Source organism: Sphingobium sp. JAI105 (assembly GCF_015752145.1).
GTDB classification, from domain to species: Bacteria; Pseudomonadota; Alphaproteobacteria; order Sphingomonadales; family Sphingomonadaceae; genus Sphingobium; species Sphingobium xenophagum.
Genome location: NZ_JADOUC010000001.1, coordinates 112,435 through 170,105 on the forward strand (window position 1 = coordinate 112,435; position 57,671 = coordinate 170,105).

Sequence of the window (57,671 nt, forward strand, 5' to 3'; positions counted from 1 at the left end):
CGGGGTTGACGCGCAACGCCCGCGACTTCGAACCGCTCGCCGCGCGGCTTGCCGGGGACTGGCGGTTGATCTGCCCGGACATGCGGGGCCGGGCGGGGAGCGCTCAGGCCAAAGATCCCATGACCTATGTGCCGCTCACCTATTTGCAGGATATCAGCCGGTTGCTGGCGGACCTTGCCATCACCCGTTTCGTTGCGGTCGGCACGTCGCTGGGCGGACTCATCACCATGCTGGTCGCGGCTACGCATCGCGAATGGCTGGCGGGCGCGCTGCTCAACGATGTCGGACCGGAACTGGACGAGGCGGGACTGGCGCGCATCCGCACCTATGTCGGCGTCAATCAGTCGCACCCCAGCTGGGTTCATGCCGCCCGCGCGCTGGAGGAAGCCAATCGCGACGTCTATCCCGCCTACGGCCTGGATCAATGGCTGGCCATGGCCAAGCGCCTGTATCGCCTGAACAGCGCCGGGCGGATCGTGCTGGACTATGACATGCGCATCGCCGAACCGATCCGGGCGATGGGCAGCGAGGCGGGCGTCGATATGTGGCCGGTCATGGCGGCCTTTCGCGATATTCCCACCCTGCTGCTGCGCGGCGAACGATCCGACCTGCTCAGCGCGCAAACGGCGCAGCGCATGGTGGCGGACATTGGCGCAAAGGCGGAACTGGCAACTATTCCCGACGTCGGCCATGCTCCCGCACTGGATGAGCCGGAAAGCATAGCGGCGATCGACCGGTTGCTGGCCCGCGTCCTGCATGGCTGACAATCAGCCGCACATTCTTCACGTCCATGGCAGCTTCACCCTGGGGGGCAAGGAAGCGCGCGCCATTCGGCTGATGAACATCTGGGGTGACAAGGCGCGCCACGCGATCGTCAGTGCCGATCGGGAAGCGCTGGGCGCCCGCGCGGCGATCGACCCAACGGTGCGGGTGGACTTCCCGGCATCCCCTCCCTTTGCCGGTCGTCCGGGGGTGGGGCGCTTTAGAGATATAGCTAACTTTTTGAAAAAATACGATTTAATCCTCACATACAATTGGGGCGCGATGGACGCCGCGATGGCGCACAGAATGTTCAGCTCAGTGTCGGCCATGCCGCCGCTCATCCATCATGAAGATGGTTTCAACGCTGATGAAGCCACCGGCCTCAAGCCGCAGCGCAACCTGTATCGCCGCGCCGGCCTGGGCCGCGCCCATGCACTTGTCGTCCCCTCCGTCCGACTGGAAAGCATTGCCCGGCAGGTCTGGAAACAGCCCGCGGCGAAGGTGCACCTGATCCGCAACGGTATAGATACTGCCCGCTATGCCGAACCGCCATCGCCTGATGCGATTCCGGGCCTGCGCCGGTCGCCCGGCAAGCTGCTGGTGGGGACTCTGGCGGGGTTGCGCCCGGTCAAGAATATCCCCCGCCTGGTCCGCGCCGTCGCCGCCCACCGCGACCGGCTGCAACTGGTCGTCGTGGGGGAGGGGCCGGAGCGCGACGCCATAGTGGCGCAAGCCGATGCGCTTGGCCTAGACGATCTCCACATGGCCGGTTTCATGGACCAGCCGTGGCGCTTCGTCGGCCTGTTCGACATTTTCGCGCTTTCTTCCGATAGTGAACAATTCCCGATCTCGCTGGTGGAGGCGATGGCGGCGGGCGTTCCGGTCGCGTCGATGGATGTCGGCGATGTCATCAACATGGTGGCCCCGGAAAATCGCAGCTTCGTGGTGCCGGATGAGGCGGGCCTGGCGCAGGCGCTCGGCACGCTTGCGACCGACCCCGACTTGCGCGCCCGGCTGGGCGCGGCCAATCGCGATCGCGCGGTCCGCGATTATGCAGAACAGGCGATGGTCGACGCCTATGCCAGCCTTTATGGGGAGGCTCTGGCCAGCCCTGACATTTTGCGCTAAGGCGCGCGGAAATTCGTCAATCAGTGCAAAGGCTGCTATAGCAGTGGTCTTTGCCCGGTCGGGCCGGGTGTCGCTTTTTCGCGGGAGATGTCGTTGTTCAAGGGGTTGAAGCCTATCGTCTATGGTGGCCGTGAAGTCTGGCCGCTGGTCGAGGGCGGCAAGGGTGTTGCGGTATCCAACCATGCCAGCTCCGGCGCCTGGGCGGCCGCTGGCGGCATCGGGACAGTGTCGGCGGTCAATGCCGACAGCTACGACAGCTTCGGCAATGTCATTCCTCAAATCTATCATGGCCGCACCCGCCGCGACCGCCATGAGGAACTGGTCGCCTACGCCATTGACGGCGCGGTGGAGCAGGTCAAGCGCGCGTACGAGATCGCCGGGGGCAAGGGCGCGATCAACATCAACGTCCTGTGGGAAATGGGCGGTGCACAGCGCGTGCTCCACGGTGTCCTGGAAAGGACCAAGGGCATGGTTGCGGGCGTTACCTGCGGTGCGGGCATGCCTTACAAGCTGTCCGAAATCGCTGCGTCCTACAATGTCAGCTATCTGCCGATCGTGTCGTCGGGCCGCGCCTTCCGCGCGCTGTGGAAGCGCGCTTATTCCAAGGCGGCGGAATGGCTGGCGGCGGTGGTCTATGAAGATCCCTGGCTGGCCGGGGGCCATAACGGCCTGTCCAACGCCGAAGATCCCAAGGCGCCGCAAGACCCCTATCCCCGCGTGCGCGACCTGCGCGCGACGATGCGTGAAGGTGGCATTTCGGATGACGTGCCGATCGTCATGGCGGGCGGCGTCTGGGCGCTCAAGGACTGGAACGACTGGATCGACAATCCCGAACTGGGCGCCATCGCCTTTCAGTTCGGCACCCGTCCGCTGCTGACACAGGAAAGCCCGATCCCCCAGGCGTGGAAGGAGTTGCTGACGCAGCTCAACCCCGGCGACATCCTGCTCCATCGCTTCTCGCCGACCGGCTTTTACAGCTCGGCGGTGCGCAATCCCTTCCTGCGCAGCCTGGAAGCGCGCTCCGAACGACAGATCGCGTTCAGCACCGAACAGGCTGGCGACCATACCCACCAGCTCGACGTGGGGGTGAAGGGCAAGCATTTCTGGGTGACGCTGGGCGACCTGAACCGCGCGCGCGAATGGTTCGGGCAGGGCTTTACCTCGGCGCTCAAGACGCCGGACAATACGCTGGTGTTCGTCGGTGACGAGGAGCGGGCGGTGATCCGCAAGGACCAGACAGACTGCATGGGCTGCCTTAGCCAGTGCGCCTTCTCCAGCTGGATGGACAGTGAGACCAACTCGACCGGTCGTCTGGCCGATCCGCGCAGCTTCTGCATCCAGAAGGCGCTGCAGGAGGCGGTTCATGGCGGCGACCTTGACCAGAATCTGGTCTTTGCCGGCCATGGCGCCTACAAGTTCAAGCAGGACCCATTCTATTCCAACGGCTTCGTTCCGACCGTCAAGCAATTGGTCGACCGTATCCTGACGGGCGACTGATGGCGGATATTCAAGGTCTGGCGGTGCTGCATTACGACACACCGCATTTCGACGTCGTGCGACCGGGACAGTTCGTCCTTTGCGCCGTGTCCGGAGAGAGAATCGATCTGGAAGATCTTAAATATTGGAGCGCGGAATTTCAGGAAGCCTATCGCGGACCGCAGGAAGCAACTGATTCTTTTCTGCGCCATCGGGGGCCGGACTTTCGCTAATCTGCCGGGATCTGCGATTGGAATGATCGTTCAAGGGGCGCAAAAAGCGATCCGTCGCGGCCCCGCGCGGTTTCGTCGCAATTTTGCTATTCCCGCAGGGTAAAAACTGATGTAATCTTTCCATCGAGGCGACGGAGATCGCCCTTGTTGGAAGGATGTTTGTGATGTCTCGTATCGACGTCTTTGGTGATCGTATCTGCATCGTGTCGAGCCTGCTGATTGTCGGCTGGTTCCTCTACAGCACGATCTTCTGACACCCACGCGCTTTGGCGACGCGGGTTTGGCTGGTATAACTGGCACCATCCGTTCGTCCGGCGCATAGCGATACGCTCCGCTAATCCTGCAAACAGGGAAATCTCATGTTCAGTCACGTCATGGTGGGCGCCGACGATATCGATCGCGCCAGGATATTCTACGATGCGTTGTTTCAGGCGATGGGCGGCAAACCAGGGTTCACGGATGACCGTGGCCGCTTGATCTACATGCATAATGGCGGCCTGTTCCTTGTGACCAAGCCGATCAATGGCCAGCCGGCGACATGCGCCAATGGCGGAACCATCGGCTTTAGCATGGCCACCCCGGCAGAGGCTGATGCCTGGCACGCTGCGGGCGTTGCCGCTGGCGGTACGACTTGCGAAGATCCGCCAGGCATTCGCGAGTCCGGCTTTGGCCCGCTTTATCTGGCCTATCTGCGCGATCCGTCCGGGAACAAGCTCTGCGCGATGCACCGCGCCGGTTAAGCGAAACGGGGCACTCCGCTGCGATCCCACTTCACAGGCCTCAATTCCGGTGCTGGCCTGCGATTCCGGGTCAGGCCAGCCCGTTGACGGGGACGGACTGCACCCCGTCCGCCTCGAAACTGGCGATCGGATAGGCGCAATAATCCGCAGCATAATAGGCGCTGGGGCAGTGATTGCCCGAAGCGCCCAGGCCGCCAAAGGGCATGTTGCCCGCCGCGCCCGTGGTTGGCCGGTTACGATTGACCACGCCCGCGCGGCTTTCCTCCACCATCCGCTCCCAAAGGGTCGCGTCCTGAGAGATTAATCCGGCGGACAGGCCAAAGGCGGTGGCGTTGGCGACCTTCATTGCCGCATCGAAATCCGGCACCCGGATCACCGACAGCAAGGGCGCGAAAATTTCTGCATCGGGTCCGTCCACGCCGGTCATGTCGATGATGCCTGGTGTAACAAAGGCGGCGCTGCGCCCGTCAATTGCCGCGAAGGGCCGGATGACCCGCGCACCCCGTGCGACGAGGTCGCTGACGGCGCGATGGGCCGCAGCGGCGGCCTGATCGGACACAAGTGGTCCCATGAAGGCATCGCCCGGCTCGTTCCATGCCGCGATCGGCAGGAGCGCCGCCAACCCATCCGCGGCAGCGACAATCCGATCGCCAACCGCGCCTTCCGGCACGATCAGCCGCCTTGCGCAGGAACAGCGCTGGCCAGTGGTGATGAAGGCGGAATTGATGATGATCGACGCGGCTTCGTCCGGGCTATCCCATGCGATCAGCGGATTATTGCCGCCCAGTTCCAATGCCATGATGACATGGGGCCGGTCCACCAGCGCCCGTCTGAGCGCCGCGCCAGCACCGGCCGATCCGGTAAAGAGCAGCCCGTCAATGTTACCGGCTACCAACGCCTCTCCGGTCGCCCGGCCGCCCTGCACGACATTGAGCAGCCCGTCGGGCAGCCCCGCTGCGGCCCAGGCGTCAGCCATCGCTGCGCCCGTGGCTGGCGCGATTTCCGATGGCTTGAATACCACCGCATTGCCGGCGATCAGGGCGGGGACGATATGGCCGTTGGGCAAATGGCCGGGGAAGTTATACGGGCCCAGCACCGCCATCACGCCATGGCCGCGATGGCGCAGCACCGCCCGGCCAAAGTTCATGGCGGCGGCGCGTTCACCAGTGCGTTCGGCATGGGCAGCGATCGACACCTCGACCTTGGCGATCATGGACCCGATTTCGGCGTCGCTCTCCCACAGCAATTTGCCGGTCTCGCGCGAAATCAACTCTGCAAGCGCAGCCCGCCTTTCTTCCAGCACCAGCGCATAGCGCCGCGCGATGGCGATCCGCTCCTCCACGGCGCACGCGCGCCAGCCGGGCAGGGCGGCGCGGGCTGTGGCGATCGCCCGGTTGCAGGCGGCGGCATCGGCGACCGGGCCTTCCCATATCAACGCGCGTGAGGCGGGGTCGAAGGATTGCAGCATCATGCGCTTGCGCCCGCGCTGGTCATGGCGAAAATGCCGGTGGCGTTGCCCGTGTCAAAGGCAAGGTCCAGCCTGCCTGTCGCCGGATCAACATCCCGGCTGATAAATTCGTAGAAGGAACCCGGCACGTCGCGCAACGCCCCATCGCCGAACAGCCGCTCGACGCTATCGGCCCTGAACGCGGTCTGCCGCACCCGGCCGGTCGCAGAAATCTCCAGCCGTTCCTTGATCGGCTGACCTTCCACCTTCAGCCGATCCGCCAATGCGGCGACATCTGCCACACGGTCGGTCGCATGGTTGAAGGCGTTACCTTCGGTCGCGATCCAGGCCGCCTCGTTGGACCGGGACAGGAGCAGCTGATAATCGGCAAAGCTGGGCATCTCATGCTGCCGGTCGAACGCGGCGACGATCCCCGGCAATGCCGCTACTGCCTCATCCAGCGCCACTGGTTCGCCAGCGTCATAGCGCGCCAGCACGGCTTGCTCCGCATCACCCAAAGGATCGCGCGAGGTGCCGAATATCCGGGCGGCAACCGCGCCGAATTCCGCGTCGAACCGGTCGACATGCAGTTCGGACAGGAAGAATTGCGGGATGGCTTCGGGCCGGTCGGCATGCACATAGGCGCGCCCCGTCATGCGCAGCCGGTCGAGCGGATAGATGGCCGCCATCTGATAGCCCAGCGGCTGCAATATCCGGGTGAATGCGTCCTCGCCGCCTGGCAGCGCGCCGGTTGGGCCATGCGGCAGGCGGATCGTCCGCAGCGCGCCATGGTCGAACGTCACCCGGCCGCCACGCGCGACAGTATCGGCGACATAGGCCGCGCCGCTGCGCACCCTTTTCAACAGATCATCGAACAGGGCGATGTTCATGGCCATCGCAAAGGCCGCGCGCGACACCGTAGCGCCTTGCTCCGCCAGCAACGCAGGATCGATCGACAGCGCATCGAGCGTCCGCCGTCCCGCCGTTTCGCCCAGCGTCGCCAGCGTTAGTGCAACGACATGGCCATCATTCTCGTTCGACATAGATTGCTCCCGGTGACAGCCACCTTATCTCAGCCTATGTCGTATTTTCCAAATGGTGACCTGTCATCTGTTGATGCGAGAATGGAATGAATGATGATCGCAAATGGCTGCCATCCATGACCGCGCTGACCAGTTTCGAGGCGGCGGTGCGTCATGGCGGCTTTTCGCGTGCTGGCGAAGCGATCGGCCTGACGCAAAGCGCGGTCAGTCGTCAGATCGCGCAATTGGAGGACTGGCTGGAAACGCCCTTGTTCGACCGGGTCGGTCGGCGGGTGCGGCTCAACGAAGCAGGCCGTATCTATGCCGATGAATTGCTGCCAGCGCTGGACCGCATTCGTCGGGCGACGGCGCGCATGACCATGCGCCGCTCGCCGGGCGCGCTGCGGATAGCGACCCTGCCCAGTTTCGGCATGCGCTGGCTTGCGCCGCGCCTGCCGCATCTGAGCGCCCTGCATCCCCAACTGGTGGTGGATTTCGCCGCGCGGTCGCAACCGTTCGATTTCGCGCAGGAGGAATTTGATGCCGCCATCCATTTCGGCACACCCGACGAATGGCCGGGCGCAGCGATGGATTTCCTGTTTCGCGAAGAGGCGGTGCCGGTCTGCGCGCCCGGCTGGTTGGCCGCGCACCCCTTGCGACAGCCTGCCGATCTGCTGACGGCTCCGTTGCTCAGGCAGAGTTCGCGGCGCGATGCCTGGGCGCGCTGGTTCGCATCGGCCGGCGTGGAGGCCGGGACGCTGCCGCCCGGTCCCGCGTTCGAACATTTCCTGATGCTGGCGCAGGCGGCTGCGGCGGGGGCAGGGGTGGCGCTGATCCCCAGCTTCCTGATCCAGCCGGAACTGGATGCGGGCACTTTGGTCATCCCGTTCGCCCGGCCATTGTCGAGCGAGCGAGCCTACTATCTCGCCCGCCCGCTGGACGCACCTGTCCATCCGGCGCTCAGCCAGTTTGGCGACTGGATTGTGGATCAGGCCAGGATGGCCTGATGCTCACATCTTCTTGGGAATGCAGTCTGCGCCTGCCGCCTTTATCCGGCTGCACAGGCGGCTGGCATCATTGCTGCTGGCAACCGGCCCGGCTTGCAGCCGTGTTACCGCGCCAGCCTTGACCAGATAGGGTTGATAGGCGGACAAGCCGCTCACCTTGCCCGTCAACTGGCCCCACAAAGCACGAGCGCGCCCGTCTTCGCTGAACGCGCCCAGTTGCACGCGCCAGCCGCCCGATGCGGCGGGCGCAGGGACCGGGTTGGCGGGACGGGGTGCCGGCGGTGTCGGCTTGGGCTTGGCAACCGCGATCTGCGGCGCAGGCTTGGTGGTAACAGGTGCCGGCTTGGGCGCTGGCGGGGTGACAACGGGCTGTGCGACGGGTTGGGCAACGGTCGATGGCGGCAAATCGGTCTTGCGTATGCCGGATGGCGCGGGCCGGAGCGGGGCCGGGCTGGCCGACGCCAGCGCGCCACCCTTTTCGGACTGTTCCAGTGCCGCCGCCAGAGCCAGACCCTGCTTCCGCTGATCTTCCGGGATGAACTTGTCCATCTGCTCCAGGCTGGTGGTCGCCTGCGCCAGTCCGGACGTGGAGGCGCGGGTCATCAGCGCATAGGCGCGTACCCAGTCCTTGCCGATCAGATCGCCGTTGAACAGCGCCGTGCCGACAATATATTGCGCGCGCGGTTCGCCCCGCGTGGAGGCCCGCTGGAGGTAAGGCATCGCCCCTGCGCGGTCGCCCTGCTGAAACATCAACAGGCCCAGATTATCCTCCGCCCGCAAATGCCCCTGCGCCGCGGCTTTCCGATACCAGTCCATCGCGGCGTTGAGATCCGGCTGTACGCCGCGACCCAGCTTATAGGCCTGGCCCAGATTGAACTGCGCGTCAGGATCACCATTTTGGGCCAGCGGCCGCCATTCGCCGATCGCCTTGGCATAGTCGCCCTGCTGCCAGGCATCGACGCCGGTTTTCACATCGGCCATGGCTGGTGCCGCGATGCCGATCATGGCGCCGACAGCGACAGTTCCCCATATACGCTTCATATGCACATGCTCCTGCGCCAATAGATTTGCAGCGGCTATGATGAAACAAGGTTAATGTCTGATTATCACAGGCTCCTCATGCCTGAAACGACCTTAACCCTGTTGACCTTTCGTCAATCAAACTTCCTCGCCCATTAACCGAATTTTAGGCGCGGTCGTGGCAAATCCTGAACGGAACTCGATTTCTGGGGGGATTTGCGTGCGGATTTTGGCTTTGGCATCGCAGAAGGGCGGATCGGGCAAGACCACCCTGTCTGGCCATCTGGCCGTGCAGGCGCAGAACGCGGGTGCGGGTCCAGTCGTGCTGATCGACATAGATCCGCAGGGATCGCTGGCCGATTGGTGGAATGAGCGCGAAGCCGAATTTCCCGCTTTTGCCCAGACGACCGTGGCGCGACTGGCTGCCGACCTAGAAATCCTGCGGCAGCAGGGTTTCAAGCTCGCCGTCATCGACACGCCGCCCGCCATCACCATGGCAATCCAGAGCGTCATTTCCGTCGCCGAACTGATCGTCGTGCCGACCCGTCCCAGCCCCCATGACCTGCGCGCCGTCGGCGCAACGGTCGATCTGTGCGAGCGTGCGGGCAAGCCGCTGATCTTTGTCGTGAACGGCGCGACGCCCAAGGCGCGGATCACTTCGGAAGCCGCCGTTGCCCTGTCGCAGCATGGCACCGTTGCCCCCATCACCCTGCATCACCGCACCGATTTCGCGGCATCCATGATCGACGGTCGCACCGTGATGGAAGTGGACCCCAAGGGACGGTCTGCGGCGGAGGTCGTGGCGCTATGGTCCTATATCTCCGACCGGCTTGAAAAGAATTTCCGCCGCACGGTCTTTTCCGTGCCCCAGGGCAGCGTCGGTACCGTCGCAAGCCGTCCGGTCGGCGGGGGCTTCGGTCGCCGCGTGATCGGCCAGTAAGGGGACGCATCATGGGTGAACCCAAACCTCTCGCATCGCTCACCTCCGGTCTGCTCGCCCGCAAGGGCGCGGCCCAGCCTGCCATGCGTCGACCGATGCTCGGCTTTGGCCGCTCGGCCGGCGCTGCCCTTCAGCAGGATGATCTGGGCTGGAATGACATGGGGTTCGACGTCGAACCAGCGCCGTTGCCGACGGATGAGCCGCCGGTTGCGATCGGCCTGACGCCGATGCCTACAGCGCTCCCCGTTTCAGCCCCGGTCCCGCCCGTCGTCATCGAGCGCGAGGAGCTGGTCGAACGTTTGGCGGGCAAGCCTGCGCCGCGCAAAGCGGCGGCCGATGCAAGCGCGAAAGCCAAGGCCAGCCGCAAGGCGGCCTTCACGTTGCGGATCGACGCGGATCGTCATCTCAAACTGCGGCTCGCCTGCGCCATCACTGGCCGCTCGGCACAGCAGATCATTACCGAATCTCTCGACAATTTTCTCAACGACCTGCCGGAAATTGACCGGCTGACACAGCAGTTGCCGCACATGCGCGGCAACCAGTGAAAGAAGGGTGGGTAGGACTATGAAGCGCAACACATTTGCAAAGGCGGCGATTTCATCGCTGCTGGTCGCCACGACGATGGTTGGCTGCACCGGGGCGGCCTTCCGTCCTTCTGCATCGGCTGTCCAGCAAAAGGGCAATCCGGCAAAGCTCGCCATCGCCGCCGAAAAGGCACTGGCCGATCGCAACGGTGACAAGGCGATCGCGGCGGCAGAGGCCGCGGTGCAGCTCGCGCCGCAAAACGCCGCCTATCGGCAGATTTTGGGCCGCGCCTATGTGCTGGCCGGACGTTTCGCATCCGCCGAAGCCGCGCTGACCGACGCGATGACGCTGGGTGACAACGATGCGCGCACGATCGTCAGCCTGGCGCTGGTGCAGGTCGCGCAGGGTCGCGCCGATAGCGCGCGCAGCCTGTTGCTGGCCCATGCCGATACGGTGCCTGCGGGCGATTATGGTCTGGCGATGGCCATGGCCGGCGATGCACCCGAAGGCGTGCGTGTCCTGTCCGAAGCCATTCACGACCCGTCCGCCACTGCCCGGACCCGCCAGAATCTGGCCTATGCCTATGCGCTGGCTGGCCGCTGGAAGGATGCCCGCATGATCGTGGGCATGGACCTTGATCCATTGGCCGCGAACAAGCGAATTTCCGACTGGGCGCAGATTGCCGAACCCTCGCTCGCGCCGCAGCGCGTCGCCGCGCTGATGGGCGTCACGATTGATGCCGCCGATGCCGGCCAGCCAGTCGCTCTCGCGCTCGCGCCAGCTGGTCCAGCGCCAGTCGAAATGGCCGCTGCGCCGTCCGATGTTGCGCCACCCTTGGCAGAGCAACCGGAAGCGCCGGTGCAGACCGCCATGGTCGAGGCCGCTCCACCTGTCGTCGAAGCCGCGCCGGTCGTCCAGCCCGCGCCTGTGCGCGTCGCGGCCCGCGACTTCATCATCGAAGATCATCGGGCCAAGCCAGTGGGCGCAAAGGCTCGTGCCAAGGCGCAGAATGCCGTCGCATCCGCGACGCAGCCAGCCGCGCGGATGCAGCAGGTCGCCTTCATCAAGCCGGTCAGTGCTGGCGCCAGCAATTGGGTCGTCCAGTTGGGCGCCTATGACACGGCGGCGATCGCCAAGGAAAAATGGATGAACATGGCTGGCCGCAGCAGCGCGCTGGCCGCTTTCCCGGTCCTCACCAGCCAGGCGACGGTCAAGGGCAAGTCCTTCCACCGCCTCGCCATCAGCGGCTTTGGCAGCCGGGCCGACGCGGTAACCGCCTGCCGCACCATTCAGTCGCAGCACGGCCAGTGTTTCGTGCGTGAAGGCGCGCCGGGCGCGACGCCGCAGCGCTGGGCCATCGCGACCAAGGGCCGCCAATTCGCTTCGCGCTAAACTTCCTCTCCCATAGCGCAACCTTGAAGCGCGCGAGGCCATGGCTTCGCGCGCTTTTTCTTGCGGGTTTGCGACCGACCCCGATTGACTGACAGGCTGACGGGAAGAGACTGGATCAGCCCGGTGGGCCGCAAAACGGTCAACGCGCAGCGTCGCTGAGTAGCGTTGCGGCGACCTGTTATCAGCTTGCGATAAGTTGCAAGGTTTGACAGACTAGTTAGGTTGATTCGAAGATAACTATACCGCGCAAATCAGCGGTCAGATTTATACGAAAAAGTCGGAAATAAGCGGGTCGCGTCGCTCACGTTCTAGTCATCCCGGTTCAAAGTGCCGGTGTGACATGAACGGTCGTCCGCGTTGCCGGTTCCGCTGTTCGACGGTCCGACCGGTTCAACGGAGGGAATGTTCGACCCTCTTGTCCCAAAGCAGGACAACAGACGATTCTGTCAGTCTGGATGCCGTTTTGGGGGGGCTATGGAGCACGACGTAAAAGCACTTCGCAAGCTGGGCGAATTGCTAGCCCGCGGGCGGCGCTCTTTGGATCGATTGCCCGGTGATTGGCGTATGCGTTGCCGCACAGCCTTGCGAAACTCCTCCAGTCTGGCGAACCGGCTCCATTTCGAAGCGGTGGAACCGCGCTTGCTGCTGGCGGCGGACGTGCCACCGGTCATGGGCACGATCGAGGTGCCGGGCGAAACCGACCGCTTCGCGTTCACGCTGACCGAACCCAAGAAGGTCGTGTTCGATTCGCTCACCGCCACCAACAACATGTTCTGGGCGTTGGCCGACCAGAAGGGCAGCATCGTTTCGAACCGCAATCTGGCCCAGTCGGATTCCTATGATTTTTCGGGCGGCAACGTTCTGGACCTGCAAGCGGGCGAATATACGCTCAGCATCGATGGGCGAGGCGACGCGACGGGTAATTACGCCTTCCGCCTGCTTGATATCGCCAATGCCGATGCGTTCACGCCCGGTGATGTCGTCAACGGACAGCATAAGGCGAACCAAACCGCGCTCTACAAGTTCGATGCGCTGGCCGGGGACAGTTTCTTCTTCGATGCGCACAGCTACCCCGCCGAATCCACGGCATGGCGGCTCATCGGTCCCGATGGCGAATATGTTACGGGGCCAAATTCCTTCGATGATTCCGGCGCCTATCTGCTGAACCGCAGGGGCACCTACATGATGGAGATTGAAGGGCGGGTTTATAATTCTGCCACCAACGACATCAGCTACGCCTTTACCTTCGGCAAGATCACGCAGACCAGCGCCGCGCTGACGATCAATGAACGGACGCAGGGCCGCCTTGCTACCGCGGGCAGCAGCACGGTGTTCGATTTCGACCTCGCCAGTGACAGTAAGTTGCTGTTCGACAATCTGATACGCCGCGACAGCCTCAAATGGTCGCTCAGCGGGCCGCGCGGTCAGGTGATCAACAACCGCAGCATGAACAGTTCGGATTCCTTCAATGGCGATCCGCTGCTCAATCTTGTCGCGGGCCATTATGAGTTGACGGTATTCGCCGATGGCGATGCGACCGGGGATTTTGCCTTCCGCCTGCTCGATTTTTCGACGACTGCCACGGCGATCAGCGCGGGGGATGAGTTTGGCGCGACGATCGAGGATGGCGGCGCGCTCGCCAATATCGCACACGCGGCTGGCGCGCCGCTCGACTATTCGGGGCAGGGCGGAACGGTCAACCGCAGCTGGGACGTCGCGACACTTGGAGAGCTTGAAGTCGCCAACGACGCGGCGCTCAACCCGGCTGCGATCACGGTCGAGGCTTGGGTCAACGCACGCAGCGGCGGCGGCTTCTATCAGGGTATCGTCAGCAAGGTGAACGATACCGGATGGAGCAATGGCTATGGGCTGATGCGCGTCGGCGGCAATGTCCGCTTCTTCGTCAACAATTGGAGCGACGGCTTTGTCGAGGCATCGCTTTCGACCGATCAATGGAAGCATGTCGCCGGCGTCTATGACGGCACGAATTTGCAACTATATATCGATGGCGCGCTGGTTGCCGAGAAGGCCTATGACGCAGCCATCAACCACAGCGGCAATGCGCTCAACTTCGGTGCGGCGCCAACCGGCAATTATCAGTTCGACGGGCAGATCGACGATATACGCCTGTGGGGCATGGCGCGCAGCGCGGCCGACATCGCCAGCGGTTACCAACGCCCGCTAACGGGCAGCGAAAGCGGCCTAGCGGGCTATTGGCGTTTTGACGAGGCGACGGGGCAAACCGCTGCCGACCTTGCGCCGGGCGCTCTTGTCGCCAGTGGCGTCCTGCGCCGGGGGACCGAAACAAAGCTGTTTCGGCTCGACGGCGTGAAGGATGACCATTATTTCCTCAACCTGCTGAGCGCGAGCAACAATCAGTATGTACGGATATACCGGCCCAATGGAGCATTGCTGCTCAGCGGTTCGGGACTGGGCGATATCGACCTTGGCGCACTGCCCGAAACGGGTGAATATCTGATCGCGATCGAAGGCTATCTCTACAATCAGGGCAGCGCCGCCTTTACCGCCGAACTGCTCAAGGTGTCGGACGACACGAGCGCTCTGACGCTGAACGCGCTGACCAGCGGACGGATCGATGCAGGCGAAGCCGACCGCTTCACATTCACGCTCAGCGAAGCGACGAAGCTGGCCTTTGACTCGCTGACGGCGAACTCTGCATTGAGCTGGTCGCTGACCGGGCCGTTTGGCGCGGAAATTACCAATCGCAATTTCTATTATGCCGATTCCGCCGAAATCGACACCAACAGCAATTTGCTGCTCAACCTGGCGCCGGGCACCTATACGCTGACCGTCGACGGCGCAGGCGATGTTGCAGCCGATTATCAGTTCCGGCTGCTGGCCCTTGCCAGCGCAACGCCACTGACCCTTGGCGCGGAGACCAGCGGCAGGCTGGAGCCGGGCAACGAGACCGACATGTTCGCGTTCACTGCGCAAGAGGGCGACGCGATCACGATCGAACGGATATCCAGTACGAACCTCAATGCGTACTGGCGTCTATATGACCCGCTCGGCCGCCTCGTCACATCCGCGCGCCAGTTCAATGATTCGGTTCCGCTTAGCCTTGACTATGACGGCACCTATGTCCTGATGCTCGAAGGACGGGTGTGGGAAGGCGCGCCGGTCGACTATGTGCTCAAGGTCAGCAGCACCGGCAACACGCCGCCGCCGGACAGGGGAACCGGCACCGTCTTCACCCTTGGCGCGGCGGTCAGCGACACGTTGAGCGCAGCGGATGAAATCGATCTCCACAGCTTTACCATTGCGGGGCCCACCCGGGTCTATTTCGACAGTCTGACGCCCGACACGGAAAAGAGCTGGGCGCTGTTCGGTCCGTCGGGGCGCATCACGCCGGATCGCGCTTTCTATTACACCGACAGTTTCGAGAATAGCGCCAATACGTTCATCGATCTGACCCAGCCGGGCGACTATCAGATCCGGGTGCAGGGCAGCACGGGGGCATATGGTTTCCGCCTGCTCGATTTCGCAGGCGCCACGCCTGTGGCGGCAGATGGCAGCGTCACCGCATCCACGCTCACGCCCGCGCGCGCGACGAACATTTTCAGCTTTACCGCGAGCGCTGGCGAGAAAATCATTCTCGATGTGCGCGACTATCCCAGCAATGCAAGTTGGCGCATCTTTTCGAGCAACGGGCGGCAATTGTTCGGTCCGGCCAGTTTCGACTATCGCGAACTCATCCTGCCGGTTTCGGACACATATTATTTTGTCGTAGAGGGCCGGGTCTGGGATAACCGGGCGTCCGACGACTATGCCTTCATCCTCAATCGCCCGGCTGATCCCGCACCTGTCGATCTGGCGTTGAACGACATGGTGGAAGGCACGATCGCCAAGACCGGCGATGTCCAGCGCTATCAGTTCACCGTCGATACGCAGAAGCTGGTGATTTTCGACAGCTACAGCCCATCGGTCTATCTCGAATGGGCGCTCAACGGGCCGAAAACGTCACTTGGCAACCGTTTCTATTATTCCGACAGCTACGAACAGCAGAATCGCACGCCGATGCTGCTCGAACCGGGCGATTATGAACTGGTGGTCCGGGGATCGCAGCAGGTGGAAACCGGCGGCGGGACGCTGGGCGACTACAAGTTCCGCCTGCTGGATGCCGCCGCCGGAACAATGCTGGCGGTCGATGGCTCCACCACGTCGGGCACGCTCGATCCGGGCAGGGAAACCGATGTCTATCGCTTCACTGCGACGGAGGGCGAAAAGGTCTTTTTCGATGGCATCCAGGGGGCGGGCAATGGATCGCTCAAAATCCTCGATGCCTTTGGCCAGATCGTTTACGGCCCCATCGATTTCCGTGATGCCGCCATCACCATGCCGCGCACCGGCACCTATACATTGCTGGTCGAAGGGCGCCCGTGGGACAATGCCGCGACGATCAATTATCAGTTCGCACTGTCACGGATCGAGGCGGACCCGGCCCCCATTGCGCTCAATTTTGGCGAGCGGACCACTGCGACGATCGCCAAGCCGACGCAGAAACAGCGTTATACGTTTACGCTGACCGCGCCCAAATCCTTCTATTTCGACAGCTTTACGCCGGATTCCGAGATTTCATGGGCGATTTCAAGCGCTGGTCTCAATCTGGTCGGCAGTAATTTCTACAATAGCGATTCCTACGAAAATAGCGGCGAGCGCATTTTCACGCTTCCTGCGGGCGGCTATAATCTGGATGTTTCCGCCAATGCCGGAAAGACGGGCAGCGCCGAATTTCGCCTGATCGACACCGCATCAGCAACGGCGCTGACCTTTGGCCAGCCGGTTCGTTCCGACCTGACGCCGTTGCGCGAAACCGATCTCTACAGTTTTGAGGGGACGGCGGGCGAAACGATCTTCTACCAGAATTTGCAAAACCAGCCCAACGCCTCCTTGCGCATTATCGATCCTGACGGGCTTCAATTCGTCGGCCCGACGAACATGGACAATGGCGAGATCGTGCTGCCCAAGACGGGACGCTATCTGATCCTGCTGGAAGGACGGGTCTGGGACGCCAGTGCCAGCCAAAGCTATGGCTTTACCCTGCAAAAGCCGACCAACCCGACCCAGACAATCGCCATTGACGGCACGACCAACGGAGCACTGACGCGGCCGGGCAAGGTCGGCAACGCCCTTGCCTTGTCAGCCCATGAGCAGATCCAGATCGTCGATGCTGCACTCGACCTGCGGCAGGATGTGACGATCGAATTCTGGATCAATCCCGATCGACAGGCGGACACATGGTCGCCGATCGTGTACAAGGCCAATGAGGCGGGACAGCGCGACTATTCCGTGTGGTTCAACTCCAGCGGCTTCATTCATTTCTCGACGATGCGGGGTACGGCGAACGACACGCTGGAGACTGCGAGCAACGCGGTTCCCTATGGCCAGTGGAGTCATGTCGCAGCGGTGCTGGAGCGCAGCACCGGCACGATGAAAATCTATGTCAATGGCGTGCTGGCTGCATCCCGATCGGTCAGTACGGCGCTGTCGAACGGTTCGCCCGATACGCCTTTGATCATCAGCGGCACCAGCGAATATAACGAAGCCTACCGCAAGTTCGAGGGCGGGCTGGACGAAGTGCGCGTCTGGAGCGGGGGACGCACGGAAGCGCAGATCGTCGACAATATGAATGTCGGGGCGCCTGCCGACAGCGCAGGTCTGGTACTGCGATTGGGGCTGGATAATGTGACTGCGGGAGCCGTGACGAACAGCGTCAACGGCGCGGCGATCCCGGTTCTGCGCGACCTTGCCAATGTGAAGGGCGTGGTGGAAGGGCGTCTGGACACGCCGGGCGACAAGCGGACGTACACTTTCACCGTTGCCGGACGCACGATGATGGCGTTCGACAGTCTGCACGACAATGACCAGATGGTCGTTTCCGTAACCGGGCCGGGCGGCTTTTCGATATCGAAAAATCTGCGCAACGGCGACAGTTATGAACTGGGCGGGAGCAACCCCGTTTTCACCGTCGAGCCGGGCACCTATACGATCGTGGTCGACGGCACAGGGGCTGCGACCGGCGCTTTTGCCTTCCGCTTGCTCAACCTGTCGGCGGCGCCGCTGATGCCGTTCGATACCGCGATTTCGCAGACGGCCAGCGGCTCGTCGGAAAGCTATGCCTATCGCCTGGACGTCAATCCCGGCGACAATCTGCTGTTCGATGTCCAGCAATTGACCAATTCGAGCAGCCGGGTCTCGTACCGGCTGATCGATCCCTATGGTCGCCAGATTTTCGGCCCTGTCGATTTTTCGTCGCGTGAGACCGGGGCACTGGCGATCGGCGGCGTCTACACGCTGATCGTCGAACCGCGAGTCTGGCGCGAATGGCCGGTCGATTTCCGCTTCGCGGCATATAAGGTCGCGGCCACGCCGCCCGTAGCGATCACGCTGGACGGACCCAATCCCCAGGAGCCGCAGGTTCAGCCCGGAAAGAGCGGCAATGCGCTGACGCTGCGCGGGGTCGACTATGTCGAAGTGCCGAGCAGCCCGGCAGTGTCGCCCAGCCGCAATCTGACGGTCGAAGGCTGGTTCAAGCTGGATCGCTTCACCAACAGCTGGACATCGCTGGTCGCCAAATCAACCCATGGCACGTCACCCTATCGGATCGCGGTCAACGCCAACGGCTCGGTCTGGGCGGCGGTGCGTGATGCATCCGGGGTGCAATCGATCCAGACCGGGGGCGGCCTGATCACGGCAGGCGAATGGGCGCATATCGCGCTGGTCGCCGACCGTGATGGCGGCGCGATGAAGATCCTTGTCAACGGTGTGGAGCAGGCGTCCGGAACCATCAGGATCAACAACAATGCTGATGCGGGCGAACCGCTGCTGATCGGTCAGTATGAGGAAGTCGAGACCAGTTACGGTCAGTGGGAAGGTGCGGTCGACAGCTTCCGCATCTGGGATATTGCGCGCAGCGAGGCCGATGTCGCCGCCGGCATGACCAATCCGCCTGCTTCTGGCACCAGCGGCCTGCTCTATGCGCTGGATTTCGAGAGTACGGCATTGAGCGATGGCGCGCTGTTGCGCACAACCAACGCGAATGGCGTTTCCGGCCGCATCGCGCAGCCGGGCGAAAGCGACGTCTACAGCTTCAGCCTGACGGCCGAAACACTTGTCATGCTGGACAGCCTGACAAATTCGGCTGACATTAACTGGACGCTGACTGGCCCGCAAGGCGAAATTGTGAGCGCCCGGCGCTTGAGCGATACCGATTCCGCCGATTTCACCGCCTCGCCCGTCCTGAGGCTGGGCGCGGGCGATTATACGCTGAAGATTGACGCGACCGGCAGCGTGACAGGCCATTATAATTTCCGTTTGCGCGATCTCTCGCTCGGCGCGCCGCTTACGCTCGGTGCGCCGGTTTCGGGAACGCTCACCCCGACGAGCGAGACGGACATCTATCGCTTCGCTGCGAATGCGGGTGAAAAATTCTTCTTCGACGGCGGCACGGTGCATAACGACATGCGCTGGCGGCTGATCGATCCGTTCGGCAACGAAGTGTTCGGCCCGAATTCGATCGGCAATATTGACGGGCAGGAGCTTGCCATTAGCGGCGTCTATTCGCTGCTTATCGAGGGGCGCGTCTATACAGCGACGGTCGCCGACTATCAATTTGGCGTCTATCCCATCACCACGCAGACGGCGGCGCTGACCATCGGATCGCGTGTGGACGCGGCGATCGGCGCGGTGGGTGAAAGCGACGCCTACAGCTTTACGCTGAGCGAAGCGACGAAGCTGGTGTTCGACGCGCTGACGACCGCGACCATATTCAACTGGACGTTGCGCGGCCCCGATGGCGTTGAAGTCGACAGTCGCAACGTGCATGATTCCGATGGGTTTGATTTTGGCGGCAATCCCGTCCTGAACCTTGGCGCGGGCGGCTATACGCTGACGATCGACGCGACGGCCGAAAATACAGGCGACTATAGTTTCCGCCTGCTCGACCTTGCGTCCGCCGAGGAACTGGTGCCCGACGGGACATTCAATCGCACGATCGGCCAAAATGGGCGGGAAACGGACATGTTCCGCTTTACCGCGACGCCCGGCATGCGCTTCGGCTTCGACGTGATCAGCAATTCTTCCGGCAATAATAGCTGGCGGCTGATCGACCCGATGGGGCAGGTGATTTTCGGCCCCGTGGGGCTGAACGATACGGACCTGATGACGGCGGCGATGGCCGGCACCTACACCTTGCTGGTGGAAGGTCGGCGTTCCGCCACGACGGACGGCAGCTACAGCTTCATCTACAATCAGCCGACCATCCTGCCTGCTGGTGGCCAGACCAGCCAGGATTTCGACGTTGCGGGCCTGCCCTATGTCTTGGGCAATCATCGTGGAGCGGCCGCGCAGATATTGTCCGACGGCGGGGACAACGTCATCAGACTGACAGACTCGCTGCAAGTGAACAGCCAGAATTCGATTGCCTTTTCCGCCACGGGCAGCGGGCGGCAGGACGCTGTCGACATCGGGTTTGATTTCCGCCTGACCCGCCGCGCTGGGCAGACGAGCGATGCCGACGGCTTTGGCCTGCTCTATCTGCCGGTCAGCCAATATGGCAATGGCGGGCCGGGGATGCTGGTGACGCCGGAGGCCAATCTGGCTGGTGCGCTGGGTATTGGTTTCGACACGCTGAGCAATGGCGAAGTCAATGCCAATCATATTTCCATCCATTATAACGGCGTCAAGCTGACCGACATCGCCGATCCCGGTCTGACGCTGGCCAGCGGCGATTGGGCGCGGGCGCGTATCCTTGTGGAACGCACCGATGGCGGGTCGCTGCTGACGATCGAACTGACGCCGCAGGGCGGGGCAACCGTCGCTGCCGTCACCGATTTCTTCGTACCCGGCATGGAGTTGGAGGCGGGACGTCTGGTGCTGGGCGCCAGCCAGGGCAATGCGACGGCCGATCAGGATTTCGACAATTTCGCTATCGCCATGACCCCCGCGGCGCAGCCGATGACGCCCCTTGCGCTCAACGACGCGGTCAGTGGCTCGATTGCCTTGGCTGGCGCTGTGGAGCGCTACGAATTTACCCTGACGGAAGAAACCGCCGTCATTTTCGATGCGCTGACCAACAACAGCGCGCTGCGCTGGCAGATTAGCGGCCCGACACAGACTCCGGCCGTGCGTAGTTTCAACAGCACCGATTCCGCCGAATTTTCGGGCAATCCGGTCATGACGCTTGCGCCGGGCACCTATAGCGTCGCTATTTCAGCGACCGGAGCCAATACCGGCAGCTATTCATTCCGCCTTGCGTCGCTGGCAGATGGCACGGCGATCAATCTTAACGAAACGCAGGAGCTTACCCTCACACCCGGCAATCTGACCGCGATATGCCGGTTCGACGCCACCGCCGGGCAAGCTCTGTTGCTCGACCTGATCAGCGGGTCGAACGATCCCTTCTGGCGGCTGATCGACCCGGCCGGCAATCTGGTGTTCAACACGCGGCGTCTCGGCGATCTTGAGGAGCCTGTGTTGCCGCTCGACGGCACCTATACACTGCTGATCGAAGGGCGCGTCGGCACCTCAGCGCCCCAGACGCTCAGTTTCCGCGTAGTTGACATGGTCGACAGCACCGCGCCGCTGACGATCGGCGAGACCATAAACGGCACCATCGCGGCACCAGGGGCCAAGGCGCGCTACAGCTTCAGCGTCAGCGAACCGCAATATCTGATATTCGACAGCCTGATCAACACGACCCAGTTCGGATGGACGCTGGCAGGTCCGTCCGGCACGATCCTGTCGCGCAATTTCCAGAATTCCGACGCCCATTCCAGCGCATCCCCAGGCGTCATGTTTTTCGAACCGGGCGATTATACGATCACGGTCGATGCCAATGATGATCTGACCGGCGATTTTGCTTTCCGCCTGCTCGATACCGCGCTGGCGAGCGATCTGGTGCTGAACGCGCCGACCACGGGCCGACTGGAGCCGGGCAACAGCAGCAATCTCTACAAGTTCACCGGCGCTGTTGGTGACGAGATATTCTTTGATTTCATCGCCAGCGCCGGATCGGGCCAGTGGCGGCTGTTCGACCCCGATGGCCGGGTGGCGATGAGTGCCAATTACCGCACGGATACCGGCTTCATCACGCTTGAAAAGTCAGGAATCTATAAGCTCGCCTATGAAGGCCAGATCGGTGAAGGCGGCCCGGTCGACTATCAGTTCCAGGTCGACAAGGTGGTGCATAAGAGCCGCACGATCGATCTGGGCGAGACGATCAGTTCGACGCTCGATCAACCTGGTCAAAAAGAAGACCTGCTTTTCACCCTGACCGAGGAAACGCTGGTCTATGTCGACGCGCTGGCGCCGCTTGGCGATGTCAGCTGGCGGCTGACCGGCCCGGCTGGTGATTTTGCCGCGCTGCCCTTCACCCAGACGGACAGTTACGACCGATCCAACGCGCAGGTGGTCTATCGTCTGCCAGCGGGCGATCATGTCCTGCGGATCGAAAGCAACACGACGGCGGACCGGGACTATTCCATCCGGTTGCAAAAGCTTGCCGATGCGCTGCCCATAACGCCTGGCGTTCCGGTAAATGGAACACTCAGCCCCGGTTCCGAAACCGATATGTACCGCTTCGATGGTGAAGCGGGCGACCGTTTCTACTTCGACAGGCTCAGCTATGCCGGCGTGTCCACCCATTGGCGGCTGATCGCGCCCAATGGTCGGCAGCTATTTGCCGGCGACATGAACGATGTCGATACGCTGGTCCTTCCCGACAGCGGCACCTACACGCTGCTGATCGAAGGCTATGTGCAACAGGTGGCATCGGTCGGGACATATAGTTTCAACGTGATCGAAAATACCTTGATCGCGCCTATTCGCATTTCCTCGCTGGAAGTGCGTCCATCGCCCGACCTGATCCCGATCGCCCTGGCGGTCAGCAGCAGCGGCACGATCAGTTCCGGCAGCGAGATCACCATCAGCTGGAAAACTCGTAATCAGGGCACGCTTCCGACCGATGGAGCGTGGCAGGACCGGGTGCTGCTGCGCAATCTGGATACCAACGAGATTATCGGCAACATCCTGCTGGATGACAGCGGCACGGTGATCAGTCCGGAAGGGGAACGGCAGCGGCAGACCACGCTGACATTGCCGACGGGCAATCGCGGCGTTGGCCGGATTGGCGTGACGGTGACGAACGACGTCGCCAACACGATCAACGAAGAAAATATCCTTGGTACGGCGGAAACCAACAACGCCGCGACGCTGGAGTTTACGTCGCAACTGGCCCCGTTCCGCGACCTCGTCGTTTCCGATGTCTCTGCTGACCCGGCTGGCGGCTGGAAACCCGGCGATACCGTGACGGTCAACTGGACCACGACCAACGCAGGCAATAGCGCGACGACGGCGGACTTTAGCGAACGGCTGTTCGTGCGCAACGTCATGACCGGCCAGCAGGTGCAGGTCGCTACCGTGGCCTTCACAGGAGCGCTGGGCGCGGACGAGGCTGCGCAACGCTCGACGCAGATCATCTGGCCCAACGGCATATTGGGTCAGGGCATTTTCGAATTTTCGGTGGTCACCGATATTTTCGATCAGGTGGCCGAAGCGAACACGGCGGCGACGGGTGAGACCAACAACAGCACAGCGGTAACGATCACCTCCGCGCCCGACCTTCAGATCCGCAATCTGGCGATCACCAACAGCGCGCCCGCATCGGGCGATGTCATCACGCTGACTTGGGATGAAAGCAATCAGGGCAATGTCGGCACCCTTGCAGGGTTCGACAATCGCCTGCTGGTGCAGAATCTGACCACTGGCGAAACGCTGCTCAACAGCACGATCGCCACGACCAGCGCTCTGGCGGCTGGGGAAAGCCGCGCCCGTACGGCCAGTTTCACGTTGCCGGAAGGGCAACGCGCAGTCGGCGACATCCGCGTCACCATCATTGCCGACAGTAACGCAAATGGGCAGACCAGCGTGCGCGAGGCCGCCGCCGGGGTCGCTGCCGAGGGGAATAACAGCGCGCAGGCCGCGATCGCCGTCACCGCGCGGCAATATGCGGATTTGCGCGTCAGCAATGTCAGTGCGCCCGCCAATGGGCTGGGCGGGGGCAACATCACGGTCAGCTGGACCGTGACGAACGCTGGCGTGGCCATAGCGGACGGCGTCAACTGGTCGGACCGGGTGATATTGAGCAGCGACGCTGTCATCGGCAACGCCGACGATGTCATACTCGGTAATATCGCCAGGACCGGCGGGCTGGCTGCGAGTGGCAGCTATAATGGTTCGGGCACGCTGGCCCTGCCCAACATCAACTCCGGCGACTATCGCATCTATGTCGTGGCCGATGCCGCGCAGGACATCGTCGAACCCGATACGCGGGCCGACAATGTCGGTGGCCCCGCAAATGTCGCGATTACCAGCCGCGCGCCCAATCTGGTGGCAGAGGCGATATCCGGTCCGACGGCCACCGTCCTTGGCGGCGATCCCTTCACCGTATCATGGCGCGTGCGCAACACTGGCGACGCTACCGCTGCGGGCGGGCATGTCGACCGGCTGCTATTGTCGGCTGATGGTGTCGCCGATGCGGGCGACCTGCTGCTGGCCGAAGTGCCTCGCGAGGCGGGGCTGGCGATCGGCGACAGCTATACGGTGTCCGTCCAGGCGCGCGTGCAGGACGGGCGCAGCGGCGATTACCGCCTGATACTGGTCACCGACGCCGGGAGCACGGTGTTTGAAAACGGGCTTGAAGGCGACAATGCGGGCGTTTCTACGCCTGTCCGCTTCGCTGTCGCGCCCTCAGGCAATCTGGTCGTCGAGAGCGTCACCGCACCTGCCGGCGCGCGGCCGGGCGAAACGGTAGAGGTCAGCTATATCGTCCGCAACAGCGGCACGGTGGCCGCGAGTGCGCCCTGGACCGACCGCATCTATGTGGATGACGACACGACTGTTTCGGGCGCGACGACCCTGGCCAACATCGCGCGCACATTCGATCTTGCGCCCGGTGAAGCCTATGAGGTGCATCAGACGGTCACACTGCCGGTAAACCTGGCCGATGGCTCCTATAGCATCCTTGTCCGCGCCGATGTCGGCCAGCAAGTGTTTGAAGGCGGCATAGAGGCGGACAATGACGGCGCTTCGGACGCGCTGGTCCTGACCCATCCCGATCTGGTGCCGCTCAACGTCACGCTGCCCGGCGGCGTCAATCCGCAATCAAACAGCGACATTGCGGTGACATGGCAGGTGCGCAACGATGGCTCCGGGGCCAGCATCGGCGGCTGGACCGACAGCCTCTGGCTTTCGCGCGACGGCACGGTCGGCGCCGGGGACATCAAGCTGGGCGAAGTCGTGCGCGGATCGAGCCTTGGCGTTGGCGAGGTTTATGACGGCGCGCTCACCGTTCGGCTGCCCATCGACGCATCGGGCGATTATCGCATCATCGTGCAGAGCGACAGCGCCGCTGCCGTGCCGGAAACCAGCGCGGGTGAAGCCAATAACAGCGCCTCTGTCGCGCTCACCGTCGCGCTCGCTCCCTATGCTGATCTGGACGTCAGCAACGTCACCGCGCCAGCCCGCACGATCAATGATCCTGCGCGCGTCAGCATAGGCTGGACCGTCACCAATATCGGCACGGGGCTGGGAACGGTCGATAGCTGGACCGATCGCGTCTATGTGTCGCGCGATGACATATTCGGCGATGCTGATGACATATTGCTGGGCGAACTGGTGCATTCGGGTAGCGTGGCGGTGGGCGAAAGCTATGACGCCAATCTCGACCTGATCCTGCCTGCCGGATTTTATGGGCGCTATACGCTGTTCGTCCGTTCGGACGCGACGGATGCGGTGTTCGAAAATGGCGCGGATGCGAACAGGACCGCGCTGGCTGGCTTTTTCGACGTGTCGCCGATCGTCTGGGCCGATTTGCAGATTGATAGCGTCGTTGCGCCCACAGTGGCGCAATCGGGCACATCCATCGATGTGACATGGCAGGAAAGCAATCAGGGCATCGGCCTCACCAACACGGGCGAATGGTTCGACAGCGTCTATCTGGAAAGGACCGACGGCAGCGGCCGGATATTGCTCGGCTCGGTCAACCATCTCGGTTTCCTGGGGGTAGGGGACAGCTACGAACGCACGGCCAACTTCACGCTGCCTGACGGGATAGCGGGAGAGTATCGCATCGTCGTGATCGCGCCGGGTTCCGACAATCCCAATGCCACACCCTATGAATTTGCCTTTACCGGCAACAATAGCGGCACGTCCGCCCCGATCAGCATCTCGCTGGCGCCGCCACCCGATCTTCGCGTCACGGCCATCTCTGCGCCGACAAACGGCGTCGAGGGCGGCGTCGTCGACATTAGCTGGACGGTCAAGAATGAAGGGCTGAGCGCGGCTGAAGGCAGTTGGGTGGACAGGGTCTATCTGCGCAAGGCGGGCGACAGCGGTGCTGGCACGCTGATCGGCACCTACAGCTATACCGGCCCGCTGGCGGCGGGCACCAGCTATACGCGGCGCGAGGAAATGCGCCTGCCGGCCAAGACCAGCGACCGGTTCGAGGTGATCGTCGTTACTGACGCCGCAGACGCGGTTTATGAACATACGGCGGAAACGAACAACCGCTCGGTCGATGACGAATCCATCCTGGTATCGGTGCTGCCCCGCCCCGATTTGCAGATCAGCGAAATCATTGCGCCTGACCGGGTGACGGCGGGGGCGACCGCGTCGGTCGATTTCACCGTCATCAACCAGGGGCTGGTGGAAGCCAATGGCAACTGGACCGATCAGGTCTGGCTGTCGCTGGACGACAAGATCAGCGGCGACGACATTCTGGTGTCGCGCCTAGCCAACCCGATCGCGCTCGGTTCGCTGGAAAGCTATGAATCGAGTTCCGCCACCTTCACCGTGCCATTGCGGTTCCGGGGCAATGTGTTCGTGCTGGTGGCGACCGATAGCGGCAACGCCATCGACGAATGGCCGAACGACACGACTGCCAGCAACGTGCGCGCGCAGCAGATTTATGTCGAACCCGTGCCCTTTGCCGATCTGGTCGTCGACAATGTCGTCACCAATGCCCAGGCGTTCGAGGGCAATAGCGTGCCGGTGCGCTATACCGTGACCAATCGCGGCGCGGGGACCAGCAACCTGGGCCAATGGACCGAGCAGGTCTGGCTGACGAAGGACAAGAACCGGCCGCACCCCGGCCTTGGCGATATATTGCTGACCAGCCTGACCTACACCGGCGACCCGCTGGAAGTCGGACAGGGCTATGACCGCGAACTGACTGTGACCCTGCCGGCAAGCGTGGTTTCGGGCACCTATTATATCATGCCCTGGGTCGATCCCTACGCGACGCTGCTGGAGGATTCGCTGGCCATCAACGTCAATCCCGACGATCCGGCCGAAATTCAGAGCAGCAACTATCGCGCCCGCGCGATCCAGATCGTTGGCACCCCGCCCGTGTCCAGCACGCGCGCCATTGCGGTGACAGACGTAACCGCCCCGGCAGAGGCCAAGGGCGGCGACGACTTCACCGTCAGCTGGACAGTGCGGTCGACCGGGGACGCCAGGGCGACTGGCTGGACCGATCAGGTCTATCTGGCCGACGCACCGTTGCTGGAGAATGCACGCAACATATTCAGTCTGGGCAGTTTCGGCAATCTGTCGCCGCTCGATCCGGGCGCGAGCTATACCAACAGCGCCACGTTCAAGCTCAATCCCGCCGCGGCCGGGCTCTACGTCATCGTCAAATCGCTGCTGGGCGGCGATCCCAACACGCTCGACAACGCAAAATTCGCCAGCACCAGCGTGACGAACGCACCGGCCGACTTGCAAGTGGTCAGCGTGGTGCCCGCAGCGCCGGGCGTCGTCGCTTATTCCGGCGAACGGACAAGCGTTACCTATACCGTGGAGAATAAGGGCGCGCCGGTCTGGTCGGGCACGCAATATTGGACCGATCAGCTGTGGGTGTCGAAGGACCCCACATTCATCGAAAACCGCGCAACCTATGTCGGATCGGTCACGCAGGCCAATGAAGGGCTGGGCACGGGGCAGAGCTACACCAACACGCTGGAATTCGACATGCCGCCGGGCGTTGACGGCGAATATTATGTCTATGTGTTCACCAACACGCCAAGGCGGCCCGTGGTGCCCAGCGACATCGTCCGGTCGGGCGATAATGATTCGCTGAGGGACCAAGCTTTCCGGAATTTCGTATTCGAGCTGCCCGCCGGGACGGTTAAACAGGCGCAGTTCCCTGTCGTCTATCGCGAAGCGGACCTCAAGGTTACCGAACTGACCCTGCCGGACACGCTGCCCGCGGGCGGCACGGTTGAAATCAGCTTCCGTGTCGAAAATGTCGGCACCCGCGCGACGCGCGAGGATAGCTGGGTCGACCGGGTCTATCTGTCGCTCGACGCCTCGCTGGATGAAGGCGACTGGCTGATGTCGCGGGAAGCGTCGCCGGGCGTCATCGTCCGCGCCGAAAACGCGCATGTCGGCATACTCAATCCCGGCGAATCCTATATTGCGAAGGTCACCGTCAGCCTGCCGTTCGAGCTGGAGGGCGAATTCAATGTCATCGCGGCTACGGATTCGGGCCTGGAGCAGTCGGGCTACGCCAAAAGCACGTTGTCGCCGCGTTTGTCCGGCGTGCGCGGGCAGGTCAACGGCAAGGTCAAGGAATATGCAGGGGAGGGCAACAACCTCACCGTCCAGCCGGTCACGCTCACGCCCTACACCCCGCCAGACCTTCAGGTTGCCTCGCTCGGCGTGCCCCTGCGCGCGACCCGTGGCCAGCCGTTCCGCGTGGAATATAGCGTCACCAATGCGGGCGGCGCGACACCGGCCCTGCAACCGCAGTGGGACGACCTCGTCTATCTTTCCCGCGATCCGTTTCTTGACCTGACATCGGATCGTTTCCTGGGCTCGATCCGCCACACCGGGGGGCTGAACGCTGGCGGCACCTATTCCGTCGTCAAGGATTTCGTTGTGCCGGGCGACTTGGGCACCGAAGCCTATTATGTGTTCGTGGTGACCGATCCGGCGCGCTATGACGCCACGGGCAGTCTATTTGAGGCCGACGAGCGCAACAATATCCGCGGCAGCGACGTGCCGATGGTCATCGAGTTGCCACCGCCCACCGACATACAGGTCACCGATATTGTCGCGCCCGACAACAAGCAGGCAGGCGATCCCGTCACGATCAGCTGGACGGTAACGAACAAGAGCACAGTGACCGCGTCGGGCAGCTGGAGCGATGCCGTCTATCTCTCGCGCGATGCGACCTGGGACGTAGGTGACAAGCTGCTGGGACGCGCCAATTTCGCAGGCTCCCTGCTGGCGGACCAGAGCTATACGCTGAGCCTGGATACGACGCTGCCCGGTGCGGCGGCGGGCGACTATCGCATCATCGTGCGGGCCGACGCGCGTAACCAGTTGTTCGAGGATGTGGGCGAGGCGAACAACATCACCGCCGCCCCCAACGCCACCAGCATCTCGATTGAGACGCTGACGCTCGGAATCCCCTTGTCGGTCAATCTGAAGCCTGGGCAGGAGCGGCTCTACCGTATCGTCGTGCCCGCCGAACAAACGTTGCGGTTGCGCGTAGCCTCCGATGACGAGCGGGCGATCAACGAAGTGTTCGTGCGGCATGACGATGTGCCGACATCGGCGTTGTTCGATGCGACCTATACCGGGCCACTGGCTCAGGAACTGACCGCGATCGTTCCCGATACGGAGCCGGGCGTCTATTATGTGATGGTGCGGGGCTATAGCGGCCCGGATGACGGCAGCACGGTACGGCTGATCGCCGATCTGATGCCGATGGTGATCACCAGCATAGAGACCGATACCGGCGGCGACAGCCGCTATGTGACGACCACGATCAAGGGCGCGCGCTTCCACGAGAATGCGATCCTCAAACTGTCCCGGCCGGGCATTGCCGAATTCGAGCCGGTGACCTGGAAGGTGATCGACAGCAGCACGATCATCGCGACCTTCGATTTTACGGGCGCGGCGCACGGCCTTTATGATCTGAAGGTCACCAATCCCGATGGGGCGCAGACGGTCGAACCCTATCGTTTCCTCATCGAACGGGGCATCGAACCGGAAGTCACGATCGGCGTGGGTGGCCCGCGTGTCATATTGGCGGGCGATCAGGCGACCTATTCCATCGCGCTCAAGAATATCTCGAACCTCGACGCGCCCTATACCTATTTCCAGGTCGGCGTGCCGGAACTCAATTACAACCAATATGTCTATGGCCTCAAATTCCTCGAATTCTTCACCAATGTGCGGGGTATTCCAGAGGGTGCGGAGGGCAGCGACAACGCCAATGTGCCCTTCATCAATCTGGAATCGATCACCAATACCAACGGGCAATTGCTGACATCGGGCTTCCTTTTCGATCAGCCCGCTGACGGCTTTGGCGGCTTCACGGTCAACGTCCGCACCTATCCTGGCCTCAAGGAAATGGCGGATCGTGCCTTCAGCGCGTTTCAGGACAGGATGAACAGCCAGTTCCCCGACCTCGCGCCGCTCCTCGATGGAGGAGAGGGCGGACTGGGCGAATGGTGGGAAGCGGTGAAGGACAAGGTGAGCGAGATCATGCCTGCCGCGCGCAGCACGCTCGACCAGCTCGATTTTGTCGGCCTTTACCAGCAGAATAGCGCCGTGCCGAGCAAGGACGAGATCCCGTTCATCCCGTTCCGCTTCCATATCGTCGCTGCCGCCACGACCATGACGCGGGCCGAATTTGTCGAGTTCCAGTCGAAGCAGGCGCGCGATTTGCGCACCGCCATCCTGGAGGCGAATGACGCCCCCGCGCCATTGCTGGCGCTTGCCGCCGATGAAGAGCAGTGGACGGAACTGTATCTCGCCGCGCTCGAACAGGCCGGGCTGTTGCGCGACGAGCAGGACGTGCCGCCGATCCGGACGAAACAGCATATCGTCAGCCTGATGACCACGTTGGCATCGGGCATCTTGTTCGGCCCCGGCGGCTCGTCGGTACGCTCCACTGGCGATCTGCTCACCTTCTTCGATCAGGTCCGCGCCTATTACGGGCATGAAGAAGGGCTGATGGCCGCCATCGAATATATGGACCCGCGCCATAGCGACAAATATGATGGCGAGGTGCCGGTGCCGGCGCTGCCGGAGCGGGCCGACTATGATCTGGGCTTGTCCACGCCCACGCATTTCGAAGCGTTCCGGATTTTCGTGCCATGGGTGCCATTCGACCAGCGCGGTGCAGGGCTGCCCGCCGATTTCCAGATCAATGGGCCAGAGCCGGTCGACGGCCAGGAATTTGCCCAGCTGGATTTCTCGCGCTTTTTCGCCAGCGAAGGGCAGGTGAACCGGCTGGCGTCGATCACCGGGCCGCAGACGCTCGACACGCAGGGCTGGCTGCCGGGAGCGGCGGAACTGCCCTATACCGTCGCTTTCGAAAATGCGGCTGGTTCAGCGCGCTATACCAATGAAGTCCAGATCGTCACCACGCTCGATCCCGATCTTGATCCGCGCAGCTTCCGGCTCGGCGATATCAAGATTGGCGACATCACCATCGACGTGCCTGATGGCCGCACCAGCTTCGACGCGGAGATTGATTTCACTGCCACGCGCGGTTTCATCCTGCGGGTCAGCGCAGTGCTGGACCTGTTCCAGCAACCGGCAAGTGCGAGCTGGCTCATCCAGGCGATCGACCCGCTGACCGGCGAAGTGTTGCAGGACGCGACCCGCGGTTTGCTGGCGCCCAATGATGCCAGCGGGACGGGCGCGGGCTTTGTCAGTTACACGGTGGTGCCGGGCGACGATGTGGCGACCGGCGAGCGCATTTCCGCCTCCGCACGGGTGCTGATGGATGGCTTTGCGCCAGAAGACACCATCGTCCTTAGCCAGATGGTCGATGCCGTAGCGCCGACCAGCACGCTCACCGCCAAACGCGTGGGCACGACAGCCAATTTCGAGGTGAACTGGCGCGTTCTGGACGATGTCGGCGGTTCCGGCGTCAAGCATGTGACGCTTTACACCGCTGAAAATGGCGGCGATTTCAAAATATGGCAACGGATGTTGCCCGACGCGAGCGGCATGCTGGTCTTTGAAGGGGAGGCTGGCAAAAGTTATGAATTCCTGGCGCTCGCGACTGACATTGCGGGCAATCGCGAAGTGCCCAAGCCCGGCGTCAACGCCATTTCCGACGGGTCCAGCGTCAATCTGGGTGGCGTGCCCACCGTGCCCGACACGACGGCGCCCAATTTCGGGCAGCCGCCAGCACCCACGCCGGAACCCTCAACCAACGCGCTATTCACGCAGGCCGAAGCGCTGGTTCCTGCTGCGGCTCCGCTGAGCGCGCCGAGCGAATTTGATTCCGTCCTCAGCCCCTTTGTCGCCCGCGCTTTCGCTACCGGGATCACGCGCAGCACGACCGAAATCGGCCCGATGGCGATCGTGGAGACGCCGGACGGCGACTTCCTTGTTTCCGGCGGCACCAATCGCGGCACGATCTGGAAGTTCAGCGGGCAGGGCGGCGCGGCGGCGACGCCGTTTGCGGAGCTGGACACGCCCATTTTCAACATGGCGTTCGATGCCGAGGGCGGCCTGTGGGCGACCACGGGCGGCGGGCCGCTGCTGCGGCTCGATCCGCAGACCGGGGCCATTCTGGACCGGTTTGGCGATGGCATCACCATCGCGCTGGCGGTGCATCCCACGACCGGCAAAATCTATGTGTCGACCAACAGCGGCGTGTCGATCTTCGATCCCGACAATGGCAGCTTCACCCAGTGGAGCAGGGACGAAAATCTGCGCGTCGGCAGTCTGGCCTTCGACGATGACGGTGCATTGTGGGCGGTGACCTGGCCCGACCGCAAGCAGGTGGTGCGTTTCACCGATCGCGCGCGGGCGGAAACAATGCTCACCTTCGATGCGCCCGCAGATTCGCTGGCGTTCGGCCAGGCCGGGACGCGGCTCGAAGGATTGCTGTTCGTCACGCACACGGCCGGAACGGTGGACGATGCAGGGCTGGCCGAACCGGGCGGCGCGCTGACCATGGTGGATAGCGCGACCCTGCGTCGGATCGACGTGGCCAAGGGCGGTTCGCGCGGCGATGTCGTCATCACCACGAGCGATGGCCGTGTTCTGGTGAGCCAAAGCAACCAGGTCGACATCGTGGCGCCCGCGACCGCGCCCGTTGTCGTCGCCACGAATCCGTCTCCCGATGCGCAGATTGCGCTGCCCCAGGCTTTCCTGTCGGTCACCTTCGATCAGGATATGTTCGCCGGTTCGGCCAGTCAGGCCGGATCAGTGACCAATGCGGAATATTACACGCTCAACCACGCCACTCTGGGCGTTCAGCAGATCCGCGCCGTCACTTATGATGCGGCCAGCCGGACCGCGTATCTGAACGTCGGCAATATCCCGGCGGGCGATTATATACTGACCATCGGCGCGCCGCTGACATCGGCCAATGGCCAGCGCATGGGTGTCAATTATCAAACCGGATTTTCCGCGTTCGAGGATATTTCCACGCTTGTCGACATCCTGTTCGAGGATACGAGGCTGGACCGTGCGACGGGCACCATTTCCTACAAGGTCACGATCACCAACAAGACTGACGGGCCGATTACCCTGCCGGCCTTGTTGACGATCGACCCGCTTGGCGGCTTCCCCGGCATTCCGCAGGGCGCGACCGGCCAGACCGACGATGGCCGCTTCCTGATCGACCTGTCGGGCGCATTGCCTGCTGACGGCGTGCTGGAGGCAGGGGAAAGCACGTCCGGCCGTACGGTTTCGATCACGACTTCGGCCAATCGACGGCTTGATTTCGTGACCGGCATCGTCGCGAACGCGGTTCCCAACACCGCGCCGTCCTTCGTCAGCGTGCCACCGCAATCAGCGACCGTCGGCACGCCGCTCCGCTATCAGGTGGTGACGAACGACGCGGAAGCGCAGGCGGTGTCCTTCGGATTGCTGACCGCGCCTGCGGGCATGACGATCGACTCGACGACCGGCCTGCTGCAATGGACGCCCCCTGCGGGGACGGCATCGCTCGCGCCTGTGGTGATAGAGGCTTTCGATTCACGCGGCGCCGTGTCGCTGCAACGCTTCGTGCTGGCGATTGCCGGGGGCAATCGCGCGCCGGAATTTGTCTCGTCCCTTTCCGCCGTGTCGAGCGGGGAAGGGCAGTTGTTCGAATTCGAACTGGTTGCAGTCGACCCTGAATCGCAGCCGCTGACCTATTGGGCGGATGGTCTGCCTGCCGGGGCGACCTTCGATCCGGCGACACGGGCATTTTCCTGGTTGCCAGGCTATGAATCGGCGGGGACATATGATGTCCGCTTCTTCGTCACCGACGGCCTGTCGCGTGACGAAGTGGTCGTCACCCTGTTCGTCGCCGAACGGAACGAGCCGCCGCAGGTGGTGCCCGTTGCCGACAGGATCGCGCGTGAAGGCGACTTCGTCAATTTCCGGATCAACGCCAGTTCGCGCAGTGACCGCGAACTATCCTATGGCGCGGAAGCGCTGCCCTTTGGCGCGACGCTGAACCCGACGACCGGCGAATTTTCCTGGACGCCCAACTATATCCAGAACGGCGTCTATGACATTGCCTTCTTCGTCACGGACGGCGAAACGCTGGTCCGGTTCGTCACGAAAATCACCGTCGAAAATGCCAATGCCGCACCCGTGTTCGACCAGCTTGACGGATGGCAGGTGCTGGAAGGGCAACAGCTTGCCTTCAACATATTCGCCTTTGATCCCGACAACCCCTATTATACCCCCGCTCTTCGCAACGGCGAAACGGGCGAGGCGGTCGAGACCAGCGAAACGTCCCGGACAGTCACCGTCGAGTTGATCGGCGATCTGCCGCCCGGCGCGACTTTTGACCCGGACACCTATGATTTCACCTGGACGCCGACCAATGTGCAGGCTGGCGATCATGTGGTGCGTTTCCGTGCGACCGATGACGGCAATGGCACGGGTGTTCCGCTAACCACGGACATCATCGTTCCCATCAGCGTGTTCAACCAGAACCGCCGTCCGGTGGTAAGCCCGATCGAAAATGCGACGGTCGCCAAGGACGCGGTTCTTGAAATTCCCGTCAGCGCCACGGACGCGGATGGCAATCCGCTCGTCCTGGCCCTGCGGAACGAAAGCCCCTTCCGTCCGCTGCCCGATTTCATCACCTTCGTCGACAATGGCGACGGCACCGGCAAGATCCGCGTTGCGCCCGGCGCCAATGCACGGGGGGATCATGTCGTCATCCTCACGGCGACCGACGATGGGGACGGAACGGATGAACCGCTGGCGGGCGGCTATGCCTTCACGATCAAGGTCACCAGCCCCAACGAGGCGCCGGAAATCGGCTATATCGGCGATGTCGTGGCCGTGATCGGCGAGACGATGAAGGTCATCGTCAATGTCACCGACATGGACCAGGATGCGCTGACCTATGCGGTTGCCGGACTGCCGGGCGCAACGATCACGCCGACCAGCGTTTATGGCCGGGCGTTGATCGAGTGGACGCCCACACTGGCGCTGGCGGGCACGCATGATGCTCTGGTCACCGTGACCGATTCCGGTAGCGGTGCCGTTACGCCGGTAAGCGACACCGCCGCGTTCAAGGTGGTGGTGCGCGCGACCAATACGGCCCCGCAGCTTGCGCCGGTCGGCAATCATAGCATCACGGAAGGCGAAACGCTCTCATTCACCCTGGGCGGGGCTGACGCGGACAATGACAGCCTGACCTTCACGATGAGCGGCGCGCCCGATACGGCCTCGCTCGATCCGGCTACCGGCGCATTTGTGTGGACGCCGCCGCTCAATTCCAGCGGTGAATATAGCATCACCTTCTCCGTCAGCGACGGCCATTCAAGCAGCAGCGAAACGATCATATTGACGGTCGCCAATGCCAATCAGGCTCCGGTGTTCGTGCCGATGGGCCTGCAACTGGCGCGGGAAGGCGCGCCGATGGTGTTCCGCATCATCGCGGGCGACCCCGATGCCGATCCCGTCATCTATCAGGCACCCAACGGCTTGCCCGAAGGCATGCTGTTCATCCCCGCGCGGGGCGAAATTCAATGGACGCCGGGCTATGCGCAGGCCGGTGATCATATCCTGCGCTTCACCGCGACCGACCCGCTGGGTGCTGTCGATACGATCGACGTCACGGTCAGGGTGGCCAATGTCAACCGCCTGCCGGTGCTCGACGAAGGCTTCCACGCCTTCCTGATCGGGGAAGAAAAACGGTTCACCGTTCGGGCGAGCGATCCGGACAGCGAAGATGTCCTGACATTCTCCGCAGAGGATTTGCCCGAAGGGGCAACCTTCAATACTGTCACCGGCGAATTTGTCTGGACCCCCGGTCCCGGCCAGGCGGGCGATTATGCCGTCACGCTGATCGCCGATGACGGGCGGGCAAAGGTCCGGCAGACCATATTGCTGCGCGCGACGATCGATCCGGTGCCGCCCGTCGTCCGCCTGGAACTGACGCCCAGTTTCCCGGCGGCGCCGGGCCAGAATGTGCTGATCCATGCCGTGGCCGACAGTCTGGCGGACATCACATCCCTGCGCGTTCAGCTTGACGGTCAGGACGTGCTGCTCGACGCCAATGGTCGGGCGACGGTAGTTGCCGGGGCGCCGGGCAAATATGTCTTCACCGTCACCGCGCGGGATGCAGATGGTGGTGAAAAGACCATCACGCAAAGCTTCAAGGTCCGCGATCCGCTGGACAAAAATGCGCCCAGCGTCTTGTTCGACGGCGCGATCGATGACGCTATCGTTACGTCGACCCTTGCGATTGCCGGGACCGTCGACGACAGCAATCTCGACCGCTGGACGCTGCAACTGATCGACGGGCAGGGCGACGTCACCCTGCTGGGCGAAGGCGGTTCCAATCTGACAGGCACGCTCGCGACGCTTGACGGGCGCAGTCTGGCGGATGGATTCTATCGTCTGCGGTTGACCGCTACCGACATTTCCGGTCGCACCAGTGTCGACACGGCGATGATCGAATTGCGCACCGGCGCTGACAAATTGTCCCGCTATACGACGCAGCATGTCGATATATCGACCGTGCTGGGCGGCGTGCCGTTCGATCTCGTCCGCGCCTATGACAGTATCACGGGCAAATGGACGTTCCTTGGGATCGACGCCGATATTGTGACCAGCGTCGGCACCCAGCCCAATGCGGGTGGCGCGCTGCCCGCGTTCGAGATTGGCACGCGGCTGTTCCTGACCCTGCCCACTGGCGAGCGGGCGGGCTTTACCTTCAACCCTGTCGAAGAGGTTATTGGCGGACAGACTTTCTACCGCCCCGCCTGGATAGCCGATGGCGCGCATGGCTGGCAGTTCAGCTCGATCGATGTGCAGCTTCGCAAGATTGGCGGCAAATTCTACGATGTGGATAGCGGGGCGGCCTATAATCCGGGTTCGCCGTCATTTGGCGACCGGGACTACGCCCTGCGCGCGCCTGATGGCACGATCTACATCCTCGATAGCCAGCGCGGCACGGTCGAAATCCAGAAGGCGGAAGGCAAGCTGCTGATCGGCGACAGCGGCGTCACCGCACTGGGCGGCGATGCGTTGCGTTTCCTGCAGGATGCGCGCGGCAATGTCACCCAGGTCACCGATGCGTCGGGCAAGGCCAGCATCTATAGCTGGGACGAGGATAACCGGCTGACCGCATTGCGCGACCTCGTGACCGGCGCTGGCATCCGTTACGGCTATGTCGATGGGCGGCTGGCGCTCGAAGTGCCATCGTCTGGGACTGGCAAGCGGATCGTCTATGCTCCCGACGGCACAGTCGCGACCGAAGCGATTGTCGCTGATCTGGCTACTCCGGCAAAGTTCACCGGCCAGACGATATCGGGCGATCTTGGCGCAGGCGGGGCTGCAAGTTTCGCCTTCACGCTGCGTGAAACCGAACTGGAAGGATTGCCCAATGCCTTCGTCATTCTGAGGGTAGAGACGACAGGTTCGGTCACGCCGCAGATTGCGGGGCTATCCCCCCTGGCCAGCGCGCAGGCGGGCGGCAAGGTCGTGACCCTGTTTGCGTTGTCCACATCGGGCCTGCACGAATTGCGGATTGCCGGCAGCGGCGCCTACGCCTTCGAAATGCGCGCTGCGGGCGACATTAATGGCGATGCGAAGGTCGACGGACTGGACAGCGCCGCCGTGGTCGCGGCCCTGGCCGGATCGGACATCAGTGGCGATGGCGTGACGAACGCGACCGACACGCAGATCGTCGCTGCCAATTATGGGTTCCGGGCGAACCAGTCGCCCCTGATCGCCCCCACCATTCCGACGGAAAAAACCCATGTCGACTTGCAGCGCTATGTCGACCTGACCAAGCTGGCGACCGATCCCGATGGAGACCGTCTCTATTTCCGGGTCGTCGGGGCAACCGGCGGATCGGCGGCTCTTGCCGCTGACGGGCGTGGCGTCCTGTTCACGCCGACCGCTGGCTATTCTGGCGCGGCTTCGATCCGTTTTTCGGCCGATGACGGCTTTGGCAGCTCGGCGGAAGGCGTCATCGACATCAATGTTTCCGACGCGGCCTTGCTGTCGTTGAATTTCGCGCAGCGCCAGCCTGCCTTTGCGGCTGCTGGCGAAAGCGGCGGCGTGGCCCTTATCGGTCAATTCGCCGATCAGGCCGATGTTGCTCTCCCCTATTCCTATGTGACGGCGAGCGTCGGCCATCCCGACATCGTGCGTCTGGGATCGGACGGGACATTATTGGCTCTGGCCCAGGGTGCCACCTATCTGAAGGTTTCACGCGGCAACATTGCGGCGGCCACGTCCCTGACGGTGGGCGATCCCAATAGCGTGCGCGAGTTGATGACGCAGATTTACGGCATCAACGCCTATCCAGACAGCGTGACCCTGTTGCCCAATGGCGGTTCGCGCGCGATCATCACCAGCCTTGACGTGACGGAGGAAACCTTCGCCAACGGGGCGGCGGCGGGGACCGTCTATGTGTCGGCCGACAGCGCGATCGTGACCGTGGATGAAAACGGCCTGATGCGCGGCGTGGGTGCCGGATCGACCTTTGTCACGGTGATCAACGGGTTCAGCGAGGACCGGGTGATGGTGTCCGTCGCACCGCCGGTCATTGGCGACGATGTCGCGGTCAACGGCGCTGCTGGCGCGATTGTGCAGAATGCCGACGGCGTCCAGATCGCCTTTGGCCCAGGGGCGCTGAGCGGCAATGCCACGGTGACGATCGATACGCTGACGGAGGCTGAACTGCCCATCGTCATGCCGGCGACCGATGCATTTCATTTCCTGAGCGCGTTCGACCTTCAGGTCGATGGCGCGGAATTCAACGATACCGTGCAGATCGCCGTGCCGGTTGCGGGCAATGCTGGCGATCAGGTCTGGTTCTTCGCCAGCGTTGATTTGCCGCTTGGCCCTAATGGCGAGACTATCCCTGTCTGGACGGTCATCGATTCAGGCGTGATCGATGCCGACGGGATGGCGCGGGCGAAATCGCCGCCCTTCCCAGGCCTCAGCAGGCGCGGGTCCGTCCTGGTGGCGGGGGCGGCCAAGCCGCTGCCGATCCTGCGGCTGAACGTTGGCTTCACGGCGCTCAATGCGCTGGTATTTGCGCCCGCCATCGGCATTGCCGCCGTTGGTGGCCTGGCTGGCGCGACGGTCGCGCTGGGTCTGGCTGGCGCCGCGCTTGGATCGGTGGCGCTGCCATTGTTTGCGCAGCTCAAGGAAATCCAGATTTACGCCGATCTGGCGAAAGACCAGGAAGCCGTCCGCCGTATCGACCTGTCGCCCGAATTCACGCAAGCGGAACTCAACGACGGCAAGACGATCGTCGCCAACTTCCCGCCGCAAGCCTTCCAGTCCGACAAGGGCCCTGTGGTCTCCAGCGTGTCGACGCTGGTCGCCAATGACGGGAGCACGGCCGTCACGATAACCGGCCTTGACTTCATCGATGGCGAAGCCGGGTCGATCAGCGCCAAGAGAGACAATGTCCGCGTCGTCCTGACCCATGGATCAAAGCGCGTCGTCATATCCGACGCAGTGATAACGGGCGAAGTTGGCGGGGTGCAGCAACTCAAATTCACTGCGCCGCCCACTGTCCTGCTGGGGGCCAGCGATGTCACGATCGTGCGCCCGGCAGTCGGCTCGTTCGGTTCGGCGAGCGGCGAACCCAATGATTTCACGGAACTGGTGGAAAGCGCGGTCGTCAAGATCAACAATAAGGCGGGATATGCCTTTGTCGGCGATGCGAACGGCGTTCAGATCATCGATCGCAAGCTCTCGTTCGAAGAATCCCAGCCCAATGACGAATTGATCGCGCGCATCGATCTGGGCGCGCCGGTCAGGGAAATCGTCGTGACCGGCGATCTCGGCGCGGCATTCGTCGCGACCGAAAAGGGCATTGCCGTCATCGACACGCTGACGCTGCGCCAATATGACCTCAACCCCAATAGCAACGATGATTTCATCAAGGTCGAAGGCGGCGTTGTCACAGCGCTCGCGGTCGATACGGAGAATGGCTATCTCTACGCGGCCGGGCTGGGCAAGGTCTATGTCATCAACATCGATCCGGGCCGGGACAATTATCTTAAGGTCGTTGGCGATCCGCAACATACGCTGAACATGGAAATCACCAGCCGGGGTGAACAGTTCGGCCATATTACCAGCATGGCATTGAACGCCGACGGCACCCGCCTCTATGTCGGCCTGCCTGTCTCCGAAATGTTCGGTCAGCGCCCCTGGATCAACAATCAGAACAGCGATCCCGGCCTGATCATGGTCGTCAACGTCAATGAAGAACAGCGCCCTGTCGAGGGTGAGGCCAATATTCATGGCTGGCGTACGGTCGTCGACAAGGTGGCGTCGGGTATCGAAGTGTTCGATATCCAGCCGACGGTTGATCCGAACAAGATGGTGTTCGTTGCCCGTGGCGATCGCAATCGCGGCGCCAAATTGCTGGAATATACGCCAGCCGGCACGCATGTCGTTACCCAGATCGGCACCCTGACCATGGGTCAGGAAATCGGCGTGTTCGAACAACCGTTCACCATCGGCGGGCTGGTCGTCAGCGTGGACAAGAAGCGCAGCACGGATGAAGGCCGGTTTTCGCTTGGCCGGGTGCCGGACCTGAACGTCCATAATGCGTCTGGCATCGCGGTCACGCCGGACCTGGAATATATGTTCGTCGCCGATTGGGGCGTCCCGACACTCTATTGGTATCGCGACCTCGATTATTCGCAGCTGGTCGACGAATTTTATCGGGTCGGCTCCAAAATCCTTGTGATCAAGGACCCCTTCGGACCCAACCGCCAGCTTGTCGGCGCGACGACGCCGGTGCCCTTCGCGTTCCTGGAAGAACTGCGCGTCGATAGTTCCGGCACCAAGCTTTATGCCAATTACCGGGGTGCCGGTAACATCGTCATCATGGACATCAACAAGGTCCGCGACATCGCCAAGCGTAGCGATTTCGACAAGCTGCTGGTCGAATTCCAGGACAAGGCGATCGACAATCCCAACTATCCGTTCGACATCTATAATGAATCCACCGGACAAGGTGCCGTGGATGTCACCCGTCATGGCCGCGGGCTGGCGCTCAATGCGATCCAGGCGCTCAACCTGATCACTACGACGACCGAACTGGATATTCACGGCGACAATCCGCCGCCTCTGACGTTCAAATGGGAATTTGATCCGACACTGATGCCAGCCGGATCAGTGATGAAGACCAGCTTCTATCTCAGTTCGCTGGCGCCCGGTGACGGGTTGTGGCCCGACGATCCCATCCGTGAACGGGGCGTGCTGCAACAGCCCGACTGGCAGGGTGCCGACAAGCATCCCAGCCGCATCTTCACCAAGGTGAATCTGGAATCGGGCAAATGGCGGGTTCTGGCAAGCGGCGAAGTGGTGTCGGACGGGGAACTGCCGCCCGGCAAGTTTGAACTGACCTTCGATCCGGAGTTTGCGCGGGTTCTGACCGGCGGGCAGACCTATTTCTGGGGCGTGCGTTCAACCGAATTTGGAATTCGTGATTTCCGGCAGTTTACGGTTCTGCCCGATCAGGCGCCAGCCGGCACCTTCAACGGCGTGACCGTCCTGACCCACGGATTCCAGTTGGACGGCATCTGGACCGACAATGATTCCTTCCACCAGCCTGCCGCGTTCCAGGAAATGGGGGAGATGATTTCACGTCTGGGCGGGGGCGGTATCGTCCTGCTCTATGACAAGAATAAAGGCACCTGGGTGGACATGAGCGACCCGACCAGGGTTGTCACCGGTGATATGCTGGCCGCCTATGCGGGCAAGCCTGTCGTGCTGATTTCCGATTGGGTCCGCGAATCCGCCCATGCCGAAGCGGGCTTCTCCGAAGCTGCCGCCGACTCGCTGTTCGCCGCGCTCATGGATCTGGACGCTGAATCGAACAACACGTTGCTCAGTTCGCCATTGCATTTCATCGGCCATTCGCGCGGCACGGTGGTCAATAGCGAGATCATCCAGCGCCTGGGCTATTATGGCCGGGTCACGAGCGGCATTCACATGACCACGCTTGATCCGCATGATTTCGTGCAGGATTCGCTGGATATTCCGGTCAACACCCTGCTCAACATTGCCAAGGCCTATAGCAGCTTCAAATCGCTGGCGCTTGCCGTGCGGTCGGTCGCTACCGCGGTGGGGGCTGTCGGTTCGGCGGTCGGCTCCGGTGGCCTGACACTGGTCGCGACGGGCGCGATCCTGGGCGGCGTCGGCAAGGGCATGGTCGAAGCGGCAGGTGCCGCCAAGATGGCGTTCCGTATCCAGAAGTTCCAGGATCTGGCGCAGACATTGGGCATACAGCTTGATCCCGTGAAGTTCGGCGATTTCCTCGATCCCGACGTCAAATTGTGGTCGAACGTCAGTTTCAGCGACAATTATTATCAGGATGCGGCGTCGCAGACCTTCACGACGGCGACGCCCAACGGGCGCGACATCGGCCCGACGGATATATCCCGCTATCTGGGTGGCGTGGTGCCGGGTGTATCCGGTTTCAATCTGGACGATTTCGCCGGATTGGGGGCAGGCGGCCCGCATAGCCGCGTCTGGCAATGGTATGCCGGTACGATCGACACCAACATGACCAAGTTCCAGGGTCTGGATATCTATCGGCGCATCACCGACGATGGCATCCGGCCCAAAGTATTCGGCATACCCTCGCTCGATCAATGGAATATGGAACCTTGGTACTTTGTCGATCCGGCCAAGGTCACCAGCCCCAGCATGTCGGTGCGGATCGGTGCGGCGAACCAGATGGTCACCGGCAATACGACGTCCACGACCCATTTCAACATCACCGACGGCGTCGGCACCGGCTGGTTCTATTCCGTCGCAGGCGGCGGGGCGGACTTCCGGCCGATTATCAGCGGCGGCGAGGTGGACGTCACCACCGACAATAGCGAAGCGCCCAATCCCGGTGGTTCTGCCGTCCAGAGCATCTTCAACGGCAATTTCGAACAGGGCACGCGCGAATCCCTCAACGTCCATCTGGAACGCATTGCGACCGGCGAACTGGATGACGATGCCGGGCGCTTCCCGATTTCCTACGAAATTCCAGGCTTCGCATTTCATGGCGGGCAGGGGTTCAAGCTCGACCTGCTCGGCCTGCCCGACGCCGACGCCATCGGCAACATCGATGTCGCCGCGCTGTTCATGGTCAACACCAATCCCCAGGCACTGGTCAAGAAGGTACTGGTCAAGATCTGGGAGGACTTTTTCGACAGTCAGGTCAACCTGGCCAACCAGATTACGATCGGCAATTTCAAGCTGCCGACGCTGAACTTTGTCGAAGCGAAGCTGGCGGCCAAGGTTATCGGCTGGGCCGGTTTCGATGCCGGCAAGAAAATCGACATGGTCAACAAATATTTCAAGGCGACCAACAAGGTATTCAAGGCCGCCGGTATTGCGACGGAAGCGCTGAACGATGGTCTGAACACGCTGGTCGAAAGCACCGGCGTGACGATGTCGCTGGGTGCCGATACGAAGGATGAAGCGGGTCTGGAGCGGCTGAAAGCCTATGTCTCCAACGCAATCGAAAACGGCTTCGACAAGCTGTTCCCCAACCAGGACAATTATTCGCTGATCATGGGGGCCAGCGCGGCGCTCACAAAGATCATCGACTCCTTCCTGCCCGATGGCGACATCTGGGAAGCGATCAAGATGGAGACACGGCGTATCCTGCCGGGTCTGGATTCGATCACCCACAATTTCGTCTATGTGCCCAAGGACCAGCCCTATCTGACCTTCAAGATCTACAAGCCATATATGCTGCAACCTGGCGCGAAGATCCGCGTGCGGTTCGAAGGAGCGGGGCTGCCCACCATCGATGCGCTGGTCGCCAATCAGGAAGAGGGCGCGCGTCAGGTCGATCTGGGCACCGGCATGTTCACGTCCAGCGAATTCTCCGTCATCGTTCCCGACGAATATAAGGGCCGTTCGGCGACCATCACCATCACCCATGAAAACATGGCGCCGACCGAGGAAGACAAGCAGGATCTGGAAGACGCGGCGTTCATCGATGCGATCACCGATGCTGCCAAGGATCTGGGCACGGCCGTCAGCCAGATCTACCTGCTCGACGATCTGCGCTTTACGACGGTCGCCGCGATCAACGGGGTCATGCCCGGTTCGCCGCAGGTCGCGGCCGAAGGGGTCGCGATCACGCCCGCCGCTCCGGCCGTCACGCTGGAACAATTGGCCAGCCTCGTCGATGACGCGCGCCTTGCGTGGATCGCAGCGGGGATCAGCGACAGCGATGCGCAGAAATTGGCCGACCTTGAATTTGCCGTGACCGATCATCAGGGTGCGGCGCTGGCGGTTCATTCGGGCCATGTCATCACCATTGATGCGGATGGTGCCGGGCATGGCTGGTTCATCGATATTACGCCGGACGGATCGAGCGAGTTCCTGACGTCGGGCGGACGGATGCTCGCGATCGACGGTAGCGCGGCGGCAGGCCGCTACGACCTGCTCACCGTGCTCATCCATGAAATGGGGCATGAACTTGGCCTGTCGGAATTGCCGACCACGACCATTGGCCGGGTGATGAATGAAGCGCTGGGCCTTGGCGAGCGGCGCTTGCCCGGCCTGGCCGATCTGCCGGTCGTGCCGGTCGCAGCGCCAGTCGCGGGTGCCGTTCGCACCGTTACGTTGACTGGGACAGGCAGTTCGGTGCCGGTTGTCGTGGTTGGTGCGCCGTTCGCCTTGCTGCCTTCAGGGACGCCAGCGACCGCGCCGTTCCAGAATGGCGATTTTGGTACGGCGACGGGCTGGTCGCCAGTGGGTGGCGGCGTCGTGTCCAGCGGAGTGGGCGTCCTTGCCGAGGACAGCCGTTTCCTGTCCTCGCTCAACCAGAAGTTCGTCCTGCCAAATGGCGCAACGGAAATCAGTTTCCAGATCCGGTCTGCGGTGCTGGGGTCGAACAGTGCGCTGCCGCCCGATGCCTTTGAAGTGGCGCTGCTTGATCCGGTCACGGGCCAGTCGCTGCTGGGCGATCTGGACGGGCTGGACCTGTCCGACGCCCTGCTCAACCTTCAGGCTGATGGGTCGCTCTACCTTGCTCCCGGCGTGACCGTGACCGGCAATCCATTGACGGGCAGCGCGACGGTGACCGTTTCGCTTGCAGGGGTCGACCGCGGCAACGGCGCGTTGCTCTCGTTCGACCTGATTGCGATGGGTGACCTAGACAGCCGCGTGACCATCGACAATGTCGCGTTCGTCGCGGTGGCGAATAACGTGCCAGTCGCAACCAATGACAGCGGCAGCGGCGATGAAGATCAGGACATACTCGTCGATCTTCTGGCCAATGACAGCGACGCCGATGGCGATCTGCTGAGCATTGCGATCCTGAGCGGCCCGGCAAATGGCACGCTGATCCCGCCGACCGTGACGGGCGGAGCGTGGATCTATCGCCCGGATGCGAATTTCGCGGGAGCGGACAGCTTCACCTACAGCATCACCGACGGGCTGAGCGCGCCGGTGTCGGCCAGTGTCTCCATCACCGTGAACGCGGTGAACGATCTGCCGGAACTGGCCGTGGTGCAGGATCGCAGCGCGGTACAGGGCAGCTTCGTCACGCTCAATCTGCTGGGAAGCGACGTAGAGGATGTCGCATCGGGCCTGACCTACGCGCTCGTCTCCGGCCCAGCCGGTGCCAGCGTCAACCCGTCGGGCCTGTTGAGCTGGACAGCGGGTCTGCCGGGCATCGAGAATTTCACCGTGCGCGTCACTGACAGCGACGGTGGAATTGCCGAACGCAGTTTTGCGATCACCGTCGTCGCGCCGGGCAACGAAGCACCTGTCTTTGCCGCCCTGCCGGATCGGGATGTCAATGCGGGATCGCTGTTCACGCTCCAACTGGCCGCAAGCGATGATGATGATGTCGCGGCGGATCTGACTTATACGCTGATCGCTGGCCCAAGCGGCGCGACGCTATCGCCTGCCGGCGAATTGCGATGGGTAGCGACCGGAAGCGGCCCCCGTCAGGTGACGGTCCGCGTGACCGATCCCAAAGGCGCGTTCGACCAGCGGAGTTTCGCCCTGAATGTCGTGCCGGTCATCGGCAACACCGCACCGACGCTGCCTGTCCTTGGCGATGTCGCGGTTGAAAGCGGCAAGCTCCTGATCCTGCCGATCACGGCCAGCGACAATGAGGATGTCGCCGAAGCGCTGACCTATTCGCTGGTGAGCGGCCCCGATGGAGCGGCCATATCGGCCAGCGGCCTGTTCAGCTGGCAGGCGGGCAATCCCGGCTCCCAGACCGTGACAGTGCGCGTCACGGATACCGGCGGGCTGATTGCCGAGCGCAGCTTTGCGATCCAGGTCTCCAACCCTGCGCCTATATTCGCGCCGATCGCCGATCGCTCGGTATCGACAGGCGGCACTGTCGCGATCACGCTTTCGGCCACCGACAGCAACCATGGCGCAGCCCAGCTCGTCTATTCGCTGGTCAGCGGTCCGGCAGGCGCAAGCGTGACGAGCGATGGCCAGTTCAGCTGGACAGCCGCCGGGCTGGGCAGCCAGCCGGTCGTGGTTCGCGTGACCGATCCGCTGGGCGCATCGGCGGAGACGGGCTTCAACATCGAAGTCACGAACGTCGCGCCGGTGCTGGCCGATGTCGGCCCGGTCGCCGTGAATGAAGGCAGCATGCTTTCGTTGCAGCTGGTCGCCAGCGATACCGAGGATGCGGCGGCGGACCTGACCTATACATTGATCGCTGGTCCAAGCGGCGCAACGCTGTCACCCACGGGCGAATTGCGATGGGTCGCGACCGGAACCGGCTCCCAGACCGTGACAGTGCGCGTCACGGATACCGGCGGGCTGATTGCCGAGCGCAGCTTTGCGGTCCAGGTCTCCAACCCCGCGCCTATTTTCGCGCCGATTGCCGATCGCTCGGTACAGACGGGCGGCAATGTCGCGATCACGCTTGCGGCCGCTGACAGCAACCATGGCGCAGCGCAACTCGTCTATTCGCTGGTCAGCGGTCCGGCAGGCGCAAGCGTGACGAGCGATGGCCAGTTCAGCTGGACAGCCGCCGGGCTTGGCGCTCAGCCGGTCGTGGTTCGCGTGACCGATCCGCTGGGGGCGTTTGCGGAAACGGGCTTCAACATCGAAGTCACGAACGTCGCGCCGGTGCTGGCGGCTGTTGGCCCGGTCACGGTGAATGAAGGCAGCATGCTTTCGTTGCAGCTTGTCGCCAGCGATGCCGATGATGCGACTGGCGACCTGCTATTCTCGCTCGTCTCCGGACCAGCGGGCGCGACGCTGACGGCTGGCGGGCTGCTGAACTGGCGCCCTGCCGACGGCGGGGCGGAGGCGGCCTTTACCGTCCGCGTGACCGACCCCCATGGCGCGCAGGCGGAACAGAGCTTCAACGTCGCCGTGGCCGATGTCGCGCCGGTCCTCAGCGTGTTTGGCCTGACCACGATATTGACCGGCAAAACCTATACGATCGCGCTGGGTTCGAGCGATCCGGGCGACGACCGGCCGATCGAATGGGTCATCGACTGGGGTGATGGCACGACGCCCACATCGGTGGAAGGCAGCGCTACTGCTGCAAGCCACATCTACGCAGAGGACGGCAATTTCCTGGTCAGCGCGCGCTTGCGCAATGACGATGGCAGCTTCTCGGCGACACCGCTCGGCGTCGTCGTCAATGATCCGCCATTGCTGCGGTTGACGCAGGCGGGCTTTACCGATGGCGGGCTGGTCGTGCGTGTTTCCGAACCGCTGGATGCTCTGGCGGGCAGCCAGGCGGTGCAACTCACCGACGGCAGCGGCAATTCGCTCGCACTCACGCTCGGCCTCGCGACGGACGGGCTGGGCTTCACGCTCACGCGCGCCGACGGCAAGCCGCTGCAATATGGCAGCTATGATCTGGTCATTGCTGACGGTGCATTCATCAGCGCGGATGGTTCGGTGCTGGACGGCGATAATAACGGCCTGGTCGGTGGCGTCTATCGCACGCGCCTGACCTTCAGCCAGTCCATGGCGGGCAGCGCGCGCCTGCCCGACTTCATGCGCGGGCCGGGTGAGCATGTGGACGTGCCGCTTGCCGATAATGCCGGGCTGAAAGTCAGCTTCGCCAGCCAGGGCGGCGTCAAGACCATAACATTCACGGTCTTGTACGATCCCGCCCTGTTGCGGGTCGATGGCGTGTTGCCGGGCGCTGATCTGCCTGCGGGCGCGAGCCTCGGCTTCGTGACGGAGGCGGCCGCTGGCGGCAAGCGTCTGGCCCGGATCAGCGTCAGCAGCGATACGCCGATCTCTGCGGGCGACCGCTGGATACTCAGCCTGGATGCGACCGTGCCTGACACGGCTCCTTACGGGTCGAGCGAAGTGCTGGAAGTGAAGGTTGAGGCGATCAACGCCGCTGCGCCTTCCGTAACCGAGGATGATCAGGCGCTGCAACTGGTCGGCTATTATGGGGATGCCAATGCGGATCGTCGCCAGACCATGGCGGATCTGTGGCTGGCGACACGCGTGGCGCTGAACATCGACAAGGGCTTTGCGGCATGGGGCGACGCGCCGCCTGCGCTGGTCGCTGACATTCGCGACCATCGCCCATTGGCGAACCCGCTGCTGCCGGACATCGAATCCATCCCGGTCAAACCAGCGCCATTGTGGCAATCGCAGGTCGTGCTCCCCGCCGATTTCGGTCCGATCACCTACGGATTTTACGATGCGGTGGATCGCTGGGCGCAAGATATTCGAGCGACGGATTCGGCATGGTATGAAGTGGGGATGGACGGCAAAAAGCAGGATCAGTCCGACGCCACTGCTCCAGCCCCGGCAACAGGTTCCGACACGCCACCATCCCCGGCGTCGACACCAGCGCCCGTTGCGCCAGTGCCGACAGCGTCGGCCCCGGTGGATGACGCCGTCATGGCAGCGGCTGTCGCCGGGGCCGCGCCCGCACAGCCGAAAATCAACATGAACGCGCAGCCGGTTGCCAGCCGGATGATGGCCGCGATGACGGACGCGGATGATCAGTGCGCGACATGGCTGTCGCGCTTCCTGCTCGACAATGGCGATAGCCCTGCATGTTCCACGACTGATGATTTCCTCCCCATTCTCATTCCCGGTCTCAACCAGCCGAGAGAGAAGGCGGGCGACAAGCGCCGCAGGGATGCCATGCGTACAAGTGAAGGGCCTTCGGGCGAACTGGAGAAAAGCGAATGAATGACAAGACCGCGACGGCCAAGGGACAGGCCGCGCCGCGCCAGCAGAAGCTTCGGTTCAACAGTGCCAATGTCAAAAGCAGCTATTGCAACATGTGCAACGCCACCAGCACGCGGGAGGAAGTGGTGCTCAATTTCGGGGTGAACCAGAATTGGGACCAGCCCAGCACTACGCCCGCGGAACTGGAGGTTGATCTGCAACATCGGATCATCCTCAGCCCCTTTGCCGCCAAGCGGTTGAGCGAGGCGCTCTCGCAACTCGTGCGTGACTATGAAACAAGATATGGCAAACTCGCCTGAGGTCGATGTTGTAGGACGCTGATGGCGCGTAGATTTGCTTTCTGCGTCGATCGGGGTGGCTTCAGCATGGTTCGCCAATGGGGGCAAAGGCACGAGATGATGAGCCGGGCGATAATTTCAGGGGCCATGATAAGTTGAGAGCCATGCCCTCCACATCCGAACCGGCCGATGATGCCCGGCTATGGGCGTCGATGGCCAGCGCGCGCGATGCCGGGGCGTTCTGCCGCGCCTGGCTCGATCTGCAATGCGCGCGTACGCCAGGGGCGATTGCGGGCCTTGTCGTGCTGGAAGGGGAGGAGAACAGCTTTGCTCCGGCTGCCTCCTGGCCAGCAGGGCCGCAGGATATTCCCCATTTGCGCAAAGTGGCTGAGCAAACCCTGACCAGCGGTCAGGCGGTGGTTGAAAATGACCCCGATCATCCTGCGCATACCGGCATCGCCTATCCCATCGCGGCGGGCGGGCGGACCTATGGCGCGGTCGTGCTCGTCATCGCGGGCGCCACGGCGGAGCGATTGCAGCCGATATTGCGCGAACTCCATTGGGGCGTGGGCTGGATATTGTCGATCGTATGGCAGCATCAAGCCAACGAACAGGCCGACCGAAACGCCGCGTCCATCGCCGCACTGGATGTGCTGGCCGCGGTCGAAGAACATGAGAGTTTCGATGAGTCCGCCGTCAGCCTGTGCAATGCTCTGGCCGTCGCGCTTGAATGTTCACGGGTCAGTTTCGGCAAGGTTTACAAGGACAAGGTCTCGCTTGCCGCCATGTCGCATGGTGCATGGTTTCGCAAGAAATCCGATACCGCCGAAGCGATCGAGGCGGCGATGGACGAAGCGCTGGATCAGGGTGTCACACTCAGTGTTCCCTCGTCCGAGGGCAACCGTCTCATCACGCTGCAACAGGTCCGTCTGGCTGCCAGCGGCGGATTGATGGCGGTCGCGTCCGTACCGGTGCTGGATCGCGGACTGCCGGTGGGCGTCATCACGCTGGAGCGCGATGCGGACGGCGCGCCCTTCGCCCCCCGCGACCTGCTGTTCGCGCAGAGCGTGGCGAGCCTGACGGCGCAATTGCTGGCATTCAAACTGCGTGAGGAACGCTGGTTCGGTGGCCGTGCCCGGCGGCATATGATGGATGGGGCGCGTGCCCTGTTCGGCCCACGCCGTCCGCTTGCCAAGGCGCTTGGCGTTGCCGCTCTGGTGTTGCTGCTGGTCCTGCTCGTACCGCTTGCCCAGTTCCGCGTCAGTGCCGACGCTGCGCTGGAAGGGCGGGTGCAACGTGCCGCCGCAGTGCCCTTTTCCGGGTTCATCGCCCAGTCCCATGCCCGCGCAGGGGATGTGGTTAAACAGGGCCAGTTGCTCGCCACGCTCGATGATCGGGATTTGCAGATCGATCATGCCCGTTCGGTGAGCGAAGTGCAGCAGCTTGATCGGGAATATCGCGAATCGCTCGCCAAGCACGAGCGGTCGAACATGAATCTCGACGGCGCCAAACTGCGTCAGGCCGAAGCGCAACTGCGCCTTATCGAATATAAGCTTGCGCGGACGAATATTCTTGCGCCGCTTTCCGGCGTACTGGTTTCCGGCGATGTCAGCCAGCTCGTCGGCACCCCTGTCAAGGAAGGCGAAATCCTCTTCGAGGTCGCGCCGCTCGACGATTTTCGCGTCGTCCTGCATGTTGAGGAGGCTGACATCACCTATCTGCGGCCGGGGCAGAAGGGGCGCTTTGCCCCAACCGGCCTTGCCGGGGGAACCGTGCCGTTCGTCGTTACCCGCATCTCCTCCGTCACCGGGACGCAGGAAGGCAAGAACACCTTCCGGGTCGAGGCAGAACTGGACAGCGGCGCGCCACGGACGCTGCGTCCGGGCATGGAGGGCATTGCCAAGGTGACGATCGACCGCCGGTCCAATCTCTGGATATGGACCCGCGGACTGCGCAACTGGCTTCAGCTCTTCTTCTGGAAGTGGATTCCCTGAGCGCATCATGGCCAATCCGTTCCACAGCTCGTCATGGTTTCAGGTCGCGCGGCTCCGCCCCCGGCTCAAGGGGCATGTGCGGGTGCGCAGGCACCGCTATCGCGGGCAGGTCTGGTATGTGATCGACGATGGCGCCTCCGGCAAGGCGCACCGCTTCCCCAAGGGCGCCTATGAACTGGCAGGCCGTCTTGACGGAACGACGACGGTCGAAGCGCTTTGGGAATTGCTGGTGGAACGTCTGGGCGAGGACGCGCCCAGTCAGGATGACGTCATCGCTGCACTGGGGCAACTGCACGCGGCCGATCTGCTTGCCAGCGATACATTGCCTGACACCGGCGAAGCCTATGAGCGGCTCAAGAAGGAGCGTCGCCAGCGCTGGTTGCAAAATCTTAAAAGCCCGATGTCGGTGCGGATCAATCTTGTCGACCCGGATCGCTTCCTCACCCGCCACATGAACCTGGTCGCGCCGCTGTTCAGTGTCGCCGGGGTCTTTCTGTGGCTGTGCGTGGTCGTGCCCGCGCTGCTGCTGGTCGGCACTCACTGGAACGCGATGACCGGCAATCTGGCCGATCGGGTATTGGCAGCCGATAATCTGCTGCTGATCGCGCTCATATATCCGCTGGTCAAATGCATCCATGAACTGGGCCATGGCTTCGCCGCCAAGAATTTCGGGCGCGAAGTGCGCGAAATGGGCGTGATGCTGCTCATCCTGGTGCCCGTGCCCTATGTCGATGCCTCGCATGTCAGCATTCTTGCCAACAAATGGCAGCGGGCGCTGGTCGGCGCGGCTGGCATGATCGCGGAAGTGTTTATCGCCGCGCTCGCCACCTTTGCCTGGGTGTTGATGGAACCGGGGCTGGCGCGGGCCATCGCCTTCAACATCATGCTGATCGCCGGGGTGTCGACCGTGCTGGTCAACGGCAATCCCTTTTTGCGGTTCGATGGCTATTATATCCTGTCGGACCTGATCGAGATTCCCAATCTGGGCAGTCGCGCCAACAGGTTCTGGGCGCATCTGGTCGACAAATATATATTCCGCACCCCCGGCGTGCTTCCGTTCGACGCGACGCCGGGCGAAAAGCGCTGGTTCCTTTTCTTTGCCCCGGCTGCGCTGATCGCCCGCATGACGATGCTGATCGCCATCGCGCTGTTCGTGGCCCAGAAATATTTCGTGGTCGGCGTGCTGATTGCGCTCTGGTCATTGTGGAGCGGGCTGGGCCTGCCGGTCTGGAAGATGTTTGCGCATGTGCTTTCCAGCCCGCAACTGCATGGCAACCGGAAACGGGCGGTCAGGATCACGCTCGGCGTCGTCGGCGCGCTCGTGCTGGCGCTGTTTGCTGTTCCGCTCCCGCTGCACGTCAATGCGCAGGGGATCGTCTGGTTGCCGGAGGAAGCGCATGTGCGCGCTGGCGCTGATGGCGTCATCACCCGGCTGGCGGCGTCCGACGGCACGCCGGTCAAGAAGGGCGCGCTGCTGATGCAGGCGGAAAACCCGGTGCTGGAGGCCGAAGTCGAGCAGATACGCTGGCGTTTGCGCGAACTGGAGGCGGAGGCAGATGCCGAATTGGCCGGCGATCTGGTCAAGCGGCAGATCAGCCAGGACGCATGGCGCGAATATTCCCGCCGACTGGTCGTGCAGGAACAGCGGCTGGGGGATCTGGGCCTCACGGCGGGGACAGATGGCACGTTCATGCTCACTCAGGCCCCGGCGCAGGATTTGCCTGGTCGCTATGTGCAAAAGGGGACGCTGCTTGGCTATGTGACGCCCGGCTATGCGGCGGTCGCCCGTGTCGTCGTGCCGCAGGATGATATCGAACTGGTGCGGGCGCGACTGCGCGGCGTGCGCTTCTGGCTGGGGTCCGAACCTGGCAAAAGCTGGGATGGGAGCATTGCCCGCGCGATACCGGGCGGCACCTTCGAACTGCCGAGCGAGGCGCTTTCCACCACGCACGGCGGAAGCATCCCCACCGATCCGGGCGATGAGAAGGGGCTGACGGCGCTCAACCGCGTGTTCCTGTTCGATGTGTCGCTGCCGCAGCAATTGCGCGATGCCCGGTTTGGCACCCGCGTTCATGTCCGTCTGCAATTGGGGTGGGAGCCGGTCGGCTGGCAATTCATGCGCCGTCTGCGCCAGCTTTTCCTGACGCAATTCAATGACTGACGCGACGCTTTCGCGCTGGGGCGCGCTCAGTGGCAAGGCGCGCGAAAAGGCCCGCCATTTCTGGCATGAGGCGCGTAGCGACGCCCGCCCGGTTATTGCGCCCTATGCCGAGCGCGGGCCAGCGCCGTCATGGAAATGGGACTGGCCACTCGCGCTCCTGCTTGGCCGCTGCATGCTCGCCGCGCAGCGAGGCGCGCCTGGCCTGCTCGATCGGGCGCAGCATATCGTCCAGCGTTGCGAGGCACTGGCCGATCTGTCCGATGAGGCGCTTGACGCTGCCTGCCGGGAAATCCGCGCCCGGCTGGTCCGCGAACGGCTGGGCAAAGCGGTGGTCGATGAAGCCTTCGCCCTGATCCGCGAAGTCAGCGGTCGGGAACTGGGCCTGCGCCATTTTCCTGTGCAATTGGCCGCCGGGCTGGTGATGCTGGATGGCGGGCTGGCCGAAATGGCGACGGGGGAGGGCAAGACGATCACTGCCTTGCTACCCGCGATCACGGCCGCGATGGCCGGCATGCCGGTGCATGTTTTCACCGTGAACGATTATCTGGCCGAACGCGATTGCAACAAATTGCGCCCCGTGATCGAGCGGTTTGGCCTGAGTTGCGGCCTGATCATCCATGGACAGGAAAATCCCGAACGCCGCGCCGCCTATGGATGCCATATCGTCTATGGCACGAACAAGGAGATGACGTTCGACTATCTGCGCGATCAGACGGCGTTGGGAAAAAGGAGAGGGCAGGGGCGGCGCCTGATTGCAGAGCTGTTCGGTCAGGTTGCGCAGCCCTTGCTGATGCGCGGATTGCATTTCGCGATCGTGGACGAAGCGGATTCGATCTTCATTGATGAAGCACGCACGCCGCTGATCCTATCTGCCGAACTGCCCGGCGATGCAGATGGCGTCTATCTCGCGGCGCTGGAACTGGCCTCCAAGCTGGAAGAAGGCCGGGACTATATTCTGACCGAAGGCACGCGGTCGGTGCATCTGACCACGCATGGCAAGGCCAATGTCGCCGAATTGTCCCAAGGGCTGCCGCACACCCAATGGCGGATCAGGCTGGCGCGTGAGGAACTGGCGATGCGGGCGATTTCCGCCACCCGGCTGTTCCTGCGGGATCGCGACTATATCGTGACGGATGGCAAGGTGCAGATCGTCGATGAATCGACCGGCCGGGTCATGGCCGACCGATCGTGGGAAGGCGGCCTGCATCAACTTGTCGAGACGAAGGAAGCCGTGGAGATTTCGGGCGTCCGCAACACCATGGCCCGCATCACCTATCAGCGCTTTTTTCGCCGCTATCGCCGGTTGAGCGGCATGACCGGCACGGCCGGGGAGGTGGCGGATGAGTTATGGGCCGATTATGGGCTGAAGGTCGTCGTCATCCCGCGCAATCGGACCAACATACGCAATGATCGCGGTCATGTGATGGTACGGTCGGCGCAGGACAAATGGGCGTTGGTCGCCGCCGAAGTTGCCCAGGTCCAGGCTCAGGAAGGCGCGCGTCCGGTATTGATCGGCACCCGCTCGGTCGCGGATTCCGAAGCCGTCTCGCACGCGCTGGCTGACGCAGGCATAGCGCATCGCGTACTGAACGCGCGTCAAGACGAGGAGGAGGCGGACATCATTGCGCAAGCCGGTGCGCCCGGCGCCGTGACCGTCGCGACCAATATGGCCGGGCGCGGCACTGACATCCTGCTCAATCCAGAGGCCAAGGCACTTGGCGGATTGCATGTCATCCTCACGGCCTTTCACGACACCGCACGCATTGATCGCCAATTATTCGGCCGCGCGGCCAGGCAGGGCGACCCCGGCAGCACCATTGCGATCACGGCGCTCGACGACCAGCTCTATGCCGATTTCGCCCCGCGCGCCGCCAGGATCATCGGCTCATCCGTCACGAACTGGCCCCTGATCGATGGCAAGGCGAACATGCTGCGCCGACTGGCCCAGCGCAATGCCGAGAAACGCCATGCCGCCGACCGGCGACAGACTGAACTCGCCGAGGAACGTCTCCGCAAGACGATGGCCTTTGGCGGCGGAGAATAGCGAAGCGCTGATCGCTCCCCGGAAAAAAGCGAACGCCTGCCGGTCAGTCCGCCTTCACGGTCGGCTGATAGAGGATGCTCTGGTCGAAATTGAGATCCGCCGCGTCCGCCTTGCCCATCACCGCAAGCAGGGCGAAGCCCGCGACATAGGCGTCGCGCCGCGCGGTCAGCATCGTGACCTGGGCATTGAGCAGTTCCTGTTCGGCATTGAGCTGGTCGAGCAACGGGCGCAAACCGGCGCTGACTTCCGCCCGCATCCCGGCCAGCACCTGCTGGTTGGCATTGACCCCGCGCTGCGCCGTGTCGGTCACGTTGGTCGCCGCCTGCCATGTAGCGAAGGCGGATCGCGTTTCGGCAATGACCTTGCCTTCGGCATCCAGCGCCTGCTTGTCGGCGACATCCTGCTTCGCGCGGGCCTGTCGCGTCTGCGCGCCGGTGCGCCCGCCATCCAGTATCGGCATTTTCAAGGTTACACCGACAAAGGCCGTCGTCCCGCGATCCCCGTTGCGCGGCCCTGTGCCCTGCTCCAGCGAACCGAGATAATCATATTGATTGAGCCCGCCAATCGCGCTCAATCGCGGGTAAGCCTGCGATCTGGCGACATCAATGTCATACCCCGCGGCGGTCCGCTGCACGCGGGCGGAGGCTATTTCGGGATTGTTGGCCAGCGCCATTTCCACGGCATCTGTGGGCGATGCTGGCATTTGCGGCAAGGGCGGCGGCAGTTCCAGATTTTCGGGCGCCCGGCCCACCAGCCGCAAATATTGCTCCTTGCTTGAAATCAGCCGCGCTCCGGCGGTTTCAAGCTGGCTTTCCGCCAGCGCGAGCCGCGCTTCCGCCTGCGCCACATCGGTCGGCCCGCGACTGCCCGCGCGGCGGCGATCGTCGGCTTCCTTGACGGTGTAGCGCATCACATCGACATTGTTGCGGTTCAGCCCGACCACCGCCTCGTCGCGCAGCACGTCCATATAGGCGCCCACAACAGCGGAAAACAGGTCTGCCTCCGTCTTGTTCATGCCGAAATGGCTTGCCTCCAGTCGCGCCTTGGCTGCGTTCATACTGCCGCGTACCCCGCCAAAATCGAACACGGGTACATTGGCGTTGATCTGACCGACAAGCTGACGATCCGGGTTGGAAAAAAATCCGCTCGGCGCGGGTTTGCCGGTCAGGACATTTTCCTGATAGGTCGCGCTGCCGTCGACCGTGGGCATACCGGCGGCGCGGGCCAGCGGTACATCCTCTTCGGCAACGCGGATGCTGGCGCGCTGGGCCGATATGGTCGGGTTGTTGCGATAGGCCCCTTCCAGCGCCTGTTGCAGGGTTTCGGCGCTGGCGGACGATGGCAGGATGGCGCATGCAGCGATACCTGCGAAATAGACTTGCTTCCTGGTCATGTCCGTAAAGCTCCTGTCTGATCAGTGGGATGGGACCGCCTATTTGCTCCGCGCGGTAATGCTTGCGGGCTTGCGGTCGATTTCCAGTCGGCAGCGCAGTCCTGCGGGCAGCTTGTTGCCGGGATTGGGCAGTTCGAGACGCATGCCGAACGTGCCGCTGGCCGCATCGAACACGCGATCGATCACCTTGATACGCGCCCGATATTTTCCTCCGACCGGCGCTTCGGGAAAGATCGACACCTCGTCCCCCACCTGCACCGCGTCCAGTTGCGCGATAGGAGCAAAGACTTCGACATTCAGCGGGTCGACCTGCGCGATCGTCAGAATATGCGTCGCGTCGGCGCCCCGATACTCGCCTGGCGCCATGCGGCGCTCCGTTACGATGCCATTGACCGGGCTGCGCACGGTCTTTTGTCCGATCACGCGCTGCGCCTGCACATATTCCAGTCGCGC

At 62.8% G+C, this 57,671-nt stretch carries 19 protein-coding genes (2 of these 19 only partly in view); 14 read left to right on the top strand and 5 right to left on the bottom strand.

Annotated elements, in window-relative coordinates:
- The 5 genes from IWY39_RS00595 to IWY39_RS00615 all read left to right on the top strand — a co-directional run.
- A protein-coding gene (locus IWY39_RS00595; protein WP_019053257.1) for an alpha/beta fold hydrolase crosses the window boundary here: on the top strand, positions 1-764 show its 3' portion. Its footprint begins 106 nt before the window's first position; 764 of the gene's 870 nt are visible here — the last part of the coding sequence; its start codon lies off the left edge, out of view; the stop codon is at positions 762-764.
- A complete protein-coding gene (locus IWY39_RS00600) occupies positions 757-1,890 on the top strand; it encodes a glycosyltransferase (RefSeq protein ID WP_107123568.1) in 1,134 nt (377 codons plus the stop codon). Before IWY39_RS00595 ends, IWY39_RS00600 begins: the two co-directional genes overlap by 8 nt.
- A gap of 93 nt (positions 1,891-1,983) precedes the next feature.
- Positions 1,984-3,387, top strand: a complete 1,404-nt coding sequence (locus IWY39_RS00605) for an NAD(P)H-dependent flavin oxidoreductase (RefSeq protein WP_026002278.1) — start codon at positions 1,984-1,986, stop codon at positions 3,385-3,387.
- Positions 3,387-3,599 (top strand): DUF2093 domain-containing protein, encoded by a 213-nt coding sequence (locus IWY39_RS00610; protein ID WP_017182500.1) that lies wholly within the window; start codon positions 3,387-3,389, stop codon positions 3,597-3,599. Before IWY39_RS00605 ends, IWY39_RS00610 begins: the two co-directional genes overlap by 1 nt.
- A gap of 359 nt (positions 3,600-3,958) precedes the next feature.
- Positions 3,959-4,339 (top strand): VOC family protein, encoded by a 381-nt coding sequence (locus IWY39_RS00615; protein WP_017182498.1) that lies wholly within the window; start codon positions 3,959-3,961, stop codon positions 4,337-4,339.
- Positions 4,340-4,409: 70 nt separating this feature from the next.
- Here IWY39_RS00615 and astD read toward each other — a convergent pair whose 3' ends face one another.
- Entirely contained in the window at positions 4,410-5,810 is a 1,401-nt protein-coding gene (astD, locus tag IWY39_RS00620) for a succinylglutamate-semialdehyde dehydrogenase (RefSeq protein WP_107123567.1), read from the bottom strand.
- Positions 5,807-6,829, bottom strand: coding sequence for a 2-oxoadipate dioxygenase/decarboxylase family protein (locus IWY39_RS00625; protein ID WP_107123566.1), 1,023 nt, complete (start codon positions 6,827-6,829; stop codon positions 5,807-5,809). Before IWY39_RS00625 ends, astD begins: the two co-directional genes overlap by 4 nt.
- 86 nt (positions 6,830-6,915) lie before the next feature.
- Here IWY39_RS00625 and IWY39_RS00630 point away from each other — a divergent pair, with 86 nt between their 5' ends.
- Positions 6,916-7,815 (top strand): LysR substrate-binding domain-containing protein, encoded by a 900-nt coding sequence (locus IWY39_RS00630; RefSeq protein WP_107123565.1) that lies wholly within the window; start codon positions 6,916-6,918, stop codon positions 7,813-7,815.
- 3 nt (positions 7,816-7,818) lie between these two features.
- Here the strand turns inward: IWY39_RS00630 and IWY39_RS00635 are convergent, their stop codons facing one another.
- Positions 7,819-8,856 carry an SPOR domain-containing protein gene (locus tag IWY39_RS00635; RefSeq protein ID WP_181316571.1) on the bottom strand — a complete coding sequence of 346 codons (1,038 nt, stop codon included), beginning with the start codon at positions 8,854-8,856 and terminating at the stop codon, positions 7,819-7,821.
- A 199-nt stretch (positions 8,857-9,055) separates the two neighbouring features.
- Between IWY39_RS00635 and IWY39_RS00640 the strand changes: the two genes are divergently transcribed.
- The 8 genes from IWY39_RS00640 (at position 9,056) to IWY39_RS00675 (ending at position 55,825) form a co-directional block, all read left to right on the top strand.
- Positions 9,056-9,775, top strand: a complete 720-nt coding sequence (locus tag IWY39_RS00640; RefSeq protein ID WP_026149730.1) for a ParA family protein — start codon at positions 9,056-9,058, stop codon at positions 9,773-9,775.
- An 11-nt stretch (positions 9,776-9,786) separates the two neighbouring features.
- Positions 9,787-10,320 (top strand): hypothetical protein, encoded by a 534-nt coding sequence (locus IWY39_RS00645; protein ID WP_107123564.1) that lies wholly within the window; start codon positions 9,787-9,789, stop codon positions 10,318-10,320.
- Positions 10,321-10,339: 19 nt separating this feature from the next.
- Complete coding sequence (locus IWY39_RS00650) at positions 10,340-11,692, top strand: SPOR domain-containing protein (protein WP_107123563.1); 1,353 nt, start codon at positions 10,340-10,342, stop codon at positions 11,690-11,692.
- Positions 11,693-12,274: 582 nt separating this feature from the next.
- Entirely contained in the window at positions 12,275-49,348 is a 37,074-nt protein-coding gene (locus IWY39_RS00655; protein ID WP_231377473.1) for a putative Ig domain-containing protein, read from the top strand.
- A complete protein-coding gene (locus IWY39_RS00660; protein WP_107123561.1) occupies positions 49,345-49,647 on the top strand; it encodes a DUF3467 domain-containing protein in 303 nt (100 codons plus the stop codon). The genes IWY39_RS00655 and IWY39_RS00660 overlap by 4 nt, the downstream gene beginning before the upstream one ends.
- 143 nt (positions 49,648-49,790) lie before the next feature.
- Positions 49,791-51,620 (top strand): HlyD family efflux transporter periplasmic adaptor subunit, encoded by a 1,830-nt coding sequence (locus IWY39_RS00665; RefSeq protein WP_107123560.1) that lies wholly within the window; start codon positions 49,791-49,793, stop codon positions 51,618-51,620.
- Positions 51,621-51,627: 7 nt separating this feature from the next.
- Entirely contained in the window at positions 51,628-53,781 is a 2,154-nt protein-coding gene (locus IWY39_RS00670) for a peptidase M50 (RefSeq protein ID WP_107123559.1), read from the top strand.
- On the top strand, positions 53,774-55,825 hold the full coding sequence (locus IWY39_RS00675) for a preprotein translocase subunit SecA (RefSeq protein WP_107123558.1): 2,052 nt from the start codon (positions 53,774-53,776) through the stop codon (positions 55,823-55,825). Before IWY39_RS00670 ends, IWY39_RS00675 begins: the two co-directional genes overlap by 8 nt.
- 43 nt (positions 55,826-55,868) lie before the next feature.
- On the opposite strand, the gene IWY39_RS00680 is transcribed toward IWY39_RS00675, so the two are convergent.
- Together IWY39_RS00680 and IWY39_RS00685 are read right to left on the bottom strand one after the other, a co-directional pair.
- Positions 55,869-57,218 carry a TolC family outer membrane protein gene (locus tag IWY39_RS00680; RefSeq protein ID WP_107123557.1) on the bottom strand — a complete coding sequence of 450 codons (1,350 nt, stop codon included), beginning with the start codon at positions 57,216-57,218 and terminating at the stop codon, positions 55,869-55,871.
- A 39-nt stretch (positions 57,219-57,257) separates the two neighbouring features.
- On the bottom strand, positions 57,258-57,671 hold the 3' portion of the coding sequence (locus IWY39_RS00685) for an efflux RND transporter periplasmic adaptor subunit (protein ID WP_107123556.1). The gene runs 558 nt beyond the window's last position; only the last 414 of its 972 coding nucleotides appear in the window; the start codon falls outside the window, past its right edge; the stop codon is at positions 57,258-57,260.

What these genes read in the sequence shown, in the direction of transcription:
- IWY39_RS00670 (WP_107123559.1), top strand. Translation starts at nt 51,628, where the DNA reads ATGGCCAATCCGTTCCACAGCTCGTCATGGTTTCAGGTCGCGCGGCTC.
- astD (WP_107123567.1), bottom strand. Translation starts at nt 5,810, where the DNA reads ATGATGCTGCAATCCTTCGACCCCGCCTCACGCGCGTTGATATGGGAA.
- IWY39_RS00650 (WP_107123563.1), top strand. Translation starts at nt 10,340, where the DNA reads ATGAAGCGCAACACATTTGCAAAGGCGGCGATTTCATCGCTGCTGGTC.
- IWY39_RS00600 (WP_107123568.1), top strand. Translation starts at nt 757, where the DNA reads ATGGCTGACAATCAGCCGCACATTCTTCACGTCCATGGCAGCTTCACC.
- IWY39_RS00625 (WP_107123566.1), bottom strand. Translation starts at nt 6,829, where the DNA reads ATGTCGAACGAGAATGATGGCCATGTCGTTGCACTAACGCTGGCGACG.
- IWY39_RS00665 (WP_107123560.1), top strand. Translation starts at nt 49,791, where the DNA reads ATGCCCTCCACATCCGAACCGGCCGATGATGCCCGGCTATGGGCGTCG.
- IWY39_RS00615 (WP_017182498.1), top strand. Translation starts at nt 3,959, where the DNA reads ATGTTCAGTCACGTCATGGTGGGCGCCGACGATATCGATCGCGCCAGG.
- IWY39_RS00660 (WP_107123561.1), top strand. Translation starts at nt 49,345, where the DNA reads ATGAATGACAAGACCGCGACGGCCAAGGGACAGGCCGCGCCGCGCCAG.
- IWY39_RS00630 (WP_107123565.1), top strand. Translation starts at nt 6,916, where the DNA reads ATGAATGATGATCGCAAATGGCTGCCATCCATGACCGCGCTGACCAGT.
- IWY39_RS00635 (WP_181316571.1), bottom strand. Translation starts at nt 8,856, where the DNA reads ATGAAGCGTATATGGGGAACTGTCGCTGTCGGCGCCATGATCGGCATC.
- IWY39_RS00610 (WP_017182500.1), top strand. Translation starts at nt 3,387, where the DNA reads ATGGCGGATATTCAAGGTCTGGCGGTGCTGCATTACGACACACCGCAT.
- IWY39_RS00680 (WP_107123557.1), bottom strand. Translation starts at nt 57,218, where the DNA reads ATGACCAGGAAGCAAGTCTATTTCGCAGGTATCGCTGCATGCGCCATC.
- IWY39_RS00675 (WP_107123558.1), top strand. Translation starts at nt 53,774, where the DNA reads ATGACTGACGCGACGCTTTCGCGCTGGGGCGCGCTCAGTGGCAAGGCG.
- IWY39_RS00645 (WP_107123564.1), top strand. Translation starts at nt 9,787, where the DNA reads ATGGGTGAACCCAAACCTCTCGCATCGCTCACCTCCGGTCTGCTCGCC.